At 61.0% G+C, this 57671-nt stretch carries 51 protein-coding genes, 1 other RNA gene and 1 other annotated feature (2 of these 53 only partly in view); of the genes, 24 read left to right on the plus strand and 28 right to left on the minus strand.

Annotated elements, in window-relative coordinates; genetic code table 11:
• Positions 1-967 carry the 3' portion of an ammonium transporter AmtB gene (gene amtB / locus BHU62_RS03925; protein ID WP_073529249.1) on the plus strand. 320 nt of this gene lie to the left of the window's left edge, so 967 of the gene's 1287 nt are visible here — the last part of the coding sequence; its start codon lies beyond the left edge, outside the window; it ends in the stop codon at positions 965-967.
• A 90-nt stretch (positions 968-1057) separates the two neighbouring features.
• On the opposite strand, the gene tesB is transcribed toward amtB, so the two are convergent.
• Entirely contained in the window at positions 1058-1921 is an 864-nt protein-coding gene (tesB, locus tag BHU62_RS03930; protein ID WP_073529250.1) for an acyl-CoA thioesterase II, read from the minus strand.
• Between the two features lie 231 nt (positions 1922-2152).
• Here tesB and BHU62_RS03935 point away from each other — a divergent pair, with 231 nt between their 5' ends.
• Positions 2153-2635 carry a YbaY family lipoprotein gene (locus tag BHU62_RS03935; RefSeq protein ID WP_073529251.1) on the plus strand — a complete coding sequence of 161 codons (483 nt, stop codon included), beginning with the start codon at positions 2153-2155 and terminating at the stop codon, positions 2633-2635.
• A gap of 60 nt (positions 2636-2695) precedes the next feature.
• On the opposite strand, the gene BHU62_RS03940 is transcribed toward BHU62_RS03935, so the two are convergent.
• Positions 2696-3010 (minus strand): MGMT family protein, encoded by a 315-nt coding sequence (locus tag BHU62_RS03940; protein WP_073529252.1) that lies wholly within the window; start codon positions 3008-3010, stop codon positions 2696-2698.
• A 156-nt stretch (positions 3011-3166) separates the two neighbouring features.
• Between BHU62_RS03940 and ffs the strand changes: the two genes are divergently transcribed.
• An RNA gene (gene ffs / locus BHU62_RS03945) (signal recognition particle sRNA small type) lies at positions 3167-3263 on the plus strand.
• Positions 3264-3579: 316 nt separating this feature from the next.
• Here ffs and BHU62_RS03950 read toward each other — a convergent pair.
• From BHU62_RS03950 to BHU62_RS03960, 3 genes are all read right to left on the minus strand, one after another.
• Positions 3580-3783, minus strand: coding sequence for an HHA domain-containing protein (locus tag BHU62_RS03950; RefSeq protein ID WP_073529253.1), 204 nt, complete (start codon positions 3781-3783; stop codon positions 3580-3582).
• Between the two features lie 50 nt (positions 3784-3833).
• Positions 3834-4202, minus strand: coding sequence for an Hha toxicity modulator TomB (tomB, locus tag BHU62_RS03955; protein WP_073529254.1), 369 nt, complete (start codon positions 4200-4202; stop codon positions 3834-3836).
• A gap of 159 nt (positions 4203-4361) precedes the next feature.
• Positions 4362-4715 (minus strand): hypothetical protein, encoded by a 354-nt coding sequence (locus tag BHU62_RS03960; protein WP_073529255.1) that lies wholly within the window; start codon positions 4713-4715, stop codon positions 4362-4364.
• 404 nt (positions 4716-5119) lie between these two features.
• Here BHU62_RS03960 and BHU62_RS03965 point away from each other — a divergent pair, with 404 nt between their 5' ends.
• Genes BHU62_RS03965 through BHU62_RS03975 form a run of 3 tightly spaced genes read left to right on the plus strand, consistent with a single transcriptional unit; the run spans position 5120 to position 7591 of the window.
• Positions 5120-5833, plus strand: a complete 714-nt coding sequence (locus tag BHU62_RS03965; RefSeq protein ID WP_073529256.1) for a metal ABC transporter ATP-binding protein — start codon at positions 5120-5122, stop codon at positions 5831-5833.
• A complete protein-coding gene (locus BHU62_RS03970; RefSeq protein WP_073529257.1) occupies positions 5830-6687 on the plus strand; it encodes a metal ABC transporter permease in 858 nt (285 codons plus the stop codon). Before BHU62_RS03965 ends, BHU62_RS03970 begins: the two co-directional genes overlap by 4 nt.
• Before the next feature lie 25 nt (positions 6688-6712).
• Positions 6713-7591: a metal ABC transporter solute-binding protein, Zn/Mn family gene (locus tag BHU62_RS03975; protein ID WP_073529258.1), complete on the plus strand. Its 879-nt coding sequence runs from the start codon at positions 6713-6715 to the stop codon at positions 7589-7591.
• Between the two features lie 108 nt (positions 7592-7699).
• Here BHU62_RS03975 and ykgO read toward each other — a convergent pair whose 3' ends face one another.
• From ykgO to sdeX, 4 genes are all read right to left on the minus strand, one after another.
• Positions 7700-7840, minus strand: coding sequence for a type B 50S ribosomal protein L36 (gene ykgO, locus BHU62_RS03980; protein WP_073529259.1), 141 nt, complete (start codon positions 7838-7840; stop codon positions 7700-7702).
• A gap of 12 nt (positions 7841-7852) precedes the next feature.
• Positions 7853-8107, minus strand: a complete 255-nt coding sequence (locus BHU62_RS03985) for a type B 50S ribosomal protein L31 (RefSeq protein ID WP_073529260.1) — start codon at positions 8105-8107, stop codon at positions 7853-7855.
• A gap of 181 nt (positions 8108-8288) precedes the next feature.
• A complete protein-coding gene (sdeY, locus tag BHU62_RS03990) occupies positions 8289-11435 on the minus strand; it encodes a multidrug efflux RND transporter permease subunit SdeY (RefSeq protein WP_073529261.1) in 3147 nt (1048 codons plus the stop codon).
• Positions 11436-11452: 17 nt separating this feature from the next.
• Positions 11453-12640, minus strand: coding sequence for a multidrug efflux RND transporter periplasmic adaptor subunit SdeX (sdeX, locus tag BHU62_RS03995; RefSeq protein ID WP_073529262.1), 1188 nt, complete (start codon positions 12638-12640; stop codon positions 11453-11455).
• A 142-nt stretch (positions 12641-12782) separates the two neighbouring features.
• Between sdeX and acrR the strand changes: the two genes are divergently transcribed.
• The 3 genes from acrR (at position 12783) to mscK (ending at position 17315) form a co-directional block, all read left to right on the plus strand.
• Positions 12783-13466 (plus strand): multidrug efflux transporter transcriptional repressor AcrR, encoded by a 684-nt coding sequence (gene acrR, locus BHU62_RS04000; protein ID WP_073529263.1) that lies wholly within the window; start codon positions 12783-12785, stop codon positions 13464-13466.
• A gap of 11 nt (positions 13467-13477) precedes the next feature.
• Entirely contained in the window at positions 13478-13831 is a 354-nt protein-coding gene (locus BHU62_RS04005; protein ID WP_073529264.1) for a DsrE/DsrF/TusD sulfur relay family protein, read from the plus strand.
• Between the two features lie 166 nt (positions 13832-13997).
• Entirely contained in the window at positions 13998-17315 is a 3318-nt protein-coding gene (mscK, locus tag BHU62_RS04010) for a mechanosensitive channel MscK (RefSeq protein WP_236720633.1), read from the plus strand.
• 40 nt (positions 17316-17355) lie between these two features.
• Here mscK and rsmS read toward each other — a convergent pair whose 3' ends face one another.
• Positions 17356-17535, minus strand: a complete 180-nt coding sequence (gene rsmS, locus BHU62_RS04015; protein WP_016928837.1) for a pleiotropic regulatory protein RsmS — start codon at positions 17533-17535, stop codon at positions 17356-17358.
• A gap of 106 nt (positions 17536-17641) precedes the next feature.
• A complete protein-coding gene (gene priC / locus BHU62_RS04020) occupies positions 17642-18178 on the minus strand; it encodes a primosomal replication protein PriC (protein WP_073529266.1) in 537 nt (178 codons plus the stop codon).
• Positions 18179-18301: 123 nt separating this feature from the next.
• Here priC and BHU62_RS04025 point away from each other — a divergent pair, with 123 nt between their 5' ends.
• From BHU62_RS04025 to BHU62_RS04080, 12 genes are all read left to right on the plus strand, one after another.
• Positions 18302-18682: a DUF454 family protein gene (locus BHU62_RS04025; RefSeq protein ID WP_073529267.1), complete on the plus strand. Its 381-nt coding sequence runs from the start codon at positions 18302-18304 to the stop codon at positions 18680-18682.
• A gap of 183 nt (positions 18683-18865) precedes the next feature.
• Positions 18866-19417 carry an adenine phosphoribosyltransferase gene (gene apt, locus BHU62_RS04030; RefSeq protein WP_073529268.1) on the plus strand — a complete coding sequence of 184 codons (552 nt, stop codon included), beginning with the start codon at positions 18866-18868 and terminating at the stop codon, positions 19415-19417.
• 92 nt (positions 19418-19509) lie between these two features.
• Entirely contained in the window at positions 19510-21468 is a 1959-nt protein-coding gene (gene dnaX / locus BHU62_RS04035; RefSeq protein ID WP_073529269.1) for a DNA polymerase III subunit gamma/tau, read from the plus strand.
• Positions 20801-20865: a sequence feature (DnaX frameshifting element), on the plus strand. Its footprint overlaps the gene before it by 65 nt.
• Before the next feature lie 41 nt (positions 21469-21509).
• A complete protein-coding gene (locus BHU62_RS04040) occupies positions 21510-21839 on the plus strand; it encodes a YbaB/EbfC family nucleoid-associated protein (protein WP_004940264.1) in 330 nt (109 codons plus the stop codon).
• Positions 21839-22444, plus strand: a complete 606-nt coding sequence (recR, locus tag BHU62_RS04045; RefSeq protein ID WP_073529270.1) for a recombination mediator RecR — start codon at positions 21839-21841, stop codon at positions 22442-22444. The genes BHU62_RS04040 and recR overlap by 1 nt, the downstream gene beginning before the upstream one ends.
• Positions 22445-22586: 142 nt before the next feature.
• Positions 22587-24452 (plus strand): molecular chaperone HtpG, encoded by a 1866-nt coding sequence (gene htpG, locus BHU62_RS04050; protein ID WP_073529271.1) that lies wholly within the window; start codon positions 22587-22589, stop codon positions 24450-24452.
• 202 nt (positions 24453-24654) lie between these two features.
• Positions 24655-25299, plus strand: a complete 645-nt coding sequence (gene adk / locus BHU62_RS04055) for an adenylate kinase (RefSeq protein WP_004940261.1) — start codon at positions 24655-24657, stop codon at positions 25297-25299.
• A gap of 164 nt (positions 25300-25463) precedes the next feature.
• Positions 25464-26597 (plus strand): sugar diacid recognition domain-containing protein, encoded by a 1134-nt coding sequence (locus BHU62_RS04060; RefSeq protein ID WP_073529272.1) that lies wholly within the window; start codon positions 25464-25466, stop codon positions 26595-26597.
• A gap of 119 nt (positions 26598-26716) precedes the next feature.
• Positions 26717-27982: a GntP family permease gene (locus BHU62_RS04065; protein ID WP_073529273.1), complete on the plus strand. Its 1266-nt coding sequence runs from the start codon at positions 26717-26719 to the stop codon at positions 27980-27982.
• A 9-nt stretch (positions 27983-27991) separates the two neighbouring features.
• Positions 27992-29155, plus strand: coding sequence for a glycerate kinase (locus BHU62_RS04070; protein WP_073529274.1), 1164 nt, complete (start codon positions 27992-27994; stop codon positions 29153-29155).
• Positions 29156-29274: 119 nt separating this feature from the next.
• Entirely contained in the window at positions 29275-30237 is a 963-nt protein-coding gene (gene hemH / locus BHU62_RS04075) for a ferrochelatase (protein WP_139282246.1), read from the plus strand.
• 138 nt (positions 30238-30375) lie between these two features.
• Positions 30376-31680, plus strand: a complete 1305-nt coding sequence (locus tag BHU62_RS04080) for an inosine/guanosine kinase (RefSeq protein WP_073529276.1) — start codon at positions 30376-30378, stop codon at positions 31678-31680.
• A 58-nt stretch (positions 31681-31738) separates the two neighbouring features.
• Here BHU62_RS04080 and ybaL read toward each other — a convergent pair whose 3' ends face one another.
• Both ybaL and BHU62_RS04090 read right to left on the minus strand, forming a co-directional pair.
• Positions 31739-33430, minus strand: coding sequence for a YbaL family putative K(+) efflux transporter (gene ybaL / locus BHU62_RS04085; protein ID WP_073529277.1), 1692 nt, complete (start codon positions 33428-33430; stop codon positions 31739-31741).
• Between the two features lie 245 nt (positions 33431-33675).
• Positions 33676-34896 (minus strand): MFS transporter, encoded by a 1221-nt coding sequence (locus BHU62_RS04090; protein ID WP_073529278.1) that lies wholly within the window; start codon positions 34894-34896, stop codon positions 33676-33678.
• Between the two features lie 178 nt (positions 34897-35074).
• On the opposite strand from BHU62_RS04090, the gene ushA reads away from it, so the two are divergent.
• Positions 35075-36727 carry a bifunctional UDP-sugar hydrolase/5'-nucleotidase UshA gene (gene ushA / locus BHU62_RS04095; protein WP_073529279.1) on the plus strand — a complete coding sequence of 551 codons (1653 nt, stop codon included), beginning with the start codon at positions 35075-35077 and terminating at the stop codon, positions 36725-36727.
• Positions 36728-36836: 109 nt separating this feature from the next.
• Here ushA and BHU62_RS04100 read toward each other — a convergent pair whose 3' ends face one another.
• Entirely contained in the window at positions 36837-37604 is a 768-nt protein-coding gene (locus BHU62_RS04100) for an AraC family transcriptional regulator (protein WP_073529280.1), read from the minus strand.
• Between the two features lie 100 nt (positions 37605-37704).
• On the opposite strand from BHU62_RS04100, the gene BHU62_RS04105 reads away from it, so the two are divergent.
• Positions 37705-38862, plus strand: coding sequence for a multidrug effflux MFS transporter (locus tag BHU62_RS04105; protein ID WP_073529281.1), 1158 nt, complete (start codon positions 37705-37707; stop codon positions 38860-38862).
• Positions 38863-38968: 106 nt separating this feature from the next.
• Positions 38969-40435, plus strand: a complete 1467-nt coding sequence (gene dacB, locus BHU62_RS04110) for a D-alanyl-D-alanine carboxypeptidase/D-alanyl-D-alanine-endopeptidase (protein ID WP_073529282.1) — start codon at positions 38969-38971, stop codon at positions 40433-40435.
• Between the two features lie 10 nt (positions 40436-40445).
• Here the strand turns inward: dacB and ybaK are convergent, their stop codons facing one another.
• The 14 genes from ybaK to BHU62_RS04180 all read right to left on the minus strand — a co-directional run.
• A complete protein-coding gene (ybaK, locus tag BHU62_RS04115; protein WP_073529283.1) occupies positions 40446-40925 on the minus strand; it encodes a Cys-tRNA(Pro)/Cys-tRNA(Cys) deacylase YbaK in 480 nt (159 codons plus the stop codon).
• A 228-nt stretch (positions 40926-41153) separates the two neighbouring features.
• Positions 41154-41960, minus strand: coding sequence for a TraB/GumN family protein (locus BHU62_RS04120; protein WP_073529284.1), 807 nt, complete (start codon positions 41958-41960; stop codon positions 41154-41156).
• 134 nt (positions 41961-42094) lie between these two features.
• Entirely contained in the window at positions 42095-44806 is a 2712-nt protein-coding gene (gene copA, locus BHU62_RS04125; protein WP_073529285.1) for a copper-exporting P-type ATPase CopA, read from the minus strand.
• A gap of 205 nt (positions 44807-45011) precedes the next feature.
• Positions 45012-45740 carry a DUF1295 domain-containing protein gene (locus tag BHU62_RS04130; protein ID WP_073529286.1) on the minus strand — a complete coding sequence of 243 codons (729 nt, stop codon included), beginning with the start codon at positions 45738-45740 and terminating at the stop codon, positions 45012-45014.
• 18 nt (positions 45741-45758) lie between these two features.
• A complete protein-coding gene (locus tag BHU62_RS04135; protein WP_073529287.1) occupies positions 45759-46817 on the minus strand; it encodes a prodigiosin biosynthesis protein PigM in 1059 nt (352 codons plus the stop codon).
• Positions 46814-47461 carry a 4'-phosphopantetheinyl transferase superfamily protein gene (locus BHU62_RS04140; RefSeq protein WP_073529288.1) on the minus strand — a complete coding sequence of 216 codons (648 nt, stop codon included), beginning with the start codon at positions 47459-47461 and terminating at the stop codon, positions 46814-46816. Before BHU62_RS04140 ends, BHU62_RS04135 begins: the two co-directional genes overlap by 4 nt.
• Complete coding sequence (locus tag BHU62_RS04145) at positions 47445-47759, minus strand: RedY (RefSeq protein WP_073529289.1); 315 nt, start codon at positions 47757-47759, stop codon at positions 47445-47447. Before BHU62_RS04145 ends, BHU62_RS04140 begins: the two co-directional genes overlap by 17 nt.
• Positions 47760-47772: 13 nt before the next feature.
• On the minus strand, positions 47773-50070 hold the full coding sequence (locus BHU62_RS04150; protein ID WP_073529290.1) for a polyketide synthase: 2298 nt from the start codon (positions 50068-50070) through the stop codon (positions 47773-47775).
• A complete protein-coding gene (locus tag BHU62_RS04155; protein WP_073529291.1) occupies positions 50067-51542 on the minus strand; it encodes a D-alanine--poly(phosphoribitol) ligase in 1476 nt (491 codons plus the stop codon). Before BHU62_RS04155 ends, BHU62_RS04150 begins: the two co-directional genes overlap by 4 nt.
• A 4-nt stretch (positions 51543-51546) precedes the next feature.
• Positions 51547-53493, minus strand: coding sequence for an aminotransferase class I/II-fold pyridoxal phosphate-dependent enzyme (locus BHU62_RS04160; protein ID WP_073529292.1), 1947 nt, complete (start codon positions 53491-53493; stop codon positions 51547-51549).
• Complete coding sequence (locus BHU62_RS04165; RefSeq protein ID WP_073529293.1) at positions 53490-53753, minus strand: acyl carrier protein; 264 nt, start codon at positions 53751-53753, stop codon at positions 53490-53492. The genes BHU62_RS04160 and BHU62_RS04165 overlap by 4 nt, the downstream gene beginning before the upstream one ends.
• A 23-nt stretch (positions 53754-53776) precedes the next feature.
• Positions 53777-54793: a methyltransferase gene (locus BHU62_RS04170; RefSeq protein ID WP_073529294.1), complete on the minus strand. Its 1017-nt coding sequence runs from the start codon at positions 54791-54793 to the stop codon at positions 53777-53779.
• Positions 54794-54803: 10 nt separating this feature from the next.
• A complete protein-coding gene (locus BHU62_RS04175; RefSeq protein ID WP_073529295.1) occupies positions 54804-57365 on the minus strand; it encodes an aminotransferase class III-fold pyridoxal phosphate-dependent enzyme in 2562 nt (853 codons plus the stop codon).
• A protein-coding gene (locus BHU62_RS04180) for a biosynthesis protein PigD (RefSeq protein WP_073529296.1) crosses the window boundary here: on the minus strand, positions 57362-57671 show its 3' portion. 2294 nt of this gene lie beyond the right edge of the window; only the last 310 of its 2604 coding nucleotides appear in the window; its start codon lies off the right edge, out of view; its stop codon occupies positions 57362-57364. Before BHU62_RS04180 ends, BHU62_RS04175 begins: the two co-directional genes overlap by 4 nt.

Consider the following 57671-nt stretch of genomic DNA (forward strand, 5'->3'; position numbering starts at 1 on the left):
CATCGGCATCGACAGCGTAACCGGCAGTATCAGCCAGATGATCCACGTCGCTTTCCAGGCCTCTTTCGCCTGCATCACCGTGGCGCTGGTGGTGGGCGGCTTCGCCGAGCGCATTCGCTTCTCGGCGGTGCTGATCTTCGCGATCGTTTGGTTCACCCTGTCTTATCTGCCGATCGCGCACATGGTATGGGGCGGCGGTTATCTGGCCACCGACGGCGCATTGGACTTCGCCGGCGGCACCGTGGTGCATATCAACGCCGCCAGTGCCGGGTTGATCGGCGCCTACTTGCTTGGCAAGCGCGCCGGCTTCGGTAAAGAGGCGTTCAAGCCGCACAACCTGCCGATGGTGTTTACCGGGGCTTCCATCCTGTATATCGGCTGGTTCGGCTTCAACGCCGGTTCCGCCAGCGCGGCTAACGGCATCGCGGCGCTGGCGTTCCTGAATACCGTGGTTGCCACCGCTGGCGCCATTCTCTCCTGGACCTTCGCCGAGTGGGTGCTGCGCGGCAAGCCTTCTCTGCTGGGCGCTTGCTCCGGCATGATCGCCGGGCTGGTCGCTGTCACGCCGGCGGCGGGCACCGTGGGCGTAGGCGGGGCGTTGATCATCGGCCTGGTGGGCGGTGTCGCCGGCCTGTGGGGCGTGGTGACGCTGAAGAAATGGCTGAAAGTGGACGACACCTGCGACGTATTCGGCGTGCATGGGGTATGCGGTATTGTCGGCTGTCTGCTGACCGGCGTGTTCACCGCCGCTTCGTTGGGCGGCACCGGCTATGCCGAAGGGGTAAGCATGGGCCACCAGGTGTGGATCCAGCTGGTAAGCGTGCTGATCACGCTGGTGTGGTCGAGCGTCGCCGCCTTTATCGCCTTCAAGATCGCGGGCTCCATGGTGGGGCTGCGGGTGCCGGAAGAGCAGGAACGTGAAGGGCTGGACGTCAACAGTCACGGCGAGAGCGCCTATAACCAGTAAGACGCGAAGCGGGGCAGTGCGCTAAACAATAAAATAATGATGGGGCAAAAAGGGGCGAGGTTTCCATCGCCCCTTTATTTATGCATCGAGTCAGGCGTCGCGCTGGCGAATCACCCCTTCCTGTACGGTGGTGGCGACCAGTACGCCATCGCGGGTATAGATCTGGCCACGCACAAAGCCACGCGCACCGGAGGCGGAGGAGCTTTCCACCGCGTACAGCAGCCAGTCATCCATGCGGAACGGACGGTGGAACCACATCGAATGGTCGATGGTGGCTACCTGCATGCCCGGCTCGAGGAAGCCGACACCGTGCGGCTGCAGCGCCGTCGGCAGGAAGTTGAAGTCAGACGCGTAGCCCAGCAGATATTGGTGGATGCGCGGATCGTCCGGCATGCTGCCGTTGGCGCGGAACCACACATAGCGATGCGGTTCTTCCACGCTGCCTTTCAACGGGTTGTGGAATTTCACCGGACGCATTTCGATCGGCTTCTGGCCGATAAACTTCTCGCGCACTTTTTCCGGCAGCATATGCGCCAGCTTCTGGGCGATCTCCGATTCGGACAGCAGCCCTTCCGGCGGCGGTACGTCCGGCATGAGGTTCTGGTGCTCAAATCCCTCTTCCGGGCTCTGGAAGGAAGCGGTCATATAGAAGATAGGTTTGCCGTGTTGGATGGCGCTGACGCGGCGAGCGCTGAAGCTGTGGCCGTCGCGCAGGGTTTCCACGTCGTAGACGATCGGCTTGCTGCTGTCGCCCGGGCGCAGGAAGTAGCTGTGGAACGAATGCACGCTGCGCTCGTCTGGCACCGTCTGTTTGGCGGCGTACAGCGCCTGGCCGACCACCTGACCACCGAACACCTGGCGTAGCCCCAGATCTTCGCTTTGGCCGCGGAATAGCCCTTCTTCGATTTTCTCCAGATCCAGCAGATCGAGGAGGTTTTGCAATGCCTGGCTCATAAAGTTGTTACCTTTCTAATAATCATTTTGCGCAGTGTGCGGAATATCACGGCGCGGCGTCAACATGTTGCGTTAAAGGCGTGGTGAAAATGGTTTTAATAGTGAGCGTTTTTAGTACGGTAAGTGATTAATAGGTGGGGTTAAATGGCATTATCAGTGCTTTGTGCTAACTTTAATGAGTAAGGTGGTGAAAGCCACCAACATGTTGATAATAAAAAAGGAGACCGATCCATGAAACTCTGGCAAGTCGTAGGTGGCGCCGCAGTCCTGACGATCGTTCTGACGGGGTGCGTCCATAAGAGTGCGAATATGCACCAGCCGGCGGCAGGAAACTCAATGGTGACACAAACGCAGATTCAGGGCCCGTCGGTGACAGGTTCGGTTAGCATGCGTCAGCGCATTGCGCTGCCGCCGGATGCCGTACTGACAGTCACGCTTTCCGACGCCACCCTGGATGCGGGGCCAACCAAAGTGATCGCCCAAAGCGCCATGCGCACCGATGGGCAACAGGTGCCGTTCAACTTTGTTTTACCGTATAACCCGGCCAACATCCAGCCCAACGCCCGCGTGATTGTGAGCGCTGCGGTGATGGTGAATGGTCGTATGGCCTTCGTGACGGAAACGATTAAGGAAGTGGTGACCCGTAACGGCAATCGCGCCGATCTGTTGCTGGTGCCTGCACAGGGTGTACCGGTGGAAACCGTGTTGCGATAATGTCTTATCTCTGAAGCTGTCTGCAAACAACAGCCTTTGCGCTTCGGCCAAAGGCTGTTTTTACCAGCGCCAGCCGTAGAGAGTAAAATCCACCGTACTGTGCGGGCCGAAAATAATCCCCTCCGCCAGCAAAGCCTGCCGTTGCCGTTGAAAATCTTCCCCCTGTTGCGATATCTGCCCGTGCCGATTAATCACCCGGTGCCAGGGCAGCGCGCTGCCCTCCGGCAAGCGGCGCAGCACACCGCCGACCTGACGTGCGGCGCGCGGCGAACCGGCCAGGCGGGCAACTTCGCCGTAGGTGGTCACTTTGCCGTAGGGGATGGCGGCCACGATGTGGAATACCCGTTGGCTGAAAGAGGCATCTTCTGGTTGCATGTTGGCGTTCCCGCGTAAGTCAAAACCCAGACGATAAGTGTGCCACAGCGCAGGTGGGTAAGAAAACAGCGGTCGGCCCCGGTTGGCTTGCTATTTGGCGGGGCATCGCCGATAATGCCCACCGCTTCAGAGTACAGAAGCCGTCAATGGGGGCCCTGTTGGTTCTCCCGCAACACTAACTTGTGAACTCGGTCAGGTCCGGAAGGAAGCAGCCGCAGCAGGTGACGTGTGTGCCGGGATGTAGCTGGCAGGGTCCCCACCCATTTGGGCTGTCGCCAACTCACTTCCTTCGCCACTTATCCGTTTCTGCCATCCGGCGGGCGAGAAAGCATTTCTTTTCATCCGGCTATCGACAACACGTTATGGATAATGAATTAGCTGTTAATGGGGCGAGCAGAATGAGGAAAGGTGTGGCGCAACATTCCTCGATTTAAAAAGAGAGTTGTTTCCATTTATTAATGGTTGGCGCGAAGGAACGTAATTGAAATTTTGCTGTCAATAGGAAAAGTGCGCATTTAGCCTGAACATTGAGGCCGATAAAAACATCGGCTCAACGCGTTGTTGCTTGATTATCTGACATACTTCCAAACGGCAGTGGGGATTTTGTCATACAGTTTGTTCATGGTGAGCTCCGCCAAACGGTGATCGGCCGCTGAGTAAAACAGCTCCAGTTCATCATCGGAGAGCTCGTACTTATTTTTCTCAATAACACGTTCGAGAGTATCAATTGTGGTGCATTTACGTAAACGCATCAGATAGTCGGTTTTAGTCATGATAGCCTTTTAGTTTAATAACCGTAAAATAGCTTGGGAATAATTATCCCCTAAGTTTTCATTGTCGTACAGATGTCCTCTCCTGAGAACATTCTGAATAATCTCGCCTTGGTTTTTTGCCAACGGCGCAGGTCGGAATCATTGATACCGTAGCTGCTGAACAGCGTATAGGTATCGTCGAGATATTCTTCGACTAACTCTGCAAGGTCCGATTCGTCCATGTATTTAATTTTATAACTCATCACAAACGAAGCGATATGTTCGATCAACTCATTAAGCTGCAGGTTGACGGAAGATGTCGGATCGTTGACCCACCCGTGGTGACTGTCTCCCAGGGTAGCGATGCCTTCATCATACAAATTTTCGCACAAGAATTTGAGCTGAGCAATATCGTGTCGCTTAGGCGAATACTCATCCATATCATCCCCTCCGTAAGTCTTAATTGCGGTGTTGATAACACTATGTGAGTAAGCTGATTTACATCATGGACGGAGGCAGCTTAACGGTGGCTAAATAAACTTTCCTTTAAGTGAATATAAATCATTTTTCCGCGTTTGGCCTGTAGTTATTACGTAAACTTACAATTCATCTGCGGTTGATGGACGCGAGTTATCAATGATGTCGAAGATTAAACCCCGCTCCGTCACGCGGAATCTGACGCTATCTTTGATGAACGCTTCGCTGTTGATATCCAGACAGGCATTAAAAATGCCCCACTTATAGCGGTAACTCATTGAATAGTCGCTAGCGCCTTGTGGCACTATATCAAGTATTTCTAATGAATCTTCGGCGTAACGTGCGCTTTCGGAATAAAAACTGAGTCCGCTGGTCAACGCCGGCACTAACTCCGTTATTTTGTCATGAATCACTTTCTTTAATTGTTTAACAGAAAGTGCGTTGACTTCCCGCTCACAGGCAAGGGTAACAAGCATTAATCTCGGCCAACAGCAATGTTATCACCTTATCTTACTCCTTTTCCGCTCTCGTCGGTAAAGTTTTCGATATGCCGCAGTTTTTTTACCCTAAGCCAACATTTCCGCCGAGCGGTAATACCCCTGAATTTGATAAGGGAGTTGTGGGGGATGTTACGCCGGTGAGCTGTTACGTTCCGTTGCATTAATTGATGCGGCAAGGCTTGAGGCGCAATAGTGAGTGTGATGTTATATTGTAACTATAGATCCACTGCTTGGGCCATGACATTGACTCCCTTTTCGCAAGATGACGCTGCGTCGTCATTGAACTCGTTGTTTACCGCCTCCGCCGCCGTGCGCTGCGCGGGTGCCGTTGTCTTACTGGCCCTGCTGTGGTTGGGCATCTTTTGGGCGGTAGCGCTGCCATGATCGCTTTACGTCAGCTGGCGATAGGCTATGGGGCAACGCCGCTTTTCCCGCCGCTGAGCGGGCAATTTGCCACCGGATCGTTGACCGCGGTGGTGGGGCTCAACGGGGCCGGGAAATCGACGCTGTTGAAAACCTTCGCCGGTTTGTTGCCGCCGCTGGGCGGCAGCCTGAGTTTTAGCGGCGGAAAGCCGCCGCGCAGGGCTTATTTACCGCAGCAGGCTGAGTTGGATCGGCAATTTCCGATCGCGGTGAGCGATCTGGTGGCGATGGGCTGTTGGCCGCAAAGCGGCATGTTCGGTGGTATGAACAAGCGAGCGGCCTGCCAGGTCGATGAAGCGTTGATGAGTGTCGGCATGAGCGCGTTGGCGCGCAGCCCGGTGGGCGAGTTGTCCGGCGGCCAGCTGCAGCGGGTGCTGTTTGCGCGCCTTTTGGTGCAGCGGGCGCCGCTGATCCTGTTGGATGAGCCTTTTACCGGCATCGACAGCGCCACCACCCAGATCCTGCTCCAGGTTATCGCGCAGCTGCACCGGCAGGGGAGAACGGTGATTGCCGTCCTGCACGACATGTCGATGGTCGCCGAGCATTTTCCGCAGGCGCTGTTGCTGACCCCACAGGCGTGCCACTGGGGTGCGGCAGAACGCGTGTTGGAACAGGTGCCAAGGTATCACGCCGCCGGGCGGCCGTCGGATCTGCGGGCGGTGGCGCCATGATGTTACTGCATGGGCTTATTGACCCCTTTATCTCTTTCGGTTTTATGCGTAGGGCGCTGATGGCGTGCCTGGCACTGTCGCTCAGTGCAGCTCCGCTGGGCGTTTTTCTGTTGCTGCGGCGCATGAGCCTGGTGGGGGATGCATTGTCCCATGCCGTGTTGCCTGGCGCGGCGATCGGCTATCTGATCTCCGGCATGTCACTGGTGGCGATGGGCGTGGGCGGCTTTATCGCCGGGCTGGCGGTGGCGATGCTGTCCGGATTGGTGAGCCGCCGCACGCCGCTGAAGGAAGACGCCAGTTTCGCCGGTTTCTATCTGGGATCGTTGGCACTGGGGGTTACGCTGGTTTCGCTGCGCGGTTCCAGCGTGGATCTGCTGCACGTGTTGTTCGGTTCGATTCTGGCGGTGGATGCGCAGGCGATGCTGATGGTCGGCGCTATCGCTACGGTGTCGTTGCTGGCGCTGGCGGCGCTGTACCGCGCGTTAGTGATCGAATCCTTTGACGTTACTTTCCTGCGCGTCAACGCGCCGCGCCGGTTGGCGCTGATCCACGGCCTGTTTTTGGCGCTGGTGGTGGTCAATCTGGTGGCGGGATTCCAGATCCTCGGCACGTTGATGTCGGTGGGGCTGATGATGTTGCCGGCCGCCAGCGCGCGCTTCTGGGCACGCAATCTGCCGCAGACCCTGGCGACGGCGATGGGCATCGGCGCGCTTTCCAGCCTGATCGGGCTGGTGTGGTCCTATTACGCTTCGCTGCCCGCCGGCCCAGCGATTGTGCTCAGTGCCAGCGTCATCTTTTTCGTTTCGATCCTGTTTGGAACGCGCGGAGGCATTTACGCCTTTGCGCGCCGTTGAGAAGTGCCATTTGCAAGGAGAAAGTATGAAACGTTTACCTCTATCGCTGGCGGTCGCTGCTCTGCTGGCCAGCCCATTGGCGATGGCGAAAACCGTCGACGCCGTCGCCAGCTTTTCTATTCTTGGGGATATCGTCAAACAGGTGGGGGGCGATCACGTCAAGGTCAGTACGCTGGTGGGGCCGGATGGCGATCCGCACAGCTTTGAGCCTTCACCGCAGGATGGCAAGCTGCTGGCGCAGGCCGACGTGGTGTTCGTCAGCGGCCTGGGGCTGGAAGGGTGGATCGATCGCCTGGTCAGTGCTTCCGGTTATAAAGGGCGGGTGATCACCGCTTCGCAGGGCATCAGCACCCGCCAGATGGAGGAGGACGGTAAACAGATTACCGATCCTCACGCCTGGAACAGCATGAAAAACGGCGTTCAGTACGCCACCAACGTGATGAACGCCCTGATCGCCGCCGATCCCGAGGATGCCAACTATTTTCGCCAGCGCGGCGCCGAGTACATCCAGCAGCTGCAAAAGCTGGACCTGTGGGCCAAAACCCAGTTTGCCGCAGTGCCGCCACAGAAACGTAAGGTGCTGACCAGTCACGATGCTTTTGGCTACTTTGGGCAAGAGTATGGCGTCACCTTCCTTGCCCCGGTTGGATTTTCCACCGAGGCCGAAGCCAGTGCCAGCGATGTGGCCGGCCTGATCACGCAGATTAAACAGGAGAAGGTTAACGCCTACTTTATCGAAAACCAGACCGACCCGCGGCTGGTGAAGCAGATCGCCGCTGCCACCGGTGCCAGGGCGGGCGGTGAGCTGTACCCTGAAGCGCTTTCCCGCGCAGGCGGCCCGGCGGCCACCTATGAGCAGGCGTTCAAGCACAATGTCGATACGCTGCTGAGCAGCATGAAGTAATTCCAGTCCCCCGCCCATCGGCGGGGGGATGGCTTGCAGGCACTTTCTCGCCATAAAAAAAGCCCCGTTGAGCAGCAACGGGGCTTTGCGACAGATGACACTTTAACGTTAACGCTTTTTCTTACGTCCCTGTACCGCTTTGAATCGCGGATTGCTTTTGCAGATCACATAGATGCGGCCACGACGACGCACAATTTTGCAATCCGGGTGGCGATTCTTCGCCGAACGCAATGAACTCAATACCTGCATGCCGGTTCCTTGTTACTTATTGCCGATAAAGCGGCCAAAGCGCTGCTGGAAGCGCGCCGTGCTGCCTTCTTTGGAGTAGTCTTTCTGCTTGCCGGTGTAATACGGATGCGAAGCGGAAGAGACGTCGAGGGTGATATAAGGCCAGCTTTCACCGTCCAGCTCGATGGTGCGATCGGTTTTGATGGTCGATCCCACTTTGAAGTAGGTATTGGCGCTGACGTCGTGGAATACCACGGTGCGGTAATCGGGATGGATGCCGGGTTTCATAATGGCTCTTTCGTGTAATGTTATACTATAACAATTATTATGCGCCGACCCGGCACCACGATCAAGCGTAAATTGCACTCACGAGTGAATTAATGAGAACGGTTTGCATTAACCAACTGAGGCAAAAGAAAAAGGCCGCATGTGCGGCCTTTTCAATTATCGGATGGATGTCACTGAACGATCAGTGATGCTCTACCGGATGGCTGTGTTCCAGGTCTTCGTTCTTCTTGCTGAAGCGGCGGCGAACCACCACGAAGAAGACCGGTACGAAGAAGATCGCCAATACGGTGGCGGTGATCATCCCGCCCATTACGCCGGTACCTACCGCGTTCTGTGCGCCGGAGCCTGCACCGCTGCTGATAACCAGCGGCAGTACCCCGAGGATGAAGGCCAGAGACGTCATCAGGATTGGACGCAGACGCATACGCACCGCTTCCAACGTCGCTTCGATCAGGCCTTTGCCTTCTTTCTCCATCAGATCCTTGGCGAATTCCACGATCAGGATGGCGTTCTTCGACGACAGGCCGATGGTGGTCAACAGCCCCACCTGGAAGTAAACGTCGTTGTTCATGCCGCGCATGGTGGCGGCCAGCAACGCACCGATAACCCCCAGCGGCAACACCAGCATGACCGAGAACGGAATCGACCAGCTCTCGTACAGCGCCGCCAGACACAGGAACACCACCAGAATTGAGATGGCGTACAGTGCCGGCGCCTGGTTGCCCGACAGACGTTCCTGATAGGACATGCCGGTCCAGTCGTAACCGATGCCGCTTGGCAGCTTGGATGCCAGCTGTTCCATCAGGTTCATCGCTTCACCAGTACTCTTGCCCGGTGCGGCTTGGCCCAGGATCTCCATCGACGGCAGACCGTTATAACGTTCCAGACGCGGTGAGCCGTATTCCCATTTCGCCGAGGAGAAGGCGGAGAATGGCACCATCTGGCCGCTTGTGCCGCGCACGTACCACTTGTTGATGTCTTCCGGCAGCATACGGAATGGCGCTTCAGCCTGTACGTACACTTTCTTCACACGACCGCGGTCGATGAAGTCGTTGACGTACGCCCCCCCCAGCGCGGTGCTCAGCGTGCTGTTGATGGTGGTGATACTGACGCCCAGCGCCTTGGCTTTCTCCTGATCGACGATCAGTTTGAACTGCGGCGTATCTTCCAGGCCGTTAGGGCGCACGCCCACCAGCACGTCCGGATGCTGAGCGACCATGCCCAACAGCTGGTTACGCGCGTCGGTCAGTTTTTCGTGGCCGAGGCCGCCTTGGTCGATCAGCTCGAAGTCAAAGCCGGTGGCGGTGCCGAGTTCGATGATCGCCGGCAGGTTGAACGGGAATACCAAGCCTTCTTTGATCTTCGAGAACTCGGCCATGGCGCGCCCGGCGATCGCATCCACTTTGTTATGCGCGCCAGGACGTTCGCCCCAGTCTTTCAGACTGACGAACGACAGACCGTTGTTCTGACCGTTACCGTTGAAGCCGAAGCCCGCGACGGTAAACACGGAAACCACGTTGTCCTTTTCCTTGGTCAAGAAGTAGTCGGTGACTTCTTCCAACACCTTGGCGGTACGGGCTTCGGTGGCGCCGGCAGGCAACTGCACCATGGTCAACAGGATGCCCTGATCTTCGTCCGGCAGGAACGAAGAAGGCAGGCGCAGGAACAGCAAGCCCATGCCAACCACGATCAACAGATAGATGATCAGGTAGCGGCCGGTGCTGCGCAGAATGTTGCCCACGCTGTCGGTATAGTGATGCGTGCTCTTCTCAAACATGCGGTTAAACCAGCCGAAGAAGCCTGTTTTAACCCCGTGATCGCCTTTCGGGATCGGTTTGAGCATGGTGGCGCACAGCGCCGGCGTCAGGATCAAGGCCACCAGCACCGACAGCGCCATCGCGGACACGATGGTGATCGAGAACTGGCGATAGATGGCGCCGGTCGAACCGCCGAAGAACGCCATCGGCACGAATACCGCCGACAGCACCATGGCGATACCTACCAGCGCGCCCTGGATCTGGCCCATCGATTTACGGGTAGCTTCTTTCGGCGGCAGCCCCTCTTCGGACATGACGCGCTCGACGTTTTCCACCACCACGATGGCGTCATCCACCAGCAGGCCGATCGCCAACACCATGCCGAACATCGTCAGGGTGTTTATCGAGAAGCCGAACGCCGCGAGTATCGCGAAGGTCCCCAGCAGTACTACAGGCACCGCGATGGTTGGGATCAACGTCGCGCGGAAGTTCTGCAGGAACAGATACATCACCAGGAACACCAGGATGATGGCTTCGATCAGCGTTTTCACCACTTCGTTGATGGAGATCTTAACGAACGGGGTGGTGTCGTACGGGTAAACCACTTTCATCCCTTGCGGGAAGAACGGCGACATCTTGGCCAGCGCGTCTTTCACCCCTTTGGCGGTGTTCAGGGCGTTGGCGCCGGTAGCCAGTTTGATACCCAAACCGGCGGCAGGCTTGCCGTTATAACGGGCGGTCACGGCATAGCTTTCCGCACCGCGCTCGATGTGAGCGACGTCGCGCAGGCGCACCTGAGAACCGTCGGTATTCACCTTCAGCAGGATCTTGCCAAACTCTTCCGGCGAGGTCAGACGGGTCTGCGCGATGATCGAGGCGTTCAACTGCTGCCCCGGCACCGGCGGCATGCCGCCCAGCTGCCCTGCGGCGATCTGGTTGTTCTGCTCGGTGATGGCGGAGGTCACGTCCGTGGTCGTCAGCTGGTAGTTGTTCAGTTTGTTCGGGTCCAGCCAGATACGCATCGCGTACTGGGCGCCGAACAGCTGCACTTCACCCACGCCGGACGAACGGCTGATCGGGTCCTTGATGTTGGAGGCCACGTAGTCCGCAATATCGTCCTGAGTCATGTTCGGATCGTCGGAAACGAAGCCGGCCACCATCAGGAAGCTGCTGCTGGATTTTTCGACTTTCAAGCCCTGCTGCTGCACTTCTTGCGGCAACAGCGGGGTGGCCAGGGACAGTTTGTTCTGAACCTGAACCTGCGCGATGTCAGGATCGGTGCCGGACTCAAACGTCAGGGTAATGGCGACGCTACCAGAGGAATCACTGGTGGAGGACATGTACATCAGGTTATCGATACCGTTCATGTTCTGTTCGATAATCTGCGTGACGGTATCCTGCACCGTTTTGGCATCTGCGCCCGGGTAGTTGGCGGAAATACTCACCGCCGGCGGTGCAATAGTGGGATACTGCGCGATAGGCAGTTTCATTATTGCAAGCACCCCCGCCAACATGACGATGATGGCGATTACCCAGGCGAAAATTGGGCGATCTATAAAGAACTTAGCCATGTATTACAGGCTCCTTTTTATGACTTCTGCGCTTCAGACTGCGGCTGTTTTTGCGCCTGAGTGTCAACTTCCTGCACTTTTACCTGCGCGCCCGGATGCACCTTCATCAAACCGGTGACGATCACGCGATCGCCGGCTTTCAGGCCGTCGGTAACCAGCCATTTGTCGCCGATCGCCTGGTCCGCCTTCAGCGTACGCAGTTCAACTTTATCGTCCGCCCCTACCACCAACGCCGTCGCATCGCCGCGCGGGTTGCGGGTGACGCCTTGCTGAGGTACCAGCAACGCATCGCTGCGCACGCCTTCGTCCAGGCGAGCGCGAACGAACATGCCCGGCAACAGCGTGTCGTTCGGGTTAGGGAACAGGGCGCGAATGGTGATGGAACCGGTGGTTTCGTCGACGGTGACGTCGGAGAACTCCAGCGTGCCTTCCTGCGCGTATTCGGCGCCGTTTTCCAGCAGCAGTTTCACCTTGGCCTTACCGTTTTCCTGCTTCAGCGCGCCGCTGGCCAGTTCTTGCTTCAGGCGCAGGAAGTCGGTGCTCGACTGGGTGACGTCGACATACATCGGATCCAACTGCTGCACGGTGGACAGGGCGTTCGCCTGGGCGTTGCTGACCAGCGCGCCTTCGGTCACGGCGGATTTGCCGATGCGGCCGGAGATCGGGGAGGTCACCTTGGTGTACGCCAGGTTGATGCGCGCGGCTTCCACGGCGGCCTTGGCGGCCACGACGGCAGCATCCGCCTGTTGCAGATTGGACACGGAGGTATCGTACTCTTGCTTGCTGACGTAACCGGTGCCTACCAATGGCTTGTTGCGGTTTACCGTCACGCGCGCGATAGAAGCGCTGGCCTGCGCTTTGGCCAAATCGCCTTTCGCGCTGTCGTAGCTGGCCTGATAGGTGGCGGGATCGATTTGGTACAGGGAAGTCCCGGCCTTGATATCGCTGCCTTCAACGAAGTTGCGCTTCAGGATGATGCCGCTGACCTGAGGGCGAACTTCGGCGACACGATACGCAGCGGTGCGGCCAGGAAGATCGGTAGTGATGTTGAGAGGCTCGGCCTTCAAGGTCACTACGCCCACTTCGGGAGCCTGCTGGTGGGCGCCTTGCTGTTGGGTTTCTTTATCGTTACATCCTGTTAGCACTAAGCTGCCTGAAAGCATCAGAACGGCCGCCAGAGGCGTTAACCCTCTGTTTTTGTTCATAGAAAAACCTCAAGTGTCCGATTTCAAAATGATCAATGGATCACAAGCTTTAAAACCCATTGCTGCGTTAATTATATGTGCGTGCTATGGTACATACATTCGCGAATGTATGTAAATCACACTCCCCCTAAATAACAATGCCATGGCACGAAAAACCAAACAGCAGGCGCAAGAAACCCGACGTCAAATTCTTGACGCTGCGGTGAGAGAATTCTCTGAACGTGGCGTTGCCGCAACGTCACTGACAGATATTGCCACCGCTGCCGGGGTTACACGTGGAGCAATTTACTGGCACTTCAAGAATAAGGTAGACCTGTTTAATGAAGTTTGGGAATCTACTGAGCCGAAAATAGATGAACTCTCGACAGAGTATCGGGCAAATTTTCCCGAGAATCCACTGCGGGTTCTCAAGGAAATTCTGATTTACATTCTGACGTCTACGGTGGAAGACTGTCGTCGGCGAGCGTTACTGGAAATTATCTTCCACAAATGTGAGTTTGTCGGTGAAATGGTGCCGCTGCTGGATTCGCGCAAGGTGCTGTACCTCGCCGGTTACGAACGCATTGAAGCCATCCTGCTCGACTGCATGCGCTGCGAACAGCTCCCCGACGATCTGAACACGCGCCGCGCGGCGATCATTCTGCGCGGTTATATCACCGGCCTGATGGAAAACTGGCTGTTTATGCCGGAAAGTTTCGATCTGCGGGCCGAAGCCGAAGCGTTGGTGGACGCGTTTCTGGACATGCTGCAGTTTTGCCCCACCTTGCGGCTCAAACCCGATGCGTCGACGGTAGCACCGTCCAACGCCGGCTCCCTACCTTTATAAGGAGAGATTTCATGTCATCAGTCGTTCTCATCGCCAACGGTGCCGCCTATGGCCATGAGTCGTTGTTCAACGCATTGCGCTTGGCCATCGCGCTGAAAGAGCAGCAGAGCAGTCTCGATCTGCGGCTGTTTCTGATGTCTGACGCGGTCGTGGCAGGCCTGGCCGGGCAGCAGCCGCACGAAGGGTATCACCTGCAGCAGATGCTGGAGATCCTCACCGCGCAGCAAGTGCCGGTCAAGCTGTGCAAAACCTGCGCCGACGCGCGCGGCGTCAGCCGCTTGCCGCTGGCGGACGGCGTGGCGATCGGCACCCTGACGGAACTGGCGCAGTGGACGCTGGCGGCGGAGAAAGTGCTGACTTTCTGATTTCGCTACAACTGCACATCACCGGCAACGTTTTTGTTATTCGTCGCCTGTCGGCGATCGTGATAACCTTCAGGCTTCTTAACCGATCCGAAGCTAAATCATGCATCGCTGGTTTACTCTACCTTCTCTGGCGCCGCTCTCGTTTGGCGGCGCGCCCTGGCGGCGCATGGTCGCCGCGACACTTCTTTTCCTTATTTTTGCGTGCGGCTTGCCGGCGCAGGCGGCGCTGAACGGCGATTTGCCGCCGCGCAGCGAAGTGCAAAGCCAGCTGGAAACGCTGAACAAGCAAAAAGCTCTGACGCCGGTCGAAAAGCTGTCCCAGCAGGATTTGACTCGCACGCTGGAGCTGCTGGACGCCATCGAGCGCAACCGGCAGGACGCCGCGCAGCTTAAACAGCAGGTGCAGCAGGCACCGGCGAAGCTCAATCAGGTCAGCGCCGAACTGGATGCGCTGAAGCGGCCGGCGGACAACGCGGCGGCGCGCGGCGCGCTGTTGCCGTTGTCGCTGCGCCAGTTGGAGAGCCGGCTGTATCAAACGCTCGACGAGCTGCAAAGCGCGCAGGAGAGCCTCTCTACCTACAACAGCCAACTGGTGTCGCTGCAAACCCAGCCCGAGCGGGTGCAGAGCACCATGTACGCCGCTTCGCAGCGCCTGCAGGAGATCCGCAGCCAGCTCAGCGGCCAGACGCCGGGGCAAGATTCGCTGCGCAACAGCCAGCAGGTGATGCTGAATACCGAACAGGCGTTGCTCAACGCGCAGTTGGAGCTGCAGCGCAAGAGCCTGGAAGCCAACACCACCCTGCAGGATTTGCTGCAAAAGCAGCGCGATTACACCACGGCGCATATCGACGCGCTGGATCGATCGGTGCAGCTGCTGCAGGAGCTCGTCAACAGCAAGCGCCTGACGCTGTCTGAAAAAACCGCCAAGGAGGCGCAGAACCCGGAAGACGCCACCGATATCCAGCACGATCAGTTGGTCAGCAAGCAGTTGGACGTCAACCGCCAGCTGAGCCAGCAGCTGATCGCCGCCACCGAAGAGAGCAACACCCTGTTCCAGCAGAACATCCGGGTCAAAAACTGGCTCGATCGCGGGCTGCAGGCGGAACGTAACCTGAAAGAGCAGATTCAGGTGCTGAAGGGCAGTCTGGTACTGTCGCGTATTCTGTATCAGCAGCAGCAAAACCTGCCGCAGGGCACGCTGCTGGCGGATATAGACACGCGCATCGCCGATCTGCGGCTGGAGCAGTTCGATATCAATCAGCAACGCGACGATCTGTTCAAGGGCGAGGACTACATCAACCAATTGGTGGCCGAGAGCAAAGAAAAGGCCGCGCCGGAGGTGATTGACGCGCTGAACGAGATCGTCGACATGCGCCGCGAGCTGCTGGATCAGTTGAATAAGCAGCTCAGCAACCAGCTGTCGCTGTCGATCAATTTACAGATCAACCAGCAGCAGCTGACCAGCGTCTACGGCTCGCTGCAGGATACGCTGACCCAGCAGATTTTCTGGGTCAACAGCAACAAGCCGGTCGATTTGGCGTGGTTGAAGGCGCTGCCGGAGGCGGTGCGCGATCAGCTCGCCGGGCTCGATTTCAAATTCGACGGCGGCAAACTGTTGCAGGGCGGGTTGAACGCGCTGGTGTTCTTGATCCCGATGCTGTTGGTGCTCGGGGTGTTACGCTGGCGCTACCGGCTGATCGACGGCCATTTGCAAAAGCTGGCCAATGACGTGGGGCAACTCAAGCGCGACGGCCAGCTGCACACGCCGAAGGCCATCGCGCTGACCCTGCTGAAGGTGTTGCCCGGCGCCGCGTTGCTGCTCGGCGCCGGTTTCTGGATGTATCGCGCGGGCTTCGGCATCAGCGACTTTATCTGGGCGCTGTCGCAGCAGCTGGCGCTGTCGTGGCTGGTGTTCGGCTTCAGCTACCGGATGTTGAAACCGGGCGGTATCGCCGAGCGGCATTTCAACTTCGGCGCCAACCTGTGCGCGCATTACCGCCGCCAGACGCTGCGGCTGGGGTTGGCGCTGCAGCCGCTGATCTTCTGGTCGGTATTGGGCGAGAAAGCGCCGCTGCGTTTGGTGGAGGACGTCATCGGCCAGGTCGTGGTGATGCTGACGCTGGCGCTGTTGACGGTACTGGTGTTCCCGCTGTGCCGCGACAGCTGGCGTGAAAAGGGCTCGCACGCCGTGCGGCTGGTGGTGGTCACTGCGCTTGCCGCCACGCCGCTGATCCTGCTGGGGCTGATGTTTGCCGGCTACTTCTATACCACGCTGCGGCTGGCCAGCCGCTGGATAGACAGCCTGTATCTGTTCTTCCTGTGGAACATCGTGTACCTGACTGCGCTGCGTGGCCTGAGCGTGGCGGCGCGGCGTCTGGCCTATCGGCGCGCGTTGGCGCGGCGGCAAAACGTGGCGAAAGAGGGGGCCGAGGGCGGCGAACCGGTGGTGGAAGAGCCGCCGCTGGCGCTCGATCAGATCAACCAGCAGTCGCTGCGTTTGACTACTCTGGTGCTGTTCGCCATCTTCGCCAGCGCCTTCTACGCCATTTGGTCAGATCTGGTGACGGTGATCGCTTATCTGGACAGCATCACGCTGTGGCATTACACCAGCACCGTGGCGGGCAGCAGCGTGTCGCAGGCGGTGACGCTGGGCAACATGATGGTGGCGATCGCCGCAGTGATCGTCGCCTACGTGCTCACCCGCAACCTGCCCGGTCTGCTGGAGGTGGTGGTGCTGTCGCGGCTGCAGCTGCGGCAGGGGGCATCCTATGCCATCACCACCGTGCTCACCTACCTGATCACCGCCGTGGGGGCGGTGGTCGCGCTGGGATCGCTGGGCGTCTCCTGGGACAAACTGCAATGGCTGGCTGCCGGTCTGACGGTCGGGCTGGGCTTCGGCCTGCAGGAGATCTTCGCCAACTTCGTTTCCGGCCTGATCATCCTGTTCGAACGCCCGATCCGCATTGGCGATACCATTACCATCGGCACCTTCTCCGGATCGGTCAGCAAGATCCGCATCCGCGCCACCACCATTACCGACTTCGATCGCAAAGAGGTGATCATCCCGAACAAGGCGTTCGTCACCGAGCGGCTGATCAACTGGTCACTGTCCGACACCATCACCCGCGTGCTGATCAAGGTGGGCGTGGCCTACGGTTCCGATCTCGACAAGGTGAAAAAGGTGTTGCTGCAGGCGGCGCACGACAACCCGCGGGTGATGACCGATCCCGAACCGCAGGTGTTCTTCCTCAACTTCGGCGCCAGCACGCTGGATCACGAGCTGCGGCTCTATGTGCGCGAACTGCGCGATCGCAGCTATACCGTGGACGAGCTGAACCGCTCAATCGATCGCCTGTGCCGGGAAAACGACATCGACATCGCCTTCAACCAGCTGGAGGTGTATTTGCATAACCGGCAGGGCAACGAAGTGCAGGAAGTGAAAAGAACGCTGTCATCGGATGAAGGCGGCCAGACAGCGGGCTGACGAGAATCGATAGACGAGAGGGACAGCAGTGCTGTCCCTTTTACTGCCCGGCGGGCAGGTAAGGGGAGGTAACGCCGGCGCGCTGCAGCTTTTCCTGATAATCCCGTTTGACGATATCCAGCGCCGCCAGCGCGGTGGCCGGATCGATCTCGTTGCATTCCAGCAGGTAAATCAAGTCTACCGCCAGCTGCAGTTCGGGTGAGGCGTTTTCCAGAGACATAGCACCTGCGCTTATTAATGGGATGAATGAATAACTCGCGTATCGGCAGAGTATAGTGAACCCGGTGCGCCGCCGGGAATAATCATTAAAATATTGTGATAAATCTTCAAAAACCGTTTTCTTTGCGTTCGATATTGCGCTCGATGCGCGCCAGCGCCAGGCGGCAACGCATCAGCCGCCCCTCCAGCGCCGCCAGTTCGTGCTGCAGCTTTTGCTGTGCCGCCAATGTGGTCTGGCGCCCGAGCAAGCTTTCCCGATCCTGGATCATGGCGATCAGCCGGCGTTCGTAGTCCTGATGCTCGGCCAGCTTGTGGTACAAATCGACCTCAGGGGCTTCTTTCGGTTGGTTCTTGCGCCGCAGCGCCTGCGTCGCCAACTCGCGCTGCAGGGCGGCGATCTGGGCCACCAGTTTTTCGGCCAGAAAGGCCACCTGGCTGGTGCGGCTGTCGTTGGCGGCGCTTTGCAGCTGGGCGAAGTTCTTCTCCACCTCGGCCAGGTAATCGCGCAGCCGCGTGCCGTGGTTGGCGAACAGGGCGGCGTCGAAGCGCGCCTGCGGGATCGGAACATCGCCGCGCGGGGTCACTTCGGCCGCCAGCGCCGCGATCTGCTGTGCCAACACCTGTAATAGACGCTGAGTGCTCACATAAGCTCCCTCTTGATTTCAACAGGCGTAAGCTTGCCCGCGATCCCATCGTGAAACAAGCGCTGCACGCATATTCCGCCGGTGCTACAGTAGGCGGCAAGCGATTGAGGAGCGAAGAACCGCATGATGCGTGGGGTATTGATCATTTTGGGCTGGCTGGCGGTGGTGCTGGCGACGTTGGGCGTGGTGCTGCCGCTGCTGCCGACCACGCCGTTCCTGCTGTTGGCCGCCTGGTGTTTCGCCCGCTCTTCGCCGCGCTTTCATCACTGGCTGCTGTACCGTTCCTGGTTCGGCCCGTACCTGCGCCACTGGCAGCAGCATCGCGCGCTGCCACCGGGGGCGAAGTGGAAGGCGGTGCTGGTGATTGTGATCACCTTCGCCTGCTCGCTGTGGTTGGTGAAAATCTGGTGGGTGCGCGGGCTGTTGCTGCTGATGCTGGCCATTTTGCTGACCTTTATGCTACGCCTGCCGGTTGTTGATCTGTCGCAACAAAAACAGCGCTGATCGTACCTTAAACTCCCCAATCGCTTTCAAGATGCAGGGGAGAGTTGCATTCTTTCGCCAGTTTGCATAGATTTGGGCGTTTTCGTGCGCGGATCGTCTGCCATTTCCTCTCCGGTGTGTTTCACCCGGGGGCGGCGGGTGAGCGGCGCGCCGGTTTTCAGGCAGTTTTATCAGGCAACAATTATGACCGCTACTGCGCAGCAGCTTCAGTTTATTAAAGACAGTATCAAAACCATCCCGGATTATCCGAAGCCGGGCATCCTGTTCCGCGACGTGACCAGCATGCTGGAAAATCCGTTGGCTTACGCCGCCAGCATCGAGCTGCTGGTTGAGCGCTATCGCGAAGTGGGCGTGACCAAGGTGGTGGGTACCGAAGCGCGTGGTTTCCTGTTCGGTGCGCCCGTCGCGCTGGCGTTGGGCGTCGGTTTCGTGCCGGTGCGCAAGCCGGGCAAACTGCCGCGCGCTACGCTCAGCGAAAGCTATGAGCTGGAGTACGGCACCGACAAGCTGGAGATCCACACCGACGCCATCACCGCAGGCGATAAAGTGCTGGTGGTGGACGATCTGCTGGCGACCGGCGGCACCATCGAAGCGACCACCAAACTGATCCGCCGTCTGGGCGGTGAAGTGAAAGACGCCGCGTTCATCATCAACCTGCCTGATCTGGGCGGGGAAACGCGTCTGAACAAGCTGGGCATCGATTGCTACTGCCTGGTGGACTTCGCCGGCCATTGATGCGGCATCGCCCCATGGGCACAACGGCCTCGCGGATCGCCGCGGGGCTGTGTTAGCATGACCCTCCAGATTACTCGACTTTTCCGGTATTAATGAGCTATCAGGTTCTCGCCCGTAAGTGGCGCCCTCAAACGTTCGCAGACGTGGTCGGCCAGGAACATGTCCTGACCGCGCTGGCCAACGGCCTCTCGCTGGGGCGGATCCATCACGCCTATCTGTTCTCAGGCACGCGCGGCGTGGGGAAAACCACCATCGCGCGCCTGCTGGCCAAAGGCCTGAACTGTGAAACCGGCATCACCGCCACGCCGTGCGGCCAATGCGACAACTGCCGCGAGATCGAGCAGGGGCGCTTCGTCGATCTGATCGAGATAGACGCCGCTTCCCGAACCAAGGTGGAAGATACCCGCGATCTGCTGGATAACGTCCAGTACGCGCCGGCGCGCGGCCGCTTCAAGGTCTACCTGATCGATGAAGTGCACATGCTCTCGCGTCACAGCTTTAACGCGTTGCTGAAGACGCTGGAAGAGCCGCCGTCGCACGTCAAATTCCTGTTGGCCACCACCGATCCGCAAAAATTGCCGGTGACCATCCTTTCCCGCTGTCTGCAGTTCCACCTCAAAGCGCTGGACGTCGATCAGATCCGTCAGCAGCTGGAAACGGTGCTGACGGCGGAGCAGATCACCAGCGATGCCCGCGCGCTGCAGCTGCTGGCGCGCGCCGCCGATGGCAGCATGCGCGACGCGCTGAGCCTGACCGATCAGGCGATCGCCATGGGGCAGGGGCAGGTGACTGCCGCCACCGTCAGCCAGATGCTCGGCACGCTCGATGACGAACAGCCGCTGGCGATCCTCGAAGCGCTGGTCAGTGCCGACGGCGAAAAGGTGATGGCACAGGTGGCGCAGGCCGCCTCGCGCGGCGTGGACTGGGAAAATCTGCTGGTGGAGACGCTGGCGTTGCTGCACCGCGTCGCGATGGTGCAGCTGCTGCCTTCGATGCTCGACAACCACTACGCCGCCGTGGAACAACGGCTACGCGAGCTGGCGCGTACTCTGCCGCCGGCTGACGTGCAACTCTATTACCAGACGCTGTTGGTGGGCCGCAAGGAGTTGGCCTATGCGCCGGATCGCCGCATGGGGGTTGAGATGACCCTGTTGCGCGCGCTGGCGTTTCACCCGAAAGCGGTGATCCCTGAGCCGGTGGCACTGGTGCAGACCGCGCCGGCGCCGATGGCGCAGCCGCAGGCCGCCGCATCGCAACAGCCAGCGCCGTTTCAGGACGCGCCGCCGCCGCTAGGGCAACCGGCCGCACCGCAGCGACAATCATCGACCCCGTTACCGGATGCCACCGCCCAGCTGTTGAAAGCGCGGTCCCAGCTGCAACGGCAGCAGGGAGCATCCACACCAAAAAAGAATGAGCCGGCGGCGCCAGGAATAGCGCGGCCGGCAAACTCGGCGCTGGGGCGTTTGGCTTCCGTGACCGAGCGCAGCCAGCAACGCCTGGCGGAGAAGAAAGTGCCGGAAAAACCGGCCAAGCCGGAAGCCTATCGCTGGCGTGCGCAGACCGAGCCGGAAGCGGCGCCGGAGCCGCTGGCGACGCCGAAAGCGCTGCGCACGGCGTTGGAGCACGAGAAAACGCCGGAGTTGGCTGCCAAGCTGGTGGTGGAGTCGCTGGAGCGCGATGCCTGGGCGGCAGAAATCGATAAGCTGAAGATCCCGAAACTGGTGCAGCAGCTGGCGTTGAACGCCTTCAAGCAGCAGCCGGAAGCGGGCAAGATTTGCCTCCATCTGCGGTCTTCGCAGCGCCATCTGAATTCGCCTTCGGCGCAGAAGACGCTGGCAGAAGCGCTCGGTGAGCTGTATGGCAACCCGATCGAGCTGACCGTGGTGGAGGACGATAATCCGGCGGAACGCACCCCGCTGGAATGGCGACAAGCCATCTATGAAGAAAAACTGGCGCAGGCGCGCCAGTCCATCGTTGCGGATACCCATATTCAGACGCTGTGCCGGTTCTTCGACGCAGATCTGGATGAAGAGAGTATTCGCCCCCTTTAAACGCTGCGCGACGTGCGCGGCCCTAGCGACGAGAGACGACTATGTTTGGTAAAGGCGGTCTGGGCAACCTGATGAAGCAAGCCCAGCAAATGCAAGAAAAAATGCAGCAGATGCAGGAAGAAGTCGCCAAATTGGAAGTGACTGGCGAATCTGGCGCGGGCCTGGTGAAAGTCACCATCAACGGCGCGCACAACTGCCGCCGCGTGGAGATCGATCCTAGCCTGATGGAAGACGACAAAGAGATGCTGGAAGATCTGATCGCCGCCGCGTTTAACGACGCCGCGCGCCGCATCGAAGAGACCCAGAAAGAGAAAATGGCCTCCGTCTCCAGCGGCATGCAGTTGCCGCCTGGCTTCAAGATGCCGTTCTGATGCAAACCAGCCCGCTCCTTGAATCCCTGATGGAGGCGTTGCGCTGCCTGCCGGGCGTCGGCCCGAAATCGGCGCAGCGCATGGCGTTTCAGCTGCTGCAGCGCGATCGCAGCGGCGGTATGCGTCTGGCGCAGGCGTTGACGCGCGCGATGTCGGAAATCGGCCACTGCGCCGACTGCCGTACCTTCACCGAGCAGGACGTCTGCACCATCTGCACTAATCCGCGCCGTCAGCAAAACGGCCAGATTTGCGTGGTGGAAAGCCCGGCGGACATCCACGCCATCGAGCAGACCGGCCAATTCGCCGGGCGCTACTTTGTGCTGATGGGCCATCTGTCGCCGCTGGACGGCATCGGGCCGGGCGATATCGGTCTGGATCGCCTGGAGCAACGGCTGGAAAAGGAAAGCATCACCGAAGTGATCCTCGCCACCAACCCGACGGTGGAAGGGGAGGCGACCGCCAACTACATCGCCGAGATGTGCGGCCAGTATGGCGTGCTTGCCAGCCGCATCGCCCACGGCGTGCCGGTGGGCGGCGAGCTGGAGATGGTTGACGGCACCACGCTGTCGCACTCGCTGGCCGGGCGTCACGCCATCAAGTTCTGATGTTTTCCCAGCGGGGCTGCCTGGCCCCGCTGTTTTTTGCCAAAAATTTCCCGCCGTCCGCTTGAAAAACAATACCCTGACCCTCATCTGATCCTCATTGTTCGATTTTGGTAGCCATTGTCTTTTGAGGTAATCAATGAGTATGAAAGGTCAAGAAACCCGCGGGTTCCAGTCTGAAGTAAAACAGCTGCTTCATTTGATGATCCATTCGCTGTACTCCAACAAAGAAATTTTCCTGCGCGAGCTGATTTCTAACGCCTCTGACGCCGCCGACAAGCTGCGCTTCCGCGCCCTGTCTGCACCAGAGCTGTACGCCGGCGACGGCGAGCTGCGCGTACGGTTGTCCTTCGATAAAGAGCAGCGCACTCTGACCATCGCCGACAACGGCATCGGCATGCGCCGCGAAGAAGTGATCGAAAACCTCGGCACCATCGCCAAGTCAGGCACCAAAGCGTTCCTGGAATCCATCGGTTCCGACCAGGCGAAAGACAGCCAGCTGATCGGCCAGTTCGGCGTCGGTTTCTACTCGGCGTTCATCGTGGCGGACAAAGTGACCGTGCGCACCCGCGCCGCCGGCGCCGCCGATGACGAAGGCGTGTTCTGGGAATCCGCCGGTGAAGGCGACTACACCATCGCCGACATCACCAAAGAGACCCGCGGCACCGAAATCACCCTGCATCTGCGCGAAGGCGAAGATGAGTACCTCGACGCCTGGCGCCTGCGCTCGGTGATCGGCAAATATTCCGATCACATCGCATTGCCGGTGGAGATCGAAAGCAAGAACGAAGAAGACGACACCGTCACCTGGGAGAAGATCAACAAGGCGCAGGCCCTGTGGACCCGCAGCAAGGCTGACGTGACCGACGAAGAGTACAAAGAGTTCTACAAACATATCGCCCACGACTTCACCGACCCGCTGAGCTGGAGTCACAACCGGGTGGAAGGCAAGCAGGAGTACACCAGCCTGCTGTATATCCCGGCGCAGGCGCCGTGGGACATGTGGAACCGCGATCACAAACACGGCCTGAAGCTGTACGTGCAGCGCGTGTTCATCATGGACGACGCCGAGCAGTTCATGCCGAACTACCTGCGCTTCGTGCGTGGCCTGATCGATTCCAACGATCTGCCGCTGAACGTGTCGCGCGAGATCCTGCAAGACAGCCGCGTGACGCAAAACCTGCGCGGCGCGCTGACCAAACGCGTGCTGCAGATGCTGGATAAGCTGGCCAAAGACGACGCCGAAGGCTACCAGAAATTCTGGCAGCAGTTCGGTCTGGTACTGAAAGAGGGCCCGGCGGAAGACAACGGCAATCAGGAAGCGATCGCCAAACTGCTGCGCTTTGCCTCCACGCATGGCGACAGCTCGGCACAAACCGTGTCGTTGGAAGAGTACGTCGGCCGAATGGCGGAAGGGCAGGAGAAGATTTACTACATCACCGCCGACAGCTATGCCGCCGCCAAGAGCAGCCCGCACCTGGAGTTGTTCCGCAAGAAAGGCATCGAAGTGCTGTTGTTGTCCGATCGCATCGACGAGTGGATGATGAGCTACCTCACCGAGTTCGACGGCAAGCCGTTCCAATCGGTCAGCAAAGCGGATGAAACGCTGGATAAGCTGGCGGACGAAACCGAAGAGCAGAAGGCCGCCGAGAAGCAGCTGGAGCCGTTCATCGATCGCGTGAAAACCCTGCTGGGCGAGCGCGTGAAGGATGTGCGTCTGACGCACCGTCTGACCGATACGCCGGCGATTGTGGTGACCGACGCTGACGAAATGAGCACCCAGATGGCCAAGCTGTTCGCCGCCGCCGGCCAGCAGGCGCCGGAAGTGAAGTACATTTTCGAGCTTAATCCGGCGCATGCGCTGGTCAAACGCGCATCCGACGTGGGCGATAACGAACATTTCGCCGAATGGATCGACCTGTTATTGGATCAGGCGCTGCTGGCTGAACGCGGCACGCTGGAGGATCCAAACCTGTTCATCCGTCGCATGAATAAGTTGCTGTCCGCCTAAAGCTGAAGATATGCGCCCTTAACGGCACCGTTAGGGGCGCAATTTCGATTTTTCCCCGCATTTTCTCGCCTTTTGCTCATCCGTTTTTTTGCACATTCCGCAATCGATTTCCTTCGCGCGCCTTGAGCCTGCCCCCCCTGAAATGGTATCGTTGAGCGTTTTCGCAATTTTATAAAAACTACATAGCAAGGGGATTTACGCAATGCGTATCATTCTGCTGGGCGCTCCGGGCGCTGGTAAAGGTACTCAGGCTCAATTCATCATGGAGAAATACGGCATTCCGCAAATCTCCACCGGTGATATGTTGCGCGCAGCCGTGAAGGCCGGCAGTGAACTGGGCAAGCAGGCGAAAGAGATCATGGACGCCGGCAAGCTGGTGACCGATGAGCTGGTGATCGCGCTGGTCAAAGAGCGCATCGCTCAGGAAGATTGCCGCAAGGGCTTCCTGCTGGACGGTTTCCCACGCACCATTCCGCAGGCTGACGCGATGAAAGAAGCCGGCATCAACGTGGACTTCGTGCTGGAGTTCGACGTGCCGGACGAGCTGATCGTTGACCGTATCGTTGGCCGCCGCGTGCACGCGCCGTCCGGCCGCGTATACCACGTGAAGTTCAATCCGCCGCAGGTGGAAGGCAAAGACGACGTGACCGGCGAAGAGCTGACCACGCGCAAGGACGATCAGGAAGAGACCGTGCGCAAGCGCCTGGTGGAATACCATCAGATGACCGCGCCGCTGATCTCTTACTACAGCAAAGAAGCGGCAGCGGGCAACACCCAATACCGCAAAATCGACGGCACCCGCAAGGTCGCCGAAGTGAGCGCAGAGCTGGCGACCATCCTCGGTTGATCGCGTAACGCTGTGCATGACGCCGGGCCTCAAGCCCGGCGTTTTTTTTGCCGTTTTCCCGCCAAATTGTGATCGCAGCGGCTTGTTGCGGCCGTGACCGTTAATCGCCTGCGCCAAATGGCGTATAACAGGCCTGCGTTTTAACCCTCAGCAGGGAGCCGGGCATGTTCAGACAAACCAATCTTCTGGCGGAAGCCACCGCACGCCAGATCGTCCAGCGGGCGATGGGCATCATCAGCCATTCCGTCAACGTGATGGACAGCAACGGCGTGATCATCGCCTCCGGCAACCCGCAGCGTCTGTTCCAGCGCCATGAGGGCGCCGTGCTGGCGCTGGCGGAGAATCGGGTGGTGGAAATCGATCGTGCCACCGCCGAGCACCTGAAGGGCGTGCGGCCCGGCATCAATCTGCCGTTCAGCTTTCGCAATCAGCGGGTGGGAGTGATCGGCATCTCCGGCGAACCGGCCGAGGTGCGCGCCTACGCCGAGCTGGTGAAAATGGCGGCGGAGATGATGGTGGAGCAGGCGGCGCTGCTGGATCAGCACCAGTGGGAAAAACGCTACCGGGAAGAGCTGGCGAACCAGCTGCTGCAGCCGCAGCCGAACACGGCATCGCTCGAGGCGATGGCGGCGTATCTGGGATTGGATCTGCGCCAGGCGCGCATCGTGTGGATCGTCGAACTGCAAGAGGCGCAGCCGCATCTGCTGCGCGAGCTGCTGGCGGAGCTGGAGGCCACCCAGCGCGACGCGTTGATCGCCATTACCGGCTTCAATGAAATGACCCTGCTGCGCCCGGCCTGTATGGCGCAGGGCGAGTGGAGCCTGAAGCTGGAGCGTCAACAGGCGCAGCGCTTGCAAAACCAGCTCAAACACCGCTTCCGGGTGCGGCTGATCGTCGGCGGCTTTTATGACGATCCGCAAAGCGCCTACCGCTCCAGCCTGACGGCGCGCGCCACCCAGGCGATGGCGCTGCGCCTCAAGCTGCGTCACGCCACGCTGTTTTACCACGACTACCCGCTGCCTTCGCTGTTGTGCGATCTGGGGGAGGACTGGCGCGCGCAGGAGCTGGGGCATCCCTGGCGGACGCTGGGCGAGCAGGATGAAAAAGGCGTGCTGCGCGGCACGCTGCGCCACTATTTTTCGCAGAATTGTGATCAGACGCAGACCGCCGCGCAGCTGCATATTCACGTCAATACCCTGCGCTATCGCCTGCAGCGCATCGAAGCGATAACCGGCATGAAAATCAATCAATTAACCGACGCTCTGCGGTTGTATATCGGCATGCTGATGCACGACTGAGTTGTGCCAACCCACAAATTTCGCGCCGTTCTCCCGGCGATTTTTTGTTGTTTCCCCTCAGGCCAATGCCGGGTGTGCGGGATATGTTGGCCTGCACATCAACCACGGAGAAAACAACAATGACAACCGTATCCACTCTGGGGGCGCTGGTGGCGTTAGCCGTCGCCATCGTCCTGATTTTACGCAAGGTGCCACCGGCTTACGGCATGATCGCCGGCGCGTTGGCGGGCGGGCTGTGCGGCGGCGCCGACCTGGTGCAGACCGTGACGCTGATGATCGGCGGGGCGCAGGGCATCACCAACGCCGTGATGCGCATTCTGGCGGCGGGGGTGCTGGCCGGGGTGCTGATCGAATCCGGCGCGGCGCACACCATCGCCGAAACCATCGTGCGCAAGGTGGGCGAAACCCGCGCGCTGCTGGCGCTGGCGGTGGCTACACTGATCCTGACGGCGGTGGGGGTATTTATCGACGTGGCGGTGATCACCGTCGCGCCGATCGCACTGTCGATCGCCCAGAAGGCCGGCATTTCACGTGCGGCGATCTTGCTGGCGATGGTCGGCGGCGGCAAGGCCGGCAACGTGATGTCGCCCAACCCGAACACCATCGCGGCGGCGGATAACTTCCACGTGCCGCTCACCTCGGTGATGATGGCCGGCATCGTGCCGGGGCTGTGCGGCCTGGTGGTGGCCTATCTGCTGGCGCGTCGCCTGAGCGATAAAGGCGGCAAAGTGATGGCCGAAGAGCTGACCCAACATGCCGAAGGGGCGCGACCGGGCTTCGCTGCGGCGATCAGCGCGCCGCTGGTGGCGATCCTGCTGCTGTCGCTGCGGCCGATCGCCGGTATCGCCGTCGATCCGCTGATCGCGTTGCCGGCCGGCGGGTTGGCGGGCGCGCTGCTGATGGGGCGCATCCGCCAGTGCAATCAGTTTATGGTCTCCGGCCTGTCGCGCATGGCGCCGGTGGCGATCATGTTGCTCGGCACCGGCACGCTGGCGGGCATTATCGCCAACTCGGCGCTGAAGGATGTCTTGATTAGCGGCTTAACGCACACCGGGCTGCCGGCCTGGCTGTTGGCGCCGCTGTCCGGTGCGCTGATGTCGATGGCGACTGCGTCGACCACCGCCGGCACCGCCGTGGCTTCCGGGGTGTTCAGCTCTACGCTGCTCGAGCTGGGCGTGAGCGGGTTGGCCGGCGCGGCGATGATCCATGCGGGCGCCACGGTGCTGGATCACCTGCCGCACGGCAGCTTCTTCCACGCCACCGGCGGCAGCGTCAATATGGCGGTGCACGAGCGGCTGAAGCTGCTGCCGTATGAAACGCTGGTGGGATTCACCATCGCGGCAATCTCGGCGCTGATGTTTGGCGTATTTAACCTGGCGGGATAAGGAACAGTGATGAAAACGCTGAAAAAAGTGGTTATTGCCCCGGATTCTTTCAAAGAGAGCCTGAGCGCGCTCGGCGTCGCCGACGCCATCGAGCGGGGATTCCGCCAAATTTATCCGCAGGCGCACTACGTGAAGCTGCCGATGGCGGATGGCGGCGAAGGCACGGTGGAGTCGATGGTGGCGGCCACCGGCGGCGAGATCGTCCCGGTGACGGTCACCGGGCCGCTGGGGGAGCCGGTGCAGGGGTTCTATGGCCTGCTGGGCGACGGCGAAACCGCGGTGATTGAAATGGCCGCCGCCTCAGGGCTGCACCTGGCGCCGCCCGGCCGGCGCGATCCGCGCATCACCACCAGTTACGGCACCGGCGAATTGATGCTGGCGGCGTTGGAACGCGGCGTGAAGGCGATCATTCTCGGCATCGGTGGCAGTGCCACCAACGACGGCGGCGCCGGGATGATGCAGGCGCTGGGCGTGAAGTTGCTGGATAAGGATCGCCGGCCGCTGCCGGTGGGCGGGGCGGCCCTGGCGCAGCTGGCGCATCTCGATCTCGCCGGGCTGGATGCGCGTTGGCAACGGGTGAGCGTAACCGCCGCCTGCGACGTTGATAACCCGCTGTGCGGCGAAAAGGGCGCCTCGGCGGTGTTCGGGCCGCAGAAGGGGGCGACGCCGGAGATGGTGGCGCAGCTCGATGCGGCGCTGCATCACTATGGCGAGCTGCTGGAACGGGAAACCGGCCGCGCCGTGCTCACCCAGCAGGGCGCGGGTGCGGCGGGCGGCATGGGGGCGGCGCTGCTCGGCATGCTCAGCGCGCGCTTGCGGCCGGGCATCGAGATCGTCACCGAAACCCTGCGCCTGGATGAGGCGGTGCGCGATGCCGATCTGGTGATCACCGGCGAAGGGCGGCTGGACAGCCAGTCGATCCACGGCAAAACCCCGATCGGCGTGGCGCGGGTAGCCAAACGTTACGGCGTGCCGGTGATCGCCATCGCCGGCAGCCTGACGCCGGATTACCAGGTGGTGCATCAACACGGCATCGATGCGGCGTTTTCGGTGCTCGACCGCATCGTGACGCTGGAAGAAGCGCTGGCGGATGCCGATCGCAATCTGCAGGTGACGGCGCGCAACGTGGCGGCGGTGTGGCGACTGGCGCAAAGGGAAGGCCCACAGGCGTAGCCTGTTGCTGTTATCGGTTTCGACGCAGGACTTTTCCGTTACAATAGCCGGCATTAATGGCTGCTGACATCCCGACCCAGAATGGAATGCCGGCCGGAAAGGAAATGAGGGGAACTGAGATGAAGCAAGAGAAACACGGCGTATTGCTGGTGAACCTGGGCACGCCAGATGCGCCGACCTCGTCGGCGGTCAAACGCTATCTGAAGGAATTCCTCAGTGACGATCGCGTGGTCGACACGGCGCCGCTGATCTGGTGGCCGATCCTCAACGGCGCGATCTTGCCGATCCGTTCGCCGCGCGTGGCGAAGCTGTATCAGTCGGTATGGATGGAGGAGGGCTCGCCGCTGCTGGTGTACAGCCGCCGCCAACAGCGGGCGCTGGCGGCGCGTATGCCGCACACACCGGTGGAGCTGGGCATGAGTTATGGTTCGCCGAGCCTGGCGGAAGCCATCGATAAACTGCTGGCGCAGGGCGTGACCAACCTAGTGGTGCTGCCGCTCTATCCGCAATATTCCTGTTCTACCAGCGCAGCGGTGTGGGATGGCGTAGCACGGGTGCTGAAAGGCTATCGCCGCTTGCCTTCGGTGGCTTTCATTCGCGATTACGCCGAACATCCGGCTTATATCGCCGCGCTGCAGCAAAGCGTGGAGCGTTCGTTCGCCGAACATGGCCAGCCGGACCGGCTGGTGCTGTCGTTCCACGGCATCCCCAAACGCTACGCGCGGCTGGGCGATGACTACCCGCAGCGCTGCGAAGATACGCTGCGCGCGCTGAGCGCCAGGTTGCCGCTGGCGCCGGACCGGGTAATGATGACGTACCAATCGCGCTTCGGCCGCGAGCCGTGGCTGACGCCATACACCGATGAAACCCTGAAAGGGCTGCCGGCGCAGGGCGTGAAGCACATTCAGCTGATCTGCCCCGGTTTCTCGGCGGACTGTCTGGAAACGCTGGAAGAGATCAAAGAGCAGAACCGCGAGATCTTCCTCAAAGCCGGCGGCGAGAAGTTTGAGTACATCTCCGCGCTGAACGACGAGCCGGCGCATATCGATATGATGCAGCAGCTGGTGGCGCAGCGCCTCTAAACATCATGCCCGCCATCTTCCCAGCTGCAGCGTTGTTGGCGGCAACTCGAAAGCTCTAGGGTATAATTAGAATCATCGTGATCGGGCGGGAATGTGTTAACATTCTCCGCTTGTTAAACCGCCACCACCCCCAATCACATGAAATTTCCTGGTAAACGCAAGTCCAAACACTATTTTCCGGTGAACGCCCGCGATCCTCTTTTACAGCAGGCGCAGCCCGAAAGTGAAATCAGCACCTCGTATATCGTCGGCATCGACCAGACGCTGGTGGATATCGAGGCGAAGGTGGACGACGCTTTTGTCCAGCGCTACGGCCTGAGCCTGGGCCACTCTCTGGTGATTGAAGACGACGTCGCCGCGGCGCTGTATCAGGAATTGAATGAAAAAAACCTGATCACCCATCAATTCGCCGGCGGCACCATTGGCAATACCATGCACAATTATTCGGTGCTGGCGGACGACCGTTCAGTGCTGCTCGGCGTGATGTGCAGCAACGTGAAAATTGGCAGCTATGCCTATCGTTACCTGTGCAATACCTCCAGCCGTACCGACCTCAACTACCTGCAGGGCGTAGATGGGGCCATCGGTTGCTGCTTCACGCTGATCGGTGAAAACGGCGAACGCACCTTCGCCATCAACCCTGGCCAGATGAACCAGCTGCGCCCGGAAAGCATTCCTGAAGACGTGATCGCCGGCGCATCGGCGCTGGTGTTGAGCTCTTATCTGGTGCGCTGTAAGGAAGGGGAGCCGATGAAGGCCGCCACCCTGCAGGCGATCGAATACGCCAAAAAGCACGATGTGCCGGTGGTGCTGACGCTGGGCACCAAGTACGTGATCGCCGACAACCCGCAGTGGTGGCGCGATTTCCTGAAGGAAAACGTGTCGATTCTGGCGATGAACGAAGACGAAGCGCTGGAGCTGACCGGGCTGAGCGATCCGCTGACCGCGTCGGACATGGCGCTGGACTGGGTGGATTTGGTGCTGTGCACCGCCGGGCCGAATGGTCTGTATATGGCGGGCTATACCGAAGAAGCCAACAAGCGTCAGACCCAACACCCGCTGTTGCCGGGGCATATCGCCGAGTTCAACCGCTACGAGTTCAGCCGCGCCATGCGCCGCGAACACTGTGAGCATCCGTTCCGTGTCTATTCGCACATCGCGCCTTATATGGGCGGGCCGGAGAAGATCATGAACACCAACGGCGCCGGTGATGGCGCGCTGTCGGCGTTGCTGCACGATATCGCCGCCAACGGCTACCACCGCCACAACGTGCCGAACTCCAGCAAGCACGTGCGCAGTTACCTGACCTACTCCTCATTGGCGCAGGTATGCAAATACGCCAACCGCGTCAGCTACCAGGTGTTGAACCAGCATTCGCCACGCCTGACGCGCGGCCTGCCGGAGCGGGAAGACAGTCTGGAAGAGTCCTACTGGGAGCGTTAACCCACTGAAAAGAAAAGGTCCGGCAATGCCGGACCTTTTTTTGTGCGCGCGTTGCGCTTCAGATTGGGCAGCCGCCCAGCTTTTCTTCTTCGCTTAGCGTATCCAACTGCAGGATGTTCAGCATGCTGTTGGCGATCTCTCGCTCGCCCATCACCACCTGATTGGCGCCGCGATCGGTGATGTAGGCCACCTCGTCGTCGTAATGGGCGCGGGCGATGATCTCGATGTTCGGCCGTCTGGCGCGCGCCGAGGCGACGATCTCGCCGGCCTCGTAGCCGTTCGGAATGGTCAGCAACAGCCAGCGCGCGCAGTCGAGCCGCGCCAGGTCCATCACCTCCGGATTGGCGGCGTTGCCCAGTACCGTCTTGATCCCCTGTTCGCGCAGCGCTTCCACCCGCGGCCGGGAGTTCTCGATCACCACCAGCGGGATACCCGCTTCGGCCAGTTTGCCGCCCAGCAGGCTGCCGACGCGGCCGTAACCGACTACCAGCGCGTGGTTGCACATTTCCACCGGGATCTGCTTCTCTTCTTCCACCGCTTCTTCGAGGATTTGCTCTTCGATGGTTTCGGTTTTGGCCAGATAGCGCTCCAGCAGGGTGAACAACAGCGGGTTGAGCATGATAGACAGAATGGCGCCGGCCAACACCAGATTGCGGCCGTGCTCCGACATCATGCCCAGCGCGATGCCGAGGCCCGCCAGAATAAAGGCGAACTCGCCGATCTGCGCCAGGCTGGCGGAGATGGTCAGCGCGGTGCGCTTGGAGTGACCGAACATTTTCACCAGCAGGAACGCGGCGGCGGATTTGCCGAACACGATGATCGCCAGCGTCGCCAGCACCGCCAGCGGTTCGTTGAGCACGATCATCGGATCGAACAGCATGCCGACCGAGACGAAGAACAGCACGGCGAACGCGTCGCGCAGCGGCAGAGTGTCGTGCGCCGCGCGGTGGCTCAGTTCGGACTCGTTCAGCACCATACCGGCGAAGAAAGCGCCCAGCGCGAAGGAGACGTCGAACAGTTTCACTGCGCCGTAGGCGATGCCGAGCGCCAGCGCCAACACCGCCAGGGTGAACAGCTCGCGTGAACCGGTGCTGGCGGTCTTCGACAGGATCCACGGCACCAGGCGGCGGCCGACCACGATCATCAGCGCGATGAAGGCGATGACCTTACCGATGGTCAGCGCCAGCTCCATCAGTAACTGGCCGCTGCTGGCGTTATCGTTACCCAGCATATTGCCGAAAGCCGGCAGCAATACCAGCGTCAGCACCATCGCCAAATCCTCGACGATCAGCCAGCCGATGGCAATTTGCCCGCGCTGGCTGTCGATCAGCTGCCGTTCCTCCAGGGCGCGCAGCAGCACCACGGTGCTGGCGGTGGAGAGGCAAAGGCCGAACACCAGGCCGGAGATCAGATCCCAGCCGAGCAGCTTGGACAGCCCCATGCCGAGCAGGGTAGCGACGGCGATTTGCGCCACGGCGCCGGGAATGGCGATAGATTTTACTGCGAGGAGGTCTTTCAGAGAGAAGTGCAGGCCAACACCGAACATCAACAGGATAACGCCGATTTCCGCCAGTTCCGGCGCCAGTGAAGTATCGGCGACGAAACCGGGGGTGAACGGGCCGGCGAGCACCCCTGCGGCCAGATACCCCACCAGAGGGGAGATGCGCAGGCGGTTCGCCAGCATGCCGAGGAGGAAGGCGAGTACTAACCCTCCGACGATGGTGGTGATGAGCGGTGTTGAATTATGCATCCATACTCCTTCTGGCTATGCATCGCGGCACGGGAGAAACGCAACAAAGTTACGAAAAGATACATTTAGTTTATTGCATTTGTTCGCGGCTTGCTTGGCTAATTTGGCCTTTTTTGTAAAAAAGCAGAGGATTTCACTTAAGGCGCGGCAATGAGGAGATTTTGTGTCAGATAAGCCAAATAACATTGGTTTATCCGTGGGATAACCCGGATGAATAAATAATTTCATCCGGGCATTCAGCGGGGTTATTGCGCTTTATGCTCCATATTGGGCAGTAGCGCCGTGATAATGCCGATCAGCGGCAGGAAAGCACAGATTTGGTAGACCAGCTCGATACTGGTCAAATCGGCGACATAGCCAAGAACTGCCGCGCCTAACCCGCCCATACCGAAAGCAAAACCGAAGAATAAGCCGGAAACCATGCCGACTTTACCGGGGATCAGCTCCTGCGCGTAGACCAGGATGGCGGAGAACGCCGAGGCGAGAATAACCCCGATGATTACCGTCAAAATGCCGGTCCAATACAGGGATGCATAGGGTAAAACAAGGGTAAACGGTGCTGCACCGAGAATAGAGCCCCAAATAACGTATTTACGCCCGATCTTGTCGCCGAGAGGTCCGCCGATAATGGTTCCGGCCGCCACCGCGAACAGAAAGGCGAACAGGTGAATCTGGGCATTCTGCACCGAAACGCCGAACTTATGTATCAGATAAAAGGTGTAATAGCTGCTGATGCTGGCCAGATAGAAGTATTTGGAGAAAATCAGCACCAGCAGGATGCCAAGCGAGTAGGCAACGGTACGTTTTGGCAGCGGTTTCAGCATCGACGGGCTTTTTGGCTGCCCTTTAGTTGCCCGGTGCTGATGTTGATACCACTTGCTGACCTGCAGCAACACCACGATCGCCAGCAGCGCCGCCAGCGAGAACCAGGCGACGTTGCCTTTGCCGTAAGGCGCGATGATCAGCGCTGCCAGCAGCGGGCCGAGCGAGCTGCCGAAGTTGCCGCCGACCTGGAACAGCGACTGCGCCAGGCCGTGCCGCCCGCCGGAGGCCATGCGCGCCACGCGCGAGGATTCCGGGTGGAAGACCGATGAGCCGGTGCCCACCAGCGCCGCCGCCAGCAGCACCAGCGGGAAGGTGCCGGCCACCGACAGCAGCAGCAGACCGGACAGGGTGAAGCCCATACCGATCGGCAGCGAGTAAGGCTGCGGATGTTTGTCGGTGTAATAGCCGATCAGCGGCTGCAGCAGTGAAGCCGTCAGCTGATAGGTGAGGGTGATCATGCCGATCTGCACGAAACTGAGGTGAAAATCGGCTTGCAGGATCGGGTAAATCGCCAGGATCAGCGACTGGATCATATCGTTGAGCAGGTGAGACACGCTGATGGCGCCAAGAATGGAGAAGGCGGTTCCCTTCACCGCACTGCCCTTGGCGGGCGGCATCGCGCTTTGGCTACTGTCGGTCATATTATTATTAGCCTGATAAGTTATTGAGCACAGAGATGACATCTTAGGCAGGGCGCTCAATTTTTACCATATCTGAAATAATCAGACTTACATCGCAAAAATTTGAAATCAGTTGTCATTAATTCGCGCTACAATTTCGTCCTCATCATAAAAGTCATTTAATACACGGAGATCCGCCATGCGTTTTTCGCTGAAAACCACCGCATGCGCGTTGGCCGTTTCCCTGACCTTGCTGTCGGGGGCCGCCAGTGCCTGGGAAAAGGATAAGACTTACGCCATCACCATTCTGCATACCAACGACCACCACGGTCACTTCTGGCAGAACGATTATGGCGAATACGGCCTGGGCGCGCAGAAAACGCTGGTGGACGGCATCCGTCAGGAAGTGGCGGCGCAGGGCGGCAGCCTGTTGTTGCTGTCCGGTGGCGATATCAACACCGGCGTGCCGGAATCGGATCTGCAGGACGCCGAGCCGGACTTCCGCGGCATGAACCTGGTGGGTTACGACGCGATGGCGATCGGCAACCACGAATTTGACAACCCGCTGAGCGTACTGCGCCAGCAGGAGAAATGGGCGACCTTCCCGCTGCTGTCCGCCAACATCTATCAGAAAAGCACCGGCCAGCGGCTGTTTAAGCCTTACGCCTTGTTCGACAAGCAGGGCATCAAGATCGCGGTGATCGGCCTGACGACCGATGACACCGCGAAAATGGGCAACCCGGAATACTTCACCGACATCGAGTTCCGCGTGCCGGCGCCGGAGGCGAAGCAGGTGGTGGAGCAATTGCGCAAGGACGAGAAACCGGACGTGATCATCGCCGCTACCCACATGGGGCACTACGACAACGGCGAACACGGCTCCAACGCGCCGGGCGACGTGGAGATGGCGCGCAGCCTGCCGGCCGGGTATCTGGACATGATCGTCGGCGGTCATTCGCAGGATCCGGTGTGCATGGCCGGCGATAACCGCAAACAGGTGGACTATGTGCCGGGCACGCCGTGCTCGCCGGATCGCCAGAACGGCACCTGGATCGTGCAGGCGCATGAGTGGGGCAAATATGTGGGCCGCGCCGATTTCGAATTCCGCAACGGTGAGCTGAAGCTGGTGCATTATCAGCTGATCCCGGTGAACCTGAAGAAGAAAGTGGAGAAGGCGGACGGCACCAGCGAGCGAGTGTATTACACCCGGCAGATCGCGGAAGATCCGACCATGATGAAGCTGCTGACGCCGTTCCAGGAAAAGGGCAAGGAGCAGCTGAGCGTGAAGATCGGCAGCGTCAACGGCAAGCTGGAGGGCGATCGCAGCAAGGTGCGCTTCGTGCAGACCAACCTGGCGCGGGTGATGTTGGCGGCGCAGATGGAACGTGCCGACGCCGACTTCGCCGTCATGAGCGGCGGCGGGGTGCGCGATTCCATTGAAAGCGGCGATATCACCTACAAGAACGTGCTCAAGGTGCAGCCGTTCGGCAACACCCTGGTGCATGTCGATATGAAAGGCAGCGAGATTGAGCAGTACCTGGCGGTGGTGGCCAACATGAAGCCGGATTCCGGCGCCTACGCTCAGTTCGCCAACGTCAGCCTGGTGGCGGACGGCAAGGGCGTCAGCGAGGTGAAGATCAACGGCCAACCGCTGCAGGCGGATAAAACCTACCGCATGGCGACGTTGAATTTCAACGCGTTGGGCGGCGACGGTTATCCGAAGCTGGACGGGCTGCCGAGCTACGTCAACACCGGCTTTATCGACGCCGAGGTGCTGAAGCAATACATCGAGAAGCACTCGCCGCTGGATGCGGCGGCCTACGAGCCGAAGGGCGAGATCGTTTATAAATAACACCGTACCGGAACGGCGTTTCTCGCTTGTCGCGGGGGCGCCGTTCTCGCCGTCGCTTTTCCCCTCTCCATCAGCGTGTTCTGCTGGCGTTGCCGTTTTAGCCGGCACCTTACTTTCTTCTCTCCATATACGCCCTCGGCGGGCACCCCACCATATTCTTGAAAAAAGTGGCGAAGGCGCTGTCGCTGGAAAACGCCAGCCGACCGGCGACGTCGGATTGGCTCAGCCCTGCGGCCAGCATCTCTATCGCTTTGATCAGCCGCCATTGCTGGCGCCATTGCTGATAACCGAGGCCGGTTTCGCGGCGGAAAATCCGGCTGATGGTTTTCTCGGAAGCGCCGCTATAGCGCGATAGCTCGTACAGCGGTGGAAGCATGTCCAGATTGGCCAGATGGCGCAGGCGCCGATCGCTGGGCAGCGGCAGCAACGTCAGTTCGCGCGGCGCGGCGGCGATTTCGTCCAGGCAGACCGCCAGAATATTGGCGTAAGGCCCATGTTGCCAGTCGGTGTCGAAGGCGGCGAATGCGATGCGCTCCAACACTTCGCGCAGCAGCGGCGAGGCTGTCAGTACGGCAAGTTGTGCAGGCAGACAGGCATAGCGCTCGGCGTCGAGATAAAGCGAACGGTAACCGACTACGCCGTTGACCTGAACGCGGTGAGCCACTTGCGGCGGGATCCAGGCCACTCTGCCCGGCGGCAGCATGCAGATGCTTTGGTTGAGCGTGATTCGCATGCTGCCTTGCTGACAGAACAGCAACTGGCCCCTGTCATGCCAATGCGTGCCCGAGTCGTGCTGCGCCAGTTCGGCGGCGATCCCGAGCACGCCGTTGTCGAGCGTATCCGGATTAAAACTGTCCTGCGCCTGAAGCCACGCCATAGTATGTCCGATTTTGTAAATTTATTGTCTTTTATATTGTAATCGTCTCCGGGGAGCCGATGCTACCGTGTGCAGCTTATTCTTGGCTACAGGATCTGTTATGCAACGTAAACTGACTCTGACATTGGCGACGTCGATGATGATGTTTCCCCAGGTGGTGGAGACCATCTACAGCCCGGCATTGACGCACATTGCGCACGGTTTCCGGGTGAGTGCGGAAATGGCGGCGCAAACGCTCTCTTGTTACTTTTTTGCCTTTGCGTTGGGCGTGGTGGTATGGGGACGGATGTGCGACGTCATCGGGCGCCGCCCAACCATTTTGGCCGGGCTGACGCTCTATCTGCTGGCTTCTATCGTCGCGCTGTTCAGCGGCAGCTTCAGCGTGCTGCTGGCGGCGCGGGTGCTGGCCGCCTTTGGCGCGGCGGTCGGTTCGGTCGGGACGCAAACGGTGATTCGCGATCGCTTCGACGGTTATGAATTGGCGCGGATGTTCTCGGTGATGGGGATCGCCATGGCGATCAGCCCGGCGGTTGGCGTGTTGAGCGGCGCAGTGCTGACCCACTACTGGGGCTATCAGGGGGTGTTTGGCGGTTTGGCGCTGTTGGCGGCGCTGTTGCTGGGCTATGCCGGTTGGCAACTGCCGGAGACGCGTCCGCAGCAGGTGGTGAGGAATGCATTTTTCGGCACGCTGGGAAGGATGATCAAGGACGGGGATATTTGGCTCAGTGCGCTGTTGGTGGCGTTGTTCAATATTTGCATGTTCAGCTATTACCAGCTGGCGCCATTCCACTTCTCGGCGTTGGAACTGCCGGCGCAGTGGTTCGGTTATACCGGTTTGGTGTTGGCGGCCGGGGTGGGTATCGGCGCGGCGATCAACACGTTTTTGATCGGCAAACACTGGCTGTTCCCCGCGTTGTTGATGCTGGCCTGCGCGTTGTCGCTGACCGGCGGCCTGCTGGTACTGCTGCTGGAAGGGACTTTGTGGTTTGTTCTGCCGATGATGCTGGTGGTGATGGCGTACGGCATCGCCATTCCCAATATTCTGGCGCGTGCGCTGCGCCATTATAAAGACTGCATCGGCACCGCCGGCGCTATCCTTGGCCTGATGTATTACCTGATGCTCGGCGGTGGCTTGGTGCTGGCGGGGCTGTCGCAGCACCTGGGCGCCGTGCTGTCGCTCTGCAGCCTCTGCGTGCTGCTGTTGGCGTGGCGAGTGGTACACAACGAACGCCGTTTGGCGTTGCCGGAAAGTGTCTGAGTAACGAGTTGTGCCTGGCGCAGCAAGTTGGAAGTCTCGCCGTCGCCGCCTTCCAATGGTAGCCTGAGCAACCATTTGGTTTTGATAACGCAAACAGGAAGATGACATGTTGAAAACCGCAGGCTGGCTGCTGCCCGCCATTGTGGCGCTGGCGGGGTGTTCGTCATCCGGCGCGCGCCATGGACAAACTCTCGACGAGGCGCTGGCGGCCATCGGCCAGAACCAGGCGTTGGTTGGGGCATCAAGCGGTGTGATGGTGCGCGACGTCGACAGCGGCCAAGTGTTGTATCAGGCGCACGCGGATCAGCGCCTGGCGCCGGCTTCCAACATGAAGGTGTTCACCTCTCTGGCGGCGTTCGACGTGCTGGGGGCGGATTACCGTTTTGCCACCCGGCTGCTGGCCCGCGGTAAACAGCGCGGCGACACGTTGCAGGGGGATCTCTATCTGCAGGGCAGCGGCGATCCTACGCTGCACCCGGACGATCTCGACACCTTCGCCGCCGCGCTGGCGCAGCGCGGCATCCGCCATATTCATGGGCGACTGATCCTGGACGCCAGCGCGTTCGATCAAACGCCATTCGGCGCCGGCTGGAGCTGGGACGATGAACCCTTCGCCTTCGCCGCGCCGATCTCGGCGCTGAACTACGCCTTTACCCCCGGCGGCGATATCAACGTGGTGCAGGTGGAGGTGCAGCCGGGCGCCCGCGCCGGCACGCCGGGGCGGGTGAGCTTCTATCCCGCCAATGACGCAGTGACGCTGGTCAACCGCACCACCACCGGCGGCGACACCGCGCTGGCGTTCGACCGCCAGCCGGGCAGCAACCGAATCGTGGTCAGCGGCACCATTGCCGCGCAGGCGGAGACCCGCTCGCGATTGATCACCGTCGATCAACCGGCCCGCGTCGTCGGCGCCTTATTGCAAAATGCCCTGCGCGCGCACGGCATCACGCTGCGCGGCGAAGCGACAGAGGGCGTCACCCCTATGGATGCTCGGCTGCTGGCCGAGAAAACTTCGCCGCCGCTCTCCCGCCTGGTCGTCACCTTCCTGAAGGTGTCCAACAACGGCTACGGCGAGATATTGACCAAAACGATGGGCCGCAAGACGCAGGGCAAAGGGGATTGGGCCGCCGGTCTGCAGGCGATTGGCCGGTTTGTGCAAAGCCAGGGCATCGCGGCCGGCGCGTACCGTCAGGTAGACGGTTCCGGGCTGTCGCGCATGAATCAGATCACGCCGCAGCAGTTGACGACGCTGCTGCTGGCGGCCAGAAAACAGCCGTGGTTCGCCGACTGGTACAATGCCTTGCCCGTCGCGGGCGAGCCGGGGTTGCTGGTGGGCGGCACGCTGAGCAACCGCATGGTGAAGAGCGCGGCGGCGGGGCGCGCCCACGCCAAGAGCGGTTCGTTGACCGGGGTGTCGTCGCTCAGCGGCTATGTCGATTCGGCGACCGGGCGGCCGCTGGCGTTCGCCATCATCAGCAACAACTATCTGGTGCCCGGCGCGGAGGTGAAGGCGCTGGAGGACCGCCTGGTGGAGACGCTGGCGGCCTGTGACGCCACGGTGGTGTGCCGTTGAGAGCGCGGCGTCAGTCGCGTTTGGCGATGTCGGCGAAGCTGCCGGCCAGCAGGCGGCACAGATCGGCGGCGGCCAGCTCGATGTCCAGCCCGCGCTTGCCGCCGGAAACGTAGATGGTGGTGAACGCTTGCGCCGGGCTGTCGATCACCGTCGGCAGCCGTTTTTTCTGCCCCAGCGGGCTGATGCCGCCCACCAGATAGCCGGTGACGCGCTGCGCCAGCTGCGGATCGGCCATTTCGGCCTTTTTGGCGCCGAGGGCGCGGGCGACCTTTTTCAGATCCAGCTGAGTGGCGACCGGCGTGACCGCCACCGCCAGGTGTTTGGCGTCGCCGTTCAGCGCCACCAGCAGGGTTTTGTAGACCCGATCGGCATCCAGCCCCAGCTTTCTTACCGCTTCGTCGCCGAAATGAGTTTCGTCGCTGTCGTGGTGATAAGGATGAAGGGTGAAGGTGACCTTTTGTTTCTCAAGCAGAACGACTGCGGGCGTCATGATGTTTTGTCCAAAATGTCCCCTGCGGGGAAAGGGTGATAATCAGTCTTAAAAATACAAAAATCCAACCGGCCCGGCAACCTGAGCGGCTGTTACATAAAGCGGGTTGCCAAGATATTCACCGGGTTGCTACCCTGTTTATTGTAACCGTTAACACGGTTGCTATGCGTATAACTAGAATACAAGAAATTCCTCTTTGACTGGCCAATAGCGATATTGGCCTCTTTTTTAGCCCTGCGGCTGCAACATCATCGGCAGATTGTCCTCGCCATACAGGTGCAACGCGCCGACCGCCACCACATAGTCACCGGCCGGCAGCGCCTCCAGCTGACGCCGCCAGTCGCGATTGCGCTGATGCATCAACACGTCGTACAACCCGGCGCTGAAAGTGGCAGGCAGGGTGTCCAGCGCGCCGCGCGGTTTGGCGTCCAGCCACCAGCTCACCATGGTTTGCAGCAGCCGTGCGTTGGTGTGCCAGTGTTCCAGCGTATCGCGCAGCAGCGCGATGCCGCCCTCCGGCAGCTGTTCCAGCATCGCCAACTGCTGTTGCGCCCCCTCCAGCTCGATCACCGGTTTGTCCTGTGCCTTGGCGGCCTGCAGCAGCTGATAGTCCACGCCGTACTCTGCCCGCAGCCCCAGACGCTGGGCCTGGCGCGCCTGCATCATCAGCGCCACCTGCCAGCCGGGCAGCGTGGCGAAGGCGTGCGGATCGGCGCCCAGCTCATGGCACAGCGTCAGCAGCTGTTGAAATTCCTCGGCGGACAGGCGTTGTTCCAGCTCCGGCTGTTGCTCGGCGTGGTCGAAAGGGGAAGCGGCGTCGGTGATATCGGCTTCGACGATCAGCGCGTCGGCCTGTTGCAGCCGGGCGGCCAGTCGGGCCGGCAGCGGCGACATATCGACGGTGCCCATATGGATACTGCCCACCAGATGCAGGCGACGATCGCCCGGCAGGGTGATGTCCAGCGCCGGGTAGGCGTAACTCTTGGGCGAGATCAGGCCGAGAAAGGCGGCGAGGCGGCGTAACAGTTGACCCATACGGCGTGGCTCCTGGATAACGGGTGCGCGTTTCAGCGTGAAAGGCGAGGGAAAATCGTCATTCATGCTAAACGCTATCCGCCGCGCTGGAAAGCCCGGAAAACAGCGGGGCGCCATGACGGCACCCCGGGGGATCACTTCCTGGGTTTAAAGCGCAGCAGCCGGTTGGCGTTGCTGACCACGGTAATCGATGACAGCGCCATCGCCGCACCCGCCACCACTGGGCTGAGCAACGCACCGGTCAGCGGGTAGAGCACGCCGGCGGCGATCGGAATGCCCAGCGTATTGTAGATAAAGGCGCCGAACAGGTTCTGCTTCATGTTGCGCAGCGTGGCCTTCGACAGCGCCACCGCATCTGCCACACCGTGCAGGCTGTGGCGCATCAGGGTGATGGCGGCGGTCTCGATGGCGATATCGCTGCCACCGCCCATCGCGATGCCCACGTCGGCCTGCGCCAGCGCCGGGGCGTCGTTGATGCCGTCACCGACCATCGCCACGCGGCGGCCCTGCGCCTGCAACTGCTTGATCGCCGCCGCTTTGCCGTCCGGCAGCACCCCGGCAATCACCCGATCGATGCCGGCCTCTTTGGCGATGGCGTTGGCGGTCACCGGGTTGTCGCCGGTCAGCATCACCAGCTGATACCCCTGCTGGTGCAGACGTTGCAGCGCCGCGACGCTGTCCTCGCGCAGCGGATCGCGAATGGCGAACAGCGCGGCCGGTTTACCGTCAACGGCCAGCAGCACCGGCGTCACGCCGCGTTCGGCCTGGGCGCGCATCGGCGCGTCCAGTTCGGCGGTCGCGACCTGATGCTGTTCCAGCAGCGCGGCGTTGCCCAGCAGCAGCGGCACGCCGTCGATTTCCCCGCTGACGCCGGCGCCGCGCAGGGTGCGGAACTGCGCTACCTGCGGCAGCGTTTGCCCGGCGGCGCGTTCCATGATGGCGCGCGCCAGCGGGTGGTTGGAGCCTTGCTCCAGCGCGGCGGCCCAGCCGATCGCCTGTTGTTCGCTGACCTGATTGAAGGTCAGGATCTCCACCACCTGCGGCTTTCCTTCGGTCAGGGTGCCGGTTTTGTCGAACACCAGGGTGTCCAGCTGGCTGGCTTGCTGCAGGGCGTCGGCGTCACGTACCAGCACGCCGAACTCCGCCGCGCGGCCGACGCCGGAGATGATCGACATCGGTGTCGCCAATCCCAACGCGCAAGGGCAGGCGATGATCAGCACCGTGGTGGCGATCACCAGGGTATAGACCAGCTGCGGCTGCGGGCCGAAGAAGTACCACATCGCCGCGCTGAACAGGGCGATAGCCACCACCGCCGGCACGAACACCGCCGAGACGCGGTCAGCCAGCTGGCCGATCGCCGGTTTGCTGCTCTGTGCCTGACGCACCAACTTGATGATGCGCGCCAGCGTGGTTTGGCTGCCGATGGCGGCGGCGCGGAACAGCACGCTGCCGTCGTCGACCACCGTCCCGGCATGCACCGTGTCGCCGGGGCCTTTTTGCTGCGGCACGGCTTCACCGGTCAGCATCGCTTCATCGAGCCAGACTTCGCCCTGCACGATTTCGCCGTCGACCGGCACGCGGTCGCCGGTGGCCAGCCGCAGCGTCATACCGAGCTGCACCTCCGCCAGCGGAATGTCGCGTTCGCCGTCGTCGCTCACCAGCCGCGCGGTGGGCGGCGTCAGATCCAGCAACCGCTCCAGCGCCTGTGAAGAACGCTGACGAGCGCGCTGTTCCAGCGCATGGCCGAGGTTGATCAAACCGATGATCATCGCGCTGGCCTCGTAATAGAGGTGGCGTGCTTCCATCGGGAAGAAATCGGGCCAAATGTTGACGGCGATCGAGTAGAGCCAGGCGGCGCCGGTACCGAGCGCCACCAGGGTATCCATGGTGGCGCTGCCGTTCATCAGCGCGCGCCAGGCGTTGCGGTAGAAGTGCCCGCCGGCGAACACCATCACCGCCAGGGTGATCATGCCGACCAGCAGCCACGGGCGCTGGGTTTCCGGCGTCAGCGTCATGCTGCCGCCGAACAGCCCCCAGGCCATCAGCGGGACGCCCAACGCCAGACCGAGTGCTGCCTGCCAGCTAAAGCGCCTCATGTTGGCGCGCGCGGTCTGCTGCTGGCGTTCGCGGCGTTCGGTTTCGTCCTGGATCATCTCGGCGCCGTAGCCGGCTTTTTCCACCGCCGCCACCAGCGCCTGCGCATCGGCGGCGCCGGTCACCAGTGCGCTGCGCTCCGCCAGGTTGACGCGCGCGTGCTCCACGCCGGGCACGTTTTGCAGCGCCTGCTGCACCTTATTGACGCAGCTGGCGCAGGTCATGCCGCTGAGCAGCAGCTGCACGCTGTCGTCCGCGCCGTCGGTTGCCGGAAGGGGAAGCTGCGCCGCTGGCTGAACGTCCGGCAACGAAGGTGTTGCGTCAGTCAACGGCTCAGTTTTTGGGACGACGGTACCCGCCACGCTGGCGTGATAACCGGCATGTTCCACCGCGGCGATCAGCGCCTGCGGATCGGCATCGCCGTACACTTTCGCGCTGTCGACATCGACCTCGGCGGCGAACACGCCCGGCACCGCTTCCAGCGCTTTGCGGGTGCTGCCGACGCAGTGCATGCAGCTCAGGCCGCTCAGCTGCAGTTCGGTATCGGCACGCGGCGCGACTTCGGCCTGATAACCGGCGGCGATCACGCTGTCGATCAGCGCGCTGTCCGGCGCTTCGCCGGTCACTTTGGCGTAATGCACGTTAACGTCGGCCTGTTCGACATCACTGCGGCTTTCCAGGGCTTTTTTCACCCGCTGCGCGCAGTTCATGCAGGACAACCCCTGCAATGACAGCATAGTGGTGTGTGACATGATTTGACTCCTTGCTTAAAGGCGGTGTTGAAACGGCCACCGCAGGATCTGTTTTTATTAAGAGCAGAGGTTAAACCTTCCAGCAAGGGAAAGGTCAAGGCGGTTTTTCACCTGCGGGGAATGACGGTGGTTTTACATTGTATAACAAGGAATTATATCGGCGGCAGCGCGGTCGTGTTACCCAGACCGTGCCGCCGCGCTGGGGTTACAGCACGAAGGGAATGAAACACTTCACCTGGCGTTTATAGTTGCGCCAGACCTCACCGTAGCGCTTCTCGGCCATTTTCTCGCTTTTGGGGATGGCGTCGGCGAAATACTGAACCAGGTTGGTCAGCGGTGCGACAAGGCCAAACAGGTTGCCGGCGAGCAGCCCGAAGCTGATGAAAATAAGGAAGTCGCCGAAATAATTCGGATGGCGCGCCAGCCCCCAGAAGCCGCTGTTCAGCAGCCGGCCTTTATTGTTCGGATCCTGTTTGAAGCGCCGCTTTTGGTAATCGCTGCCGAAGTGGAACAGCGTGCCGATCAGGTAGACGCCAATGGCCAGCCATTGCAGCGCACTCCACGGCCCCTGCAGCTTGCTGGCCCAGTAGAAGGGCAGGCAATACAGGCCGCCGAAGATCATGACCATCATCACCGCCAGCCACGGTACCTGCTGTGTGGGCATCACGTCCTTGAGTTTGGCGGCGGCGGTGTTGCCGTACCAGCGTGTCAGCACGATGTTCATGCGCAGCAGGTACAGGCCGACCAGGACGAGGATCAGGGCTTTGTGGCTCAGATCGCCCTCGCCGAAATAGCAATAGACCAGGGTAACCGGCCCCATGGCGTTGAACCCCCACAGGAACATCGGGCGAGTGTCCTGCGCGCCGCGGCTGGTGATAAACGCCAGCAGCGCAAGGACCAACAAGACAACGGCCAAAGCCATCCATACGTTCATTGTGTTCTCCTAAGCGGATTAAGGGGCGTCGTTCCCCAGGTGCGCGGACTCGCTGGGCGGCGGCGCGGTTAAAATGCTTTGCCAGCTGCGTCTGGGCGTTGCGCTGCCCGGCTGTTGCAGATGGCCGAAACGGGCAAAAAACACCGGGGGGGCGCTGAGCGCCAGGGTTGCAGCGAGCTCGCGCCGCGCCTCGGTGTGTTGCACCAGAACGCTGAGCGGATGCAATCCCCATCCCCAGTGTTGCAGCGTGAGCCACAGGCGTCCAAGCCGCATGCCGGTGGCGAACAGGTTCTCGGCGCTTTCGTCGCTCAGGCTCAGCGCCAGGTATTGCGGGCCTTCCGCGACGCGCTGCGCCAGCCCTTGCGCCATATAGGCGGGCAAACGCAGCCCGGCCGCCAGCCGGCTTAAGCGAGGATGAAACGCCAATTGGAAGAAGCGTTTGAACGAGGTGGATACCGGGCCAAACAGATGATGCAGGTGGAAACCGTCGTCGGCGGGTAGCCGTTCGTTGAAACGGATGTATTGGTAGGTTTCCCGCCAGGCCTGACGATCGGAAAAATCGAGCGCGGCATGGCGCGCGGTGAGCTGCGCGAGCTGGCGGCGGGCGTGTTCGTCGCCTGCGATGCTGAGTGAGCTCGCCGTTCCGTTGAACAAGGTCAGCAGCTGCATTCGTTGTGCTTCATCGATTCGCGTGGGCAGATATGCCGCCCGTGCGGTGTGCCGTTCGGCGATCAGCTGCGCCAGTTGGCGATAGGCGGCGTGATCGGGCGTGGTGGGTGCGGCCGGTGCAAAGCTCAGTAAATGCGTTGGAGCATTCTCCCAGCGCCAGGTGAGCGGCGTGCCCGCACAGTTGAGCAGCGCGCTGAGGTACTCGAAGAAGATCCCGCAGCTCATCAGCATTTCGCGTTCCAGCGAAGGCAGACTGCGCAAGGCGCGCCGGCGGTCGATAGACAATCGGCCACATCGGGCGGCGGCGTCATAGTGAATCGACCAGGGTTGGCAGTTGTGTGAAGAGGGCGCCTGCCGCGCAATGTCCACCGCCTGCTGCAGCGCCGCGGCGAAAAGGTCGTGGGTCATGATAAGGCTCCGAAAGCGGAAGGGGCGGAGAGGGGATAGACGGTAATGTTCGTGCTGGACGATATGCCCTCCTCTGCCGGGAAGCAGAGCGCGCACGCCCAGTCCAGGCTGCGCCACAGCCAGAAGCGCCGGCGCGCCAAACTGCCGTCGGCGCTCGACGCCAGCCCGGTTTGCCAGTCGATGCCGATCGTTCGCAAATCGTAGGGCAGGCCGCGGCCGTGGCTTTTTAAAAATGCTTCGCGAATGGCCCAGACGGCGCAGGCCTGTATGCGCCCCAAGCCCCGTTCCGCCGCGCTAAAGGCCAAGCGCCGCGCGGCGCCGGAGAAGGGGCGATAATGCTGCAGGTCGATGCCGAGCGGGATATCGCCGGTGGCGCTGGCGTACCAGAGATGCGAGTGGCTGAGGGAAACGTGACGGCGCCCCAGCAGGGGATGTTCACCGAACGGTTGCCCGCTCGCCTCATGGCGCAGCGTAAAGCCGGTCGCGCGTTCCTGGTCCCATGTCCGATTTAACAGCGTGACGGCCTGCGCCCGCGCGCTGCTTTTCACCGCCGACAGATGCCGCAATGCCGGAACGGCGGCGCGGCGGTGGGTGCCGCCCAGCGCGATGGCGATATGTGGCGCCACGCTATGCTCGATAACCATCGGCGATGCGTTCTCCGCTGATTTCGTCAATCACTTCCGCCAGCTGATTAAAGCGTTCCACCAGGCTTTGAAACAGCGGGGTTTGCATCTCGCGCTCGAACATTTTCAGCGAGTTCAGCTGAATGATTTCGATAAAGTGAAACGGCGCCTCCGCCGAGGGGCTGACCTCGATGACATCGAAGGCACGTACCGCGTCGAGGTGGTGACAAGCCTGATAATCGACCGTCTCCACCCAGTCGCGAAACTCGTCGCGGTGGGCGATGTCTTTGAGCCGAATTTTATGGACGATAATGTGCATCTGAGCGGCCTTTTTAAGCGGGTTGGTGGATGAGTAAATGGTAATTGATACCGCCGGTACCGAAGGCGTTGATCGCCGCCCGGCGCCCGTCTTCGCCGTGCGGCCAGTCGAGCGCGGTTTGCGGGATCTCGGCCGGGATCGCCGCCAGCGGCAGTTCGGCATTCAACGCCGTCACCGGCGTGGGCGGGATCTGGCCGTGTTCGAAAGCGCTCAGCACTTTGCACAGGCTGAGCGCGCCGGCGCCGGCGAAACAGTGGCCGAAGTTGTACTTCACCGAACCGATGTACAAAGGGGAGTGCGCGGCGCGGCGATACCCCTGTCGCAATGAGGCGATTTCCGCCCGATCGCCCAGTTCGGTGCCGGTGCCGTGCGCTTCGAGATACTGTACCTGGCGTGCATCGACGGCGCTCAGGCTCAGGGTTTTCTCGATCGCCAGCGCCTGCCCCTGCGGGTCGGGCGCGGTCATGGAATAGCTGTCGCAAGATCCCGATATCGCTTCGATGGTGGCGATGGCTTGCGGTGCCGCCTGCCCGGTCAGAATGAAGAAGCCGCCGCCGTCGCCGGGGGTAAAACCGTCGGCCTGTCTGGCGAAAGGGCGAATGCGTGAAGCGGAAAGCATCATTTGCGCGCTGCACAGCACCATATCGCGTTCGAGCGTCGCCGTTTCGATGCCGCCGACCACCACCGCATCGTAGCGGCCGGCCTGTAACGCCCTGACCGCATTGTGCAAGGCGGCCAGCGAACTGGCGCAGGCCGCTTCGACCGCGTAACAGTCCGCCTCGACCCCGAGCTGTTGAGCCAACAGCTGCGCGGTGCCGATGCCGCAGGCACCGTGCCAGCTCCAGCGATTGATCGCGGGTTGGGGCGGAGGCGAGAGAGAGAGGCCGGCGGGAGGCAATACCGGCCACAGCGCCCCCATTGCCTGTTGCCGATCGGCGCTCAGAGACAGGTTGCTGGCGACGATAATGGCGATGCGTTCAAAGCGTCGCAGGCTGTCGGACCACGTCGCGCAGCCATTAAGGGCATGCAATTGCGTGACGTCGAGACGCTGCTTTTTGACCGGCATCATGGGGCGCACCAGCTCAAGCTGCGCCGGATCGTGCGTTGGAAAACTCATGGCATGGCCGATGTAGGTGCTGAGCTTTTGCGGCGTGGCTCGCACGAAGGCGCCGGGATGCAGCTGTTCGGGGCTGTGATCGCGCAGGGCGTCCTCCCCGTTGCGCAGGGTTTGCCAGAAACGCGCTTTATCCAGCCCCTGCGCGGTGATGGGCTGATAGTCGATGATGCTTACGCGCGGCGAAACCGTCGGTTTTGTCGGTTTTAACGATGGCGTCGGCGTCGCCGCTATCCGCCAGCGATAGCCGGTGAAAGAGTGGCCGGCGCACGCCTGCCGCCGTTGCAACAGCATGTCGAGGAGATGGCAGAACACCTGATTGGCGCCGGCAAAATAATCGGCGTTCGGCGCCGTATCCTGTCGTTCGGCGATCAGGGTCGAAAATTGCGCCATTACCGGCCACCCCTGTTCCTGCGCGACGTCCAGCGGGCAAACGACTAGGCTGATTGCCCCTTCCAGCCAACAGGCCGAAGAGGAAACGCCCTGTGCCAGCAGCATGTCCGCCTGGGGCTGATGGTGGAAGCATTGTACGGCGGTTAGCACCGCCATGCGGCTGTCGGCATGGCGAAAACAGTCTTGTGCCAGCTGCAACAAGCGCAGGCCGCCCAGATCGGCGCCGTCGAGGGTTTGGCATTTGCCGCGCGTGCGGGCGAAATGGGCGATGCGCGCGGGAATGCTGGAGGCCATTTCCCCCACGCGATCGTGAGATGAACTGCCGAACGCCTGAGCCAGCGGCTGCTTGTAGTCGTCAACCCGGCGCATCACCGCCGCCGGTGGGTGCCCCTGCGCGTCAAACCGTTCCGCCAGGCTGCGCAGCGCGCCTACTTTGGTGGCGTTGCGATAGGCCGCATCGCTGCCTAAATGGGTGGCGCAAAATTGATCGCAGCGGTCGCGCAGCGCGTCGGATAGCGTCAGATGCTGCATGGCGGCGGAAGCGGCCTGCAGCGCCAGACGAGTCTCGCGGCTGACCGCCAGTCGAAACAGCGGCGGGATGGCGAATTTTTTGAAGTCAAAAGCGGCGTCGTCGATCTGACGGCCGCGGATCGGCGCGGCGGCGTCGCTCCACGACATCGGCGGCGGGGCGTCGAACAGCGCCGACCAGGCGGCGCCGTTCGACAGATCAACAGGATCGAAGCCGGGCAGTGCGCAGCCGATGCCGACCAGCGCCAGCGGCGCGGCGTGGGTTCCCTGGCTCATCGGGCGCTCACCTCGGACAAACGCCCCCTGTCCACCTTGCCGTTCGCGTTGGTCGGCAGGCTGTCGGCGACCACCAGTTGGCTGGGGATCATATAGGCGGGCAGTCTGGGCTGCAGGAACTGTTTGAGCTCCAGCAGGTTGGGGCGTGGCGCGCCGGGATAGAGCGTGATCACGGCGATCAGTTTTTGCCTCAGCTCGCCGAGCTCGACGTACAGCGCGGCCTGGCTGACCGAGGGATGATGATGAAGGATCGATTCGATCTCGCCCAGTTCCACCCGGTAACCGTTGATCTTCACCATGTCGTCAAGGCGGCCGCGGTAGACCAGGCCATTCGCCGTTGTCTCCACCCAGTCGCCGGTCGCGTGGCATTGGTGCGGATGCCACGCCGCCTGCCGCGATGAGGTGACGTTGCTGTAACCGGGGGTGACGCATGGCCCGCCGATCAGCAACTCACCGCGTCGGCCCGGCGTACCGTCGATCGGCTGCAGGTGTCCTTGCTCATCCACCAACTGCGCCGTCAAGCCGGGCAGCGGATGGCCGATGGGGATCTGCTCCAGCGTCTCCAGCTGCGCTCGATCCAGCGCGTAGGCGGTGCAGACATTGGTTTCCGTCGGGCCATACCAGTTGCTGACGCGGCACTGCGCCGGCAGATGCGTGACCAGGCGCCTCAGCGCGGCGGCCGGGTAAGGCTCACCGGCGAACGTGACCTGGCGCAGCGTTTTCACCGCCGGTGGCGTCAGCAACGCGCTCTTTTCCAGCATGGCTAAAATCGAGGGAACGCTGTACCACAGGGTGACGCCGTGCGTTTGCAACCCGCGCACGAGGGCCTGGCAATCTTTCTGCTCGCTTTCGCGCACGAGCCAGGTCGCGGCGCCGGCGCAAACGCCGGCGAACAGATCAAAGGTGCTCAGATCAAAGGCGAAACTGGCATGGTTGGCCAGCACGTCGCGCGCCGTCAGCTGCGTATCGCCGACGGCCCAGTGGATGAAAAACGTCAGCATGTCATGGGTGATTTGCACCCCTTTCGGGGTGCCGGTGGAGCCTGAAGTATAGAGGATGGCGGCGAGGGGCGATTCGAGCGCGTCGACGGCTTCCGGCCAGGCGCCAGCGAGATCGGTGCGGTCGTCGAGCGCGCTCAGCCAGGTCTCATCGACGATCAGCGCGGGAGAGGCGGCGGCGATAATGCGTTCGATGCGCGCCGCCGGTTGGCTGAAATCGATGGGAACATAGTGGTTGCCGCTCAGCCAGCATGCGTACATGGCGGCGACGGCGTCGGGCCCTTTTTGCAGGTTGAGCAGCACGGCCTGCCGGTTCAACCCGGCGCGTCGCAGCGCCTCCGCCATGATGCAGGCGCGGTCAGCCAGGCGGCGATAGCTCCAGCGCCGATCGCCGCACAGCAGAGCGGTGCTTTCCGGCGCTTGCCGGGCGTGCCTGAACAGCGCCCCCAGTATCGGTGAAGTGAAGGTCGCCATGATGTTAAACCTCGGCGGCGCGTGTGCGCTCTTCCCGTCGGACTTCGCCGTTGACGGGCACGCCGGTCTCCAGCGCCGCCGCCACCAAGATGGCGTAGGCTTCATCCAGATCTTCCCGCGTGTGCTCGCTGGTCACGCTGATGCGTAAGCGGGCGTCGCCCACGCTGACGCCCGGGAAGACCACGGTTTGGCAGAACAGCCCGCGCGCCCGGACGGCGCGGCCGAACAGCAGCGTTTTGGCGTCGTCGCCCACCACCACCGGAATGATGGCCGAGTCGGAATGCTCGAGGTCAAAACCGGCATTAAGCAGCAGCGTGCGGAAGTAGTAGATGTTGTCCCACAGTTTGGTCAGGCGTTCAGGTTCACGCAGCATCACGTCGATAGAGGCGATCACGCCGGCGGCGACCGCGGCGGGAATGGTGGCGGCGAAGACATAAGAGTTGGAGTAGAAACGCAGATATTCGACTACTTCGCCGTCGGCGCAAACGAAGCCGCCCAACCCCGACAGCGCCTTGCTCATGGTGCCCAGTTCCAGATCCACCTGGCCTTTCATATTGAAGTGTTCCGCCGTGCCCGAGCCGGTTTTGCCCAATACGCCGGTCGCGTGCGCGTCGTCGACCAATACGCGCGCGCCGTAGCGTTCGGCCAGCTTCATCAAGCGCGGCAGATCGACGATATCGCCGTGCATGCTGAAAACGCCGTCGGTGACGATCAGTTTGCCGCCCGGGTGATCGGCGTATTTGGCCAGCGATTTCTCCAGGCTGGTCAGAGAGTGGTCATAAATTTTCCGCTGTGCGCCCGCCAGCTTGCAGCCGTCCTGGATGCTCATGTGGTTGATGGCGTCGGTGAACACCAGATCGTGTCGGCTGGTCAGGGCCGAGATGCACCCCAGGTTGGCCGAGTAGCCGGACGGATAGACGATACAGTCCTCACGCCCTTTTAGCTTGGCCAGCTTGCGCTCCAGCTCCAGATGCAGCACGTTGCTGCCGGCGATGATGCGGCACCCGGTGTTGGTGGCGCCGTACAGGCCGGCGGCGTCCTGGATGGCGTGGATCACTTCCGGGTGGTTCGACAACCCCAGATAGCTGTTGGATCCGAACATCAGAAATTCGCGGCTTTTACCGGTGATGTCGTCGAACATGACCGCGCGGTTTTTGCACGGCGTTTCCAGCGGCATGCCGTACCAGTAAAGCTGGCGCTGTTTTTTATCGCGATAAAAAGCGCCGAATTCGCGCGTTTTATGGAATAAATCCGGGTGCTCGATGCCGACGAAGTCCCGCATGGTACGGGGATCGCCGATCTCATCGCGCGCGTCCGGCTGCGGGGGCGCCACGGCGGGCTGCGGTGCGGCGGCGGCGGTAGTTCGCTGGCCAAAGCGGCTGAACCACGCTTCGCCCAGTTCCTGAACCAGCCGCGCCGCCAGGCTGTTCTCCAGCTCAGCCAGCGTGCGGCACTCCGCCAGCGCCGCGTTGTCGTCCAGGCCCAAGGTCTTGAGCAGCTCGTTGCGCGCCGTCACCACCGCCACGGAGTCGATACCCAGGTCGCCTTCAATGGCGGCGTCGGGGGTCAGTTCATGCACTTCGTACCCGCTGTGGGCGGCGAACACCTGGCGCACGAGGGCGCTCAGCCACGCCTGCGGCGTATCGGGGGCGGTTTGCACGGCAACGATCGGTGCCGGCAGCGTGAAACCGCGCTGCAAAATACCGTCGAGCGCGTCCTGAATGGTTTTGATCTCTTGGATCTCCAACGGCGTATTTAATTGAAACTGACGGTTCAGCGCCCCGGCGATTTCCGCCAGCGCGATGGAGTCAACGCCCAAATCGTTTTCCAGATGGCTGTTCAGGGCCAGTGCCGACGGTTCGTACTCGGTCAACCGGGCGAAGGTATGCAGCACCGATTGCCGGACGGCTTCATGCGCGTGCGTGGCGCTATCGACGGAGTGAACGCTCATGCGGCACCCCCTGCGGTGACTTGCGCTTGCAACCGTTGCACCAGCGCGACCATCGCCTGCACCGAGGCGAAGTTCGCCGGGTGGATCTCATGCATGCCGATGGCGACGTTGGACTCCTGGCGCAGAAAATCCACCAGATCGAAAATGGAGGCGGAATCGACGACGTTCAGTTCAAACAGCGGGGTTTGAGCGTTCAGGCCGTCTTGATCACCATCCAGATACTGCGTGGCGATATGCTGGATCAATTTGCTTTCTAACATTGCGAGCTCCCGTTGCTAACTGGTTATTTTTCGCCGACGATCAGGGTTCGTGGGCCGGCTATTTTCATGATGCGCGCGTTGCTGAATCCCGCCTGGCGGAACCTGTCCAGGTATTCCTGCGAGCTGCTCTCTATGCCGCCGTCGGTGGAGACCAGCATGTTCAGCGACAGCAGGGCGGTAAACTCCGGCCCCGATTTGTCTTCGTTCAGCGGCGTTTCGGAAGCGATGAAGCGACCGCCGGCCGGCATCGCCCGATAGATGTTCCGCAGGATGGTCAGTTGGGTTTCCGGGGCGTAGTCGTGCAGCATCCATCCCAGGTGGATCAGGTCGTAGCCGCCGATCGGCAGATCGCCGCTGATGACATCGCCTTCCACCACGTCGATGCGTTCGCCATAGCCTTGCAGCGTCAGCTTGTCGCGCAAAAACGCCGAAGCCTGCGGCAGTTCGCAGATCGCCAGCGCGATCCCGGGGTAAGCGTCGGCGATCGCCATCGGCAGGCTGCCGATCCCGCTGCCGATGTCCAAAAACGCACGGTGTTGTGAGAAGTCGTAATCGCGCACAAAGCCGGCGATAAAGGGCGCGGCGAATTTACCGAGAAACTCCTGGAAATCCGCCACGTCGTCCGGGTTTTGGTACAGAATGTCGAACCAACTGCGGTCGTCGCCGAACACCGTGCGGCGCTGGTGGGCATCGTTTCGCACCGCCGTTTTCAGCTCGCCCCACAGCGGGTACAGGAAGGTATCGATATGGCGGCCCAGCCACCCCAGCCACTGCGGTTCGTCGCTCAACAGAAAAGCCCGGTGAGCGGCGGGCAGGTGATAGAGGCCGTCTCGCTGGTCGAGATAGCCCATGGCCCGCAGCGCGATGAGCAACTGTTCGGTCGAGCGCGCCGGGCAGCCAAGCCGTGCGGCGATGTGCGCCGCGTCGGCATCCCGATCGCGCAGCTGATCGAACAGCTTCAACGCCAGTGCGGCGGTCAGCGCTTTGGCCTGGAAAAATCCCATCATCTGGTTGACTGCATCTTGCTTGGTTAAAGGCATTGCCGGCTCCCTAGTCTAAAAAGGTGGAAAGTTCCTCGCACACCGTGGCAAAGGCGCCGACGAAACGATCGATCTCGGCTTTGCTGATGATGAGCGGGGGTTGAATACGGATCACCGTCGAGCTGTTGGCGGTAATGAAGGTTAGGATCTTGTGGTCCTGGCACAGCTTGGTGACGAATTTCATGCAGAACATTTCGCCGAGCGCCTGTTCCATACGATCCATCGCCGCTCGCAGGTGGGCCTGCACCGGGTCGGGCAAGAACTTCCAGGTGGTGTGCCAATCGCCCGGCAGCCGGGTGGCGAATTCACGGGCGGAGGCGTTGACCGCGCCGGTGAATGCCTGATCGAACTGGATCCCCAGCATCAGACCGCGGCCGCGCACCTCGCTGACGAACGGATAGCGGGCGGCGACCTCGCTCAATGCCTGCTTAAAGTAGGCACCTGTCCGTTCGGCATGGCCGACCAAATCCTGCGCCAGGATCTCGCGCAGCGCGCTGAGGGCGACCACCGAAGCGAGGTTTCCGCCGCCGTAGGTGGAGCTGTGCACCAGGAAGCGATCGGCCGTACCGTAGGCTTTTTGCCAAAGATCGGCCCGGCACAGCGTGGCGCCGATGGGGATCAGGCCGCCGGACAGCGATTTCGACAGCATCAGCACGTCCGGCTCAATGCCGTCCCATTCGCAGGCGAAGAGTTTGCCGGTGCGTCCCAGCCCGGTTTGCACTTCGTCCACCATCAGCAGCACGCCGGTCTGGCGGCAGAGCTGCTGCACCGCCTGCAGGTAACCGGCAGGCGGGATATGCACGCCGCCTTCGCCTTGGATCGGCTCGATCATCAGCGCACCGACATCTTCACGGTTCAGCGCTTCCCGTAGCGCGGCAAGGTCGCCGAACGGGACTTCCACCATTGTGTCCAGCAGCGGTGTGAAATAGCGGCGGTGCTTGTCTCGTCCGGTGATGGACAGCGCGCCCAGCGTTTTACCGTGGTAGCTGTTGCGCAGATAGGCGATGCCCGGCTTGCCCGTCGAGGCCTTGGCGATCTTCATCGCGGCTTCAACGGCTTCGGTGCCGGAGTTGCTGAAGAACACCCGGCCCATGTTGCCCGGCGCCAAACGACAGAGCACCTCGGCCAGCTTGGCGGTCTGCTCGGGAATTGAGATGTATTGAATAAAGTTGGGGCCTTGGGCGTCGAGGTAGTTTTTCAACGCGTTGACCACCGGCTGCGGGTTGTGGCCCAGGTTAAGGCACCCGTAGCCCGCCACCATGTCCAGGAAAGCCTCGCCCGCGTCGTCATACAGCTGGGTACCGGCGGCGCTGCGGAAGACGTTGTCGCAGTGCTGCAACTTGAGGAAGTCCACCATCATTGGGTTGATGTATTGATGATAGCGATCGAGGGTGTCTTCCCTGGCCGGCGTTTGGGCGATGACGGCGTCGATGAACGCCAGGCGCGATGCGGGCAGCGCCGCTTCATCCTGTTCCCCGGCATAGATGTCATGGTGGTAGTAGCGCTTGAGATTGGTCACGCTCTGCCGATCGATGCGCTCGCCGTACGAGGCCAGCGGATAGGCGAAGAACCCGTGACGTTCGGCGATTTCACCGATCTCCAGCACTTTTTCCGGTGCCAGATAGCGGCCCAGCGAGAAGTTTTCTCGCCGGTTTTCCAGCGCCAGCACAATGGTTTCCGCCATGCAGCCGTTCAATTGCTGCTTGATGGTGACGTTGAGCGATTCTCCACCCAGCTTGACCGCATCGGTCGCCGTGACGCAGCCGCCGTCGATGATCAGAATGTCACCCCGCGCCGGACGCGTTTCCGAAGCGATATCGCGCGGCAGCGCCACGTCGATGAAGATCGAGCCGGGTTGCAGTCTTGCGGGATCGATCACGCCGCCGGCGGAGGTCGCGGCGGCAAACAGTTTGCAGCGCGGATAGAGATCTTCGGGATCGCTGGTCAGGGTGACGCGCGAGTGATACTCCTCGGGTAAATGGCTGAGCAGCTCGCGCCGGTCATGGTTGCCGGCGCGGTGCAACAGGTGGAGCGAGAAACCGTGCGCCAGCAGCAAGCGGCTCAACGCCAGACAGATCGAACCCGGATAGCCGACGATGGCGACCGGCTCCTGTTCCGGGCGAATCTCCAACCAGGATTGGATCTGCATCAGGGCCTTGTAGCCGGCATAGGTGGTCAGGGAGTTGCCGGAAGTGACCGGCACCGGCGACTTTTCGGCGGTGGCTTCGCCGCGTCGGCCAACGATAGAGGTAAAGCCGCCGAGGCCGACCAACTCGGCGCCATCGCCGGCCAGCTCTTCGATGCCCTGCACCACCCTGGCGGCGATGCCGCGTGCGTCGGCCAGCATTTCATCCGCCACCAGCGGCATGTACTTGATCACCCCTTCGCACGTGGCGCCGGTCGCCGAGGTGATCCTGGCGAAGTTCATAAAGGGAACCAGGTTTTGCCGTTCCCACAGTTCACGTTTATAGCCGCTGTGCTGCTCGGTCGAGTTGCGTTGCAGCAGATCGAGCATTTTGACGTAACGTTTCAACCCCAGCGACGTGGGATGAGCGATGAATCCGAATTTCATGAGGTGGCTTCCTGTGTAGGATCTTGGTCGAAGGCGGTGCTGGTTGATTCGGGTTGCTGGGCTGCCCAGGCTTTGCGCTCCTGCAGAGCGTCGTGGTCGCTCGGATCGCGCTGCCAGCCTTTGGCGGTAGCCAGCGAGATGCCGTCGCCTTCGTTGTTGTGCCCCAGCACCACGGAGAACAGATTGAGCCGGCGCGGCGTGGTCAACGCCTGGCGAATGGCGTCCTCGTCAAAGTGCGTGAGCGTTTTGCTCTGGATATGGAAGTTGTTGACCGTTTGCTCGACGTCGGGTTGCTCGACGTTCACC

The sequence above is a fragment of the Serratia marcescens genome, assembly GCF_001902635.1.
In the GTDB taxonomy this organism is placed as follows: domain Bacteria; phylum Pseudomonadota; class Gammaproteobacteria; order Enterobacterales; family Enterobacteriaceae; genus Serratia; species Serratia marcescens_F.

Bases quoted from the DNA above. Each gene is read 5' to 3' on its own strand.
- BHU62_RS04150 (WP_073529290.1), bottom strand. From the start codon at position 50,070: ATGAGCCAGGGAACCCACGCCGCGCCGCTGGCGCTGGTCGGCATCGGC.
- BHU62_RS04135 (WP_073529287.1), bottom strand. From the start codon at position 46,817: ATGACCCACGACCTTTTCGCCGCGGCGCTGCAGCAGGCGGTGGACATT.
- ybaK (WP_073529283.1), bottom strand. From the start codon at position 40,925: ATGACGCCCGCAGTCGTTCTGCTTGAGAAACAAAAGGTCACCTTCACC.
- ushA (WP_073529279.1), top strand. From the start codon at position 35,075: ATGCGTTTTTCGCTGAAAACCACCGCATGCGCGTTGGCCGTTTCCCTG.
- BHU62_RS04040 (WP_004940264.1), top strand. From the start codon at position 21,510: ATGTTTGGTAAAGGCGGTCTGGGCAACCTGATGAAGCAAGCCCAGCAA.
- copA (WP_073529285.1), bottom strand. From the start codon at position 44,806: ATGTCACACACCACTATGCTGTCATTGCAGGGGTTGTCCTGCATGAAC.
- BHU62_RS04025 (WP_073529267.1), top strand. From the start codon at position 18,302: ATGATGCGTGGGGTATTGATCATTTTGGGCTGGCTGGCGGTGGTGCTG.
- htpG (WP_073529271.1), top strand. From the start codon at position 22,587: ATGAAAGGTCAAGAAACCCGCGGGTTCCAGTCTGAAGTAAAACAGCTG.
- BHU62_RS04105 (WP_073529281.1), top strand. From the start codon at position 37,705: ATGCAACGTAAACTGACTCTGACATTGGCGACGTCGATGATGATGTTT.
- BHU62_RS04155 (WP_073529291.1), bottom strand. From the start codon at position 51,542: ATGGCGACCTTCACTTCACCGATACTGGGGGCGCTGTTCAGGCACGCC.
- BHU62_RS03940 (WP_073529252.1), bottom strand. From the start codon at position 3,010: ATGCAACCAGAAGATGCCTCTTTCAGCCAACGGGTATTCCACATCGTG.
- BHU62_RS04060 (WP_073529272.1), top strand. From the start codon at position 25,464: ATGTTCAGACAAACCAATCTTCTGGCGGAAGCCACCGCACGCCAGATC.
- BHU62_RS04175 (WP_073529295.1), bottom strand. From the start codon at position 57,365: ATGAAATTCGGATTCATCGCTCATCCCACGTCGCTGGGGTTGAAACGT.
- BHU62_RS03950 (WP_073529253.1), bottom strand. From the start codon at position 3,783: ATGACTAAAACCGACTATCTGATGCGTTTACGTAAATGCACCACAATT.
- acrR (WP_073529263.1), top strand. From the start codon at position 12,783: ATGGCACGAAAAACCAAACAGCAGGCGCAAGAAACCCGACGTCAAATT.
- BHU62_RS04120 (WP_073529284.1), bottom strand. From the start codon at position 41,960: ATGGGTCAACTGTTACGCCGCCTCGCCGCCTTTCTCGGCCTGATCTCG.
- hemH (WP_139282246.1), top strand. From the start codon at position 29,275: ATGAAGCAAGAGAAACACGGCGTATTGCTGGTGAACCTGGGCACGCCA.
- BHU62_RS03970 (WP_073529257.1), top strand. From the start codon at position 5,830: ATGATGTTACTGCATGGGCTTATTGACCCCTTTATCTCTTTCGGTTTT.
- adk (WP_004940261.1), top strand. From the start codon at position 24,655: ATGCGTATCATTCTGCTGGGCGCTCCGGGCGCTGGTAAAGGTACTCAG.
- BHU62_RS04080 (WP_073529276.1), top strand. From the start codon at position 30,376: ATGAAATTTCCTGGTAAACGCAAGTCCAAACACTATTTTCCGGTGAAC.
- BHU62_RS04140 (WP_073529288.1), bottom strand. From the start codon at position 47,461: ATGGTTATCGAGCATAGCGTGGCGCCACATATCGCCATCGCGCTGGGC.
- rsmS (WP_016928837.1), bottom strand. From the start codon at position 17,535: ATGTCTCTGGAAAACGCCTCACCCGAACTGCAGCTGGCGGTAGACTTG.
- ybaL (WP_073529277.1), bottom strand. From the start codon at position 33,430: ATGCATAATTCAACACCGCTCATCACCACCATCGTCGGAGGGTTAGTA.
- BHU62_RS04070 (WP_073529274.1), top strand. From the start codon at position 27,992: ATGAAAACGCTGAAAAAAGTGGTTATTGCCCCGGATTCTTTCAAAGAG.
- BHU62_RS04090 (WP_073529278.1), bottom strand. From the start codon at position 34,896: ATGACCGACAGTAGCCAAAGCGCGATGCCGCCCGCCAAGGGCAGTGCG.
- BHU62_RS03935 (WP_073529251.1), top strand. From the start codon at position 2,153: ATGAAACTCTGGCAAGTCGTAGGTGGCGCCGCAGTCCTGACGATCGTT.
- BHU62_RS03975 (WP_073529258.1), top strand. From the start codon at position 6,713: ATGAAACGTTTACCTCTATCGCTGGCGGTCGCTGCTCTGCTGGCCAGC.
- BHU62_RS04170 (WP_073529294.1), bottom strand. From the start codon at position 54,793: ATGCCTTTAACCAAGCAAGATGCAGTCAACCAGATGATGGGATTTTTC.
- BHU62_RS03985 (WP_073529260.1), bottom strand. From the start codon at position 8,107: ATGAAACCCGGCATCCATCCCGATTACCGCACCGTGGTATTCCACGAC.
- tomB (WP_073529254.1), bottom strand. From the start codon at position 4,202: ATGGATGAGTATTCGCCTAAGCGACACGATATTGCTCAGCTCAAATTC.
- BHU62_RS03965 (WP_073529256.1), top strand. From the start codon at position 5,120: ATGATCGCTTTACGTCAGCTGGCGATAGGCTATGGGGCAACGCCGCTT.
- BHU62_RS04065 (WP_073529273.1), top strand. From the start codon at position 26,717: ATGACAACCGTATCCACTCTGGGGGCGCTGGTGGCGTTAGCCGTCGCC.
- dnaX (WP_073529269.1), top strand. From the start codon at position 19,510: ATGAGCTATCAGGTTCTCGCCCGTAAGTGGCGCCCTCAAACGTTCGCA.
- ykgO (WP_073529259.1), bottom strand. From the start codon at position 7,840: ATGCAGGTATTGAGTTCATTGCGTTCGGCGAAGAATCGCCACCCGGAT.
- tesB (WP_073529250.1), bottom strand. From the start codon at position 1,921: ATGAGCCAGGCATTGCAAAACCTCCTCGATCTGCTGGATCTGGAGAAA.
- BHU62_RS03960 (WP_073529255.1), bottom strand. From the start codon at position 4,715: ATGCTTGTTACCCTTGCCTGTGAGCGGGAAGTCAACGCACTTTCTGTT.
- sdeY (WP_073529261.1), bottom strand. From the start codon at position 11,435: ATGGCTAAGTTCTTTATAGATCGCCCAATTTTCGCCTGGGTAATCGCC.
- BHU62_RS04100 (WP_073529280.1), bottom strand. From the start codon at position 37,604: ATGGCGTGGCTTCAGGCGCAGGACAGTTTTAATCCGGATACGCTCGAC.
- recR (WP_073529270.1), top strand. From the start codon at position 21,839: ATGCAAACCAGCCCGCTCCTTGAATCCCTGATGGAGGCGTTGCGCTGC.
- BHU62_RS04145 (WP_073529289.1), bottom strand. From the start codon at position 47,759: ATGCACATTATCGTCCATAAAATTCGGCTCAAAGACATCGCCCACCGC.
- apt (WP_073529268.1), top strand. From the start codon at position 18,866: ATGACCGCTACTGCGCAGCAGCTTCAGTTTATTAAAGACAGTATCAAA.
- BHU62_RS04005 (WP_073529264.1), top strand. From the start codon at position 13,478: ATGTCATCAGTCGTTCTCATCGCCAACGGTGCCGCCTATGGCCATGAG.
- dacB (WP_073529282.1), top strand. From the start codon at position 38,969: ATGTTGAAAACCGCAGGCTGGCTGCTGCCCGCCATTGTGGCGCTGGCG.
- mscK (WP_236720633.1), top strand. From the start codon at position 13,998: ATGGTCGCCGCGACACTTCTTTTCCTTATTTTTGCGTGCGGCTTGCCG.
- sdeX (WP_073529262.1), bottom strand. From the start codon at position 12,640: ATGAACAAAAACAGAGGGTTAACGCCTCTGGCGGCCGTTCTGATGCTT.
- BHU62_RS04160 (WP_073529292.1), bottom strand. From the start codon at position 53,493: ATGAGCGTTCACTCCGTCGATAGCGCCACGCACGCGCATGAAGCCGTC.
- BHU62_RS04165 (WP_073529293.1), bottom strand. From the start codon at position 53,753: ATGTTAGAAAGCAAATTGATCCAGCATATCGCCACGCAGTATCTGGAT.
- BHU62_RS04130 (WP_073529286.1), bottom strand. From the start codon at position 45,740: ATGAACGTATGGATGGCTTTGGCCGTTGTCTTGTTGGTCCTTGCGCTG.